Origin of the sequence: Pantoea sp. DY-17 (genome assembly GCF_019795975.1) — a bacterium.
In the GTDB taxonomy this organism is placed as follows: domain Bacteria; phylum Pseudomonadota; class Gammaproteobacteria; order Enterobacterales; family Enterobacteriaceae; genus Pantoea; species Pantoea leporis.
This window is the reverse complement of sequence record NZ_JAIMIG010000001.1, coordinates 1,888,540-1,946,210: the sequence shown is the minus strand read 5'-3', so window position 1 is coordinate 1,946,210 and position 57,671 is coordinate 1,888,540. Positions and strand designations below refer to the sequence as shown.

The 57,671-nt window shown below is 54.5% G+C and carries 47 protein-coding genes (2 of these 47 only partly in view); 33 read left to right on the top strand and 14 right to left on the bottom strand.

Annotation, left to right across the window (positions count from 1 at the left end; translation table 11 throughout):
- From purF to hisP, 6 genes are all read left to right on the top strand, one after another.
- Positions 1 to 640, top strand: partial view of an amidophosphoribosyltransferase gene (gene purF / locus K5Y33_RS09085; protein WP_101763639.1) — the 3' portion only. 878 nt of this gene lie to the left of the window's left edge; 640 of the gene's 1,518 nt are visible here — the last part of the coding sequence; the start codon falls outside the window, past its left edge; it ends in the stop codon at positions 638 to 640.
- 116 nt (positions 641 to 756) lie between these two features.
- On the top strand, positions 757 to 1,326 hold the full coding sequence (locus K5Y33_RS09080) for a UbiX family flavin prenyltransferase (RefSeq protein ID WP_222233741.1): 570 nt from the start codon (positions 757 to 759) through the stop codon (positions 1,324 to 1,326).
- A 278-nt stretch (positions 1,327 to 1,604) separates the two neighbouring features.
- Positions 1,605 to 2,387, top strand: a complete 783-nt coding sequence (gene argT / locus K5Y33_RS09075) for a lysine/arginine/ornithine ABC transporter substrate-binding protein ArgT (protein ID WP_101763640.1) — start codon at positions 1,605 to 1,607, stop codon at positions 2,385 to 2,387.
- A gap of 194 nt (positions 2,388 to 2,581) precedes the next feature.
- The gene (locus tag K5Y33_RS09070; protein WP_008105192.1) at positions 2,582 to 3,268 is read left to right on the top strand and encodes a histidine ABC transporter permease HisQ; all 687 of its coding nucleotides are present in this window, start codon (positions 2,582 to 2,584) and stop codon (positions 3,266 to 3,268) included.
- On the top strand, positions 3,265 to 3,981 hold the full coding sequence (locus K5Y33_RS09065; RefSeq protein ID WP_222233740.1) for an ABC transporter permease: 717 nt from the start codon (positions 3,265 to 3,267) through the stop codon (positions 3,979 to 3,981). Before K5Y33_RS09070 ends, K5Y33_RS09065 begins: the two co-directional genes overlap by 4 nt.
- A gap of 8 nt (positions 3,982 to 3,989) precedes the next feature.
- Positions 3,990 to 4,763: a histidine ABC transporter ATP-binding protein HisP gene (hisP, locus tag K5Y33_RS09060; protein WP_101763641.1), complete on the top strand. Its 774-nt coding sequence runs from the start codon at positions 3,990 to 3,992 to the stop codon at positions 4,761 to 4,763.
- Positions 4,764 to 4,897: 134 nt separating this feature from the next.
- Here hisP and K5Y33_RS09055 read toward each other — a convergent pair whose 3' ends face one another.
- Complete coding sequence (locus tag K5Y33_RS09055; RefSeq protein WP_192233261.1) at positions 4,898 to 5,845, bottom strand: sugar-binding transcriptional regulator; 948 nt, start codon at positions 5,843 to 5,845, stop codon at positions 4,898 to 4,900.
- A gap of 195 nt (positions 5,846 to 6,040) precedes the next feature.
- On the opposite strand from K5Y33_RS09055, the gene dalD reads away from it, so the two are divergent.
- The 3 genes from dalD to K5Y33_RS09040 are packed head-to-tail and all read left to right on the top strand — an operon-like array spanning position 6,041 to position 10,218.
- Positions 6,041 to 7,435, top strand: coding sequence for a D-arabinitol 4-dehydrogenase (dalD, locus tag K5Y33_RS09050; protein WP_222233739.1), 1,395 nt, complete (start codon positions 6,041 to 6,043; stop codon positions 7,433 to 7,435).
- Positions 7,436 to 7,445: 10 nt separating this feature from the next.
- Positions 7,446 to 8,915 (top strand): xylulokinase, encoded by a 1,470-nt coding sequence (gene xylB, locus K5Y33_RS09045; protein WP_222233738.1) that lies wholly within the window; start codon positions 7,446 to 7,448, stop codon positions 8,913 to 8,915.
- A 22-nt stretch (positions 8,916 to 8,937) separates the two neighbouring features.
- Positions 8,938 to 10,218 carry an MFS transporter gene (locus K5Y33_RS09040; RefSeq protein ID WP_222233737.1) on the top strand — a complete coding sequence of 427 codons (1,281 nt, stop codon included), beginning with the start codon at positions 8,938 to 8,940 and terminating at the stop codon, positions 10,216 to 10,218.
- A 32-nt stretch (positions 10,219 to 10,250) separates the two neighbouring features.
- On the opposite strand, the gene K5Y33_RS09035 is transcribed toward K5Y33_RS09040, so the two are convergent.
- A complete protein-coding gene (locus tag K5Y33_RS09035; protein ID WP_222233736.1) occupies positions 10,251 to 11,144 on the bottom strand; it encodes a TIGR01777 family oxidoreductase in 894 nt (297 codons plus the stop codon).
- Positions 11,145 to 11,348: 204 nt separating this feature from the next.
- On the opposite strand from K5Y33_RS09035, the gene yfcF reads away from it, so the two are divergent.
- Both yfcF and yfcD read left to right on the top strand, forming a co-directional pair.
- Positions 11,349 to 11,990 carry a glutathione transferase gene (gene yfcF, locus K5Y33_RS09030; protein WP_222233735.1) on the top strand — a complete coding sequence of 214 codons (642 nt, stop codon included), beginning with the start codon at positions 11,349 to 11,351 and terminating at the stop codon, positions 11,988 to 11,990.
- 111 nt (positions 11,991 to 12,101) lie between these two features.
- A complete protein-coding gene (gene yfcD, locus K5Y33_RS09025) occupies positions 12,102 to 12,647 on the top strand; it encodes an NUDIX hydrolase YfcD (RefSeq protein ID WP_007889295.1) in 546 nt (181 codons plus the stop codon).
- Positions 12,648 to 12,693: 46 nt separating this feature from the next.
- Here the strand turns inward: yfcD and K5Y33_RS09020 are convergent, their stop codons facing one another.
- The 3 genes from K5Y33_RS09020 to ackA all read right to left on the bottom strand — a co-directional run bounded on the left by K5Y33_RS09020 (position 12,694) and on the right by ackA (position 17,502).
- A complete protein-coding gene (locus K5Y33_RS09020) occupies positions 12,694 to 13,953 on the bottom strand; it encodes a 4-aminobutyrate--2-oxoglutarate transaminase (protein WP_222233734.1) in 1,260 nt (419 codons plus the stop codon).
- A 128-nt stretch (positions 13,954 to 14,081) separates the two neighbouring features.
- Positions 14,082 to 16,226: a phosphate acetyltransferase gene (pta, locus tag K5Y33_RS09015; RefSeq protein ID WP_176971183.1), complete on the bottom strand. Its 2,145-nt coding sequence runs from the start codon at positions 16,224 to 16,226 to the stop codon at positions 14,082 to 14,084.
- A gap of 73 nt (positions 16,227 to 16,299) precedes the next feature.
- Positions 16,300 to 17,502: an acetate kinase gene (gene ackA, locus K5Y33_RS09010; RefSeq protein WP_101763649.1), complete on the bottom strand. Its 1,203-nt coding sequence runs from the start codon at positions 17,500 to 17,502 to the stop codon at positions 16,300 to 16,302.
- 339 nt (positions 17,503 to 17,841) lie between these two features.
- Here ackA and yfbV point away from each other — a divergent pair, with 339 nt between their 5' ends.
- The 3 genes from yfbV (at position 17,842) to K5Y33_RS08995 (ending at position 19,613) form a co-directional block, all read left to right on the top strand.
- Positions 17,842 to 18,294, top strand: coding sequence for a terminus macrodomain insulation protein YfbV (gene yfbV / locus K5Y33_RS09005; protein ID WP_101763650.1), 453 nt, complete (start codon positions 17,842 to 17,844; stop codon positions 18,292 to 18,294).
- A gap of 150 nt (positions 18,295 to 18,444) precedes the next feature.
- On the top strand, positions 18,445 to 18,939 hold the full coding sequence (locus tag K5Y33_RS09000; protein WP_101763651.1) for a YfbU family protein: 495 nt from the start codon (positions 18,445 to 18,447) through the stop codon (positions 18,937 to 18,939).
- Positions 18,940 to 18,953: 14 nt separating this feature from the next.
- Positions 18,954 to 19,613 carry a sugar phosphatase gene (locus K5Y33_RS08995; protein ID WP_110866567.1) on the top strand — a complete coding sequence of 220 codons (660 nt, stop codon included), beginning with the start codon at positions 18,954 to 18,956 and terminating at the stop codon, positions 19,611 to 19,613.
- Positions 19,614 to 19,640: 27 nt separating this feature from the next.
- On the opposite strand, the gene yfbR is transcribed toward K5Y33_RS08995, so the two are convergent.
- Both yfbR and K5Y33_RS08985 read right to left on the bottom strand, forming a co-directional pair.
- Positions 19,641 to 20,240: a 5'-deoxynucleotidase gene (gene yfbR / locus K5Y33_RS08990; RefSeq protein WP_176971187.1), complete on the bottom strand. Its 600-nt coding sequence runs from the start codon at positions 20,238 to 20,240 to the stop codon at positions 19,641 to 19,643.
- A 70-nt stretch (positions 20,241 to 20,310) separates the two neighbouring features.
- Positions 20,311 to 21,528, bottom strand: coding sequence for a pyridoxal phosphate-dependent aminotransferase (locus tag K5Y33_RS08985; protein WP_008105154.1), 1,218 nt, complete (start codon positions 21,526 to 21,528; stop codon positions 20,311 to 20,313).
- Between the two features lie 968 nt (positions 21,529 to 22,496).
- Between K5Y33_RS08985 and lrhA the strand changes: the two genes are divergently transcribed.
- From lrhA to K5Y33_RS08910, 15 genes are all read left to right on the top strand, one after another.
- Positions 22,497 to 23,420 carry a transcriptional regulator LrhA gene (lrhA, locus tag K5Y33_RS08980; RefSeq protein WP_021509211.1) on the top strand — a complete coding sequence of 308 codons (924 nt, stop codon included), beginning with the start codon at positions 22,497 to 22,499 and terminating at the stop codon, positions 23,418 to 23,420.
- A gap of 660 nt (positions 23,421 to 24,080) precedes the next feature.
- A complete protein-coding gene (locus K5Y33_RS08975; RefSeq protein ID WP_007889316.1) occupies positions 24,081 to 24,524 on the top strand; it encodes an NADH-quinone oxidoreductase subunit A in 444 nt (147 codons plus the stop codon).
- A gap of 15 nt (positions 24,525 to 24,539) precedes the next feature.
- A complete protein-coding gene (locus K5Y33_RS08970; protein WP_008105151.1) occupies positions 24,540 to 25,220 on the top strand; it encodes an NADH-quinone oxidoreductase subunit B family protein in 681 nt (226 codons plus the stop codon).
- A gap of 116 nt (positions 25,221 to 25,336) precedes the next feature.
- A complete protein-coding gene (gene nuoC, locus K5Y33_RS08965; protein ID WP_008105149.1) occupies positions 25,337 to 27,136 on the top strand; it encodes an NADH-quinone oxidoreductase subunit C/D in 1,800 nt (599 codons plus the stop codon).
- Positions 27,137 to 27,138: 2 nt separating this feature from the next.
- The gene (nuoE, locus tag K5Y33_RS08960; RefSeq protein ID WP_101763655.1) at positions 27,139 to 27,654 is read left to right on the top strand and encodes an NADH-quinone oxidoreductase subunit NuoE; all 516 of its coding nucleotides are present in this window, start codon (positions 27,139 to 27,141) and stop codon (positions 27,652 to 27,654) included.
- 2 nt (positions 27,655 to 27,656) lie between these two features.
- The gene (gene nuoF / locus K5Y33_RS08955) at positions 27,657 to 28,997 is read left to right on the top strand and encodes an NADH-quinone oxidoreductase subunit NuoF (protein WP_176519213.1); all 1,341 of its coding nucleotides are present in this window, start codon (positions 27,657 to 27,659) and stop codon (positions 28,995 to 28,997) included.
- A gap of 103 nt (positions 28,998 to 29,100) precedes the next feature.
- A complete protein-coding gene (nuoG, locus tag K5Y33_RS08950; protein WP_192233275.1) occupies positions 29,101 to 31,824 on the top strand; it encodes an NADH-quinone oxidoreductase subunit NuoG in 2,724 nt (907 codons plus the stop codon).
- On the top strand, positions 31,821 to 32,798 hold the full coding sequence (gene nuoH, locus K5Y33_RS08945; protein WP_008105140.1) for an NADH-quinone oxidoreductase subunit NuoH: 978 nt from the start codon (positions 31,821 to 31,823) through the stop codon (positions 32,796 to 32,798). Before nuoG ends, nuoH begins: the two co-directional genes overlap by 4 nt.
- A gap of 11 nt (positions 32,799 to 32,809) precedes the next feature.
- On the top strand, positions 32,810 to 33,352 hold the full coding sequence (gene nuoI, locus K5Y33_RS08940; protein ID WP_007889332.1) for an NADH-quinone oxidoreductase subunit NuoI: 543 nt from the start codon (positions 32,810 to 32,812) through the stop codon (positions 33,350 to 33,352).
- Between the two features lie 10 nt (positions 33,353 to 33,362).
- A complete protein-coding gene (nuoJ, locus tag K5Y33_RS08935; protein WP_008105138.1) occupies positions 33,363 to 33,914 on the top strand; it encodes an NADH-quinone oxidoreductase subunit J in 552 nt (183 codons plus the stop codon).
- The gene (nuoK, locus tag K5Y33_RS08930) at positions 33,911 to 34,213 is read left to right on the top strand and encodes an NADH-quinone oxidoreductase subunit NuoK (RefSeq protein WP_007889334.1); all 303 of its coding nucleotides are present in this window, start codon (positions 33,911 to 33,913) and stop codon (positions 34,211 to 34,213) included. The genes nuoJ and nuoK overlap by 4 nt, the downstream gene beginning before the upstream one ends.
- Positions 34,210 to 36,045 (top strand): NADH-quinone oxidoreductase subunit L, encoded by a 1,836-nt coding sequence (gene nuoL / locus K5Y33_RS08925; protein WP_222233733.1) that lies wholly within the window; start codon positions 34,210 to 34,212, stop codon positions 36,043 to 36,045. Before nuoK ends, nuoL begins: the two co-directional genes overlap by 4 nt.
- An 84-nt stretch (positions 36,046 to 36,129) precedes the next feature.
- A complete protein-coding gene (gene nuoM, locus K5Y33_RS08920; RefSeq protein ID WP_101763660.1) occupies positions 36,130 to 37,650 on the top strand; it encodes an NADH-quinone oxidoreductase subunit M in 1,521 nt (506 codons plus the stop codon).
- A gap of 6 nt (positions 37,651 to 37,656) precedes the next feature.
- On the top strand, positions 37,657 to 39,114 hold the full coding sequence (nuoN, locus tag K5Y33_RS08915; RefSeq protein ID WP_008105131.1) for an NADH-quinone oxidoreductase subunit NuoN: 1,458 nt from the start codon (positions 37,657 to 37,659) through the stop codon (positions 39,112 to 39,114).
- A 189-nt stretch (positions 39,115 to 39,303) separates the two neighbouring features.
- Complete coding sequence (locus tag K5Y33_RS08910; RefSeq protein ID WP_222233732.1) at positions 39,304 to 39,756, top strand: GNAT family N-acetyltransferase; 453 nt, start codon at positions 39,304 to 39,306, stop codon at positions 39,754 to 39,756.
- Between the two features lie 29 nt (positions 39,757 to 39,785).
- On the opposite strand, the gene K5Y33_RS08905 is transcribed toward K5Y33_RS08910, so the two are convergent.
- Positions 39,786 to 41,444 (bottom strand): glucan biosynthesis protein D, encoded by a 1,659-nt coding sequence (locus K5Y33_RS08905; RefSeq protein WP_101763662.1) that lies wholly within the window; start codon positions 41,442 to 41,444, stop codon positions 39,786 to 39,788.
- Between the two features lie 291 nt (positions 41,445 to 41,735).
- Between K5Y33_RS08905 and elaB the strand changes: the two genes are divergently transcribed.
- The gene (gene elaB / locus K5Y33_RS08900; RefSeq protein WP_008105125.1) at positions 41,736 to 42,044 is read left to right on the top strand and encodes a stress response protein ElaB; all 309 of its coding nucleotides are present in this window, start codon (positions 41,736 to 41,738) and stop codon (positions 42,042 to 42,044) included.
- 144 nt (positions 42,045 to 42,188) lie between these two features.
- The gene (locus K5Y33_RS08895; protein WP_222233731.1) at positions 42,189 to 43,385 is read left to right on the top strand and encodes a nicotinamide mononucleotide deamidase-related protein YfaY; all 1,197 of its coding nucleotides are present in this window, start codon (positions 42,189 to 42,191) and stop codon (positions 43,383 to 43,385) included.
- A 37-nt stretch (positions 43,386 to 43,422) separates the two neighbouring features.
- On the opposite strand, the gene yfaE is transcribed toward K5Y33_RS08895, so the two are convergent.
- The 4 genes from yfaE to ubiG all read right to left on the bottom strand — a co-directional run bounded on the left by yfaE (position 43,423) and on the right by ubiG (position 48,952).
- Positions 43,423 to 43,683: a class I ribonucleotide reductase maintenance protein YfaE gene (gene yfaE, locus K5Y33_RS08890; RefSeq protein ID WP_061717835.1), complete on the bottom strand. Its 261-nt coding sequence runs from the start codon at positions 43,681 to 43,683 to the stop codon at positions 43,423 to 43,425.
- A 2-nt stretch (positions 43,684 to 43,685) separates the two neighbouring features.
- Complete coding sequence (nrdB, locus tag K5Y33_RS08885) at positions 43,686 to 44,816, bottom strand: class Ia ribonucleoside-diphosphate reductase subunit beta (RefSeq protein WP_101763665.1); 1,131 nt, start codon at positions 44,814 to 44,816, stop codon at positions 43,686 to 43,688.
- Positions 44,817 to 44,869: 53 nt separating this feature from the next.
- A complete protein-coding gene (gene nrdA / locus K5Y33_RS08880) occupies positions 44,870 to 47,155 on the bottom strand; it encodes a class 1a ribonucleoside-diphosphate reductase subunit alpha (protein WP_110866577.1) in 2,286 nt (761 codons plus the stop codon).
- Between the two features lie 1,071 nt (positions 47,156 to 48,226).
- Positions 48,227 to 48,952 (bottom strand): bifunctional 2-polyprenyl-6-hydroxyphenol methylase/3-demethylubiquinol 3-O-methyltransferase UbiG, encoded by a 726-nt coding sequence (ubiG, locus tag K5Y33_RS08875; RefSeq protein ID WP_110866579.1) that lies wholly within the window; start codon positions 48,950 to 48,952, stop codon positions 48,227 to 48,229.
- A gap of 176 nt (positions 48,953 to 49,128) precedes the next feature.
- On the opposite strand from ubiG, the gene gyrA reads away from it, so the two are divergent.
- Both gyrA and rcsC read left to right on the top strand, forming a co-directional pair.
- Positions 49,129 to 51,768: a DNA topoisomerase (ATP-hydrolyzing) subunit A gene (gyrA, locus tag K5Y33_RS08870; protein WP_110866580.1), complete on the top strand. Its 2,640-nt coding sequence runs from the start codon at positions 49,129 to 49,131 to the stop codon at positions 51,766 to 51,768.
- A gap of 164 nt (positions 51,769 to 51,932) precedes the next feature.
- Positions 51,933 to 54,788 (top strand): two-component system sensor histidine kinase RcsC, encoded by a 2,856-nt coding sequence (gene rcsC, locus K5Y33_RS08865; RefSeq protein ID WP_101763669.1) that lies wholly within the window; start codon positions 51,933 to 51,935, stop codon positions 54,786 to 54,788.
- 50 nt (positions 54,789 to 54,838) lie between these two features.
- Here the strand turns inward: rcsC and rcsB are convergent, their stop codons facing one another.
- Positions 54,839 to 55,489, bottom strand: coding sequence for a response regulator transcription factor RcsB (gene rcsB, locus K5Y33_RS08860; RefSeq protein WP_007889370.1), 651 nt, complete (start codon positions 55,487 to 55,489; stop codon positions 54,839 to 54,841).
- Position 55,490: 1 nt separating this feature from the next.
- Positions 55,491 to 57,671, bottom strand: partial view of a phosphotransferase RcsD gene (gene rcsD, locus K5Y33_RS08855; protein ID WP_222233870.1) — the 3' portion only. 486 nt of this gene lie beyond the right edge of the window; the window shows 2,181 of its 2,667 coding nt (coding positions 487–2,667); its start codon lies off the right edge, out of view; the stop codon is at positions 55,491 to 55,493.

Sequence of the window (57,671 nt, the reverse complement as noted above, 5' to 3'; positions counted from 1 at the left end):
TCTGGATATCGATGTGGTGATTCCGATTCCGGAAACCTCAACCGATATCGCGCTGGAAATCGCACGTATCCTCGACAAGCCATATCGTCAGGGCTTCGTGAAGAACCGCTACGTTGGCCGTACCTTTATCATGCCCGGCCAGCAGCAGCGCCGCAGCGCCGTTCGCCGCAAGCTGAACGCCAACCGTGCTGAGTTCCGTGATAAGAATGTGTTGCTGGTGGATGACTCCATCGTACGCGGCACCACATCCGAGCAGATCATTGAAATGGCACGTGAAGCGGGCGCGAAAAAAGTCTATCTCGCCTCGGCGGCACCAGAAATCCGTTTCCCGAACGTCTATGGCATTGATATGCCAAGCGCTACCGAACTGATTGCGCATGGCCGTGAAGTGAATGAGATCTGCCAGCTGATTAAAGCGGATGCGTTAATTTTCCAGGATCTCAACGACCTGATTGAAGCGGTGCGTGAAGAGAACCCGGATATCGCCAACTTTGAGTGCTCGGTATTCAACGGCATCTACGTCACCAAAGATGTCGATCAACAGTACCTTGAGTATCTGCAGTCGCTGCGTAATGACGATTCCAAAGCCATCGCGCGTCAGACAGAAGTGGAAGGTCTGGAGCTGCACAACGAAGGCTAAGCCAGAGGTTATGGCAGAGTAAAAGCAGGGCGGGCGCAATCCCGCCCTGTTTGTTTTTGTATTTTTGTTCAGTGAGCCGCTATCATTGCCGCAATCTGAACCTGCAAGGCTGAATTATGAAACGACTGATCATTGGTATTTCCGGCGCCAGCGGCGCGATCTACGGCGTGCGCATGTTGCAAGTGCTGCAACCGCTGGCGGAGGTGGAAACCCATTTGGTGATCAGCCCCGCCGCGCGGCAAACGCTGGCGCTGGAGACCGATTTCAGCCTGCGCGAGGTGCAAGCGATGGCCGATGTGGTGCATGACGTGCGCGACATCGCCGCCAGCATCTCATCCGGATCCTACAAAACGCTCGGCATGGCGATCGCGCCGTGCTCGATGAAAACCCTGTCGGGGATCGTGCACAGCTACAGCGATAGCCTGCTAACCCGCGCGGCGGATGTAGTGCTGAAAGAGCAGCGTAAGCTGGTGCTGTGCGTACGCGAAACGCCGCTGCATTTGGGACATCTGCGGATGATGACTACCGCGGCAGAGTTGGGCGCGCTGATCATGCCGCCGGTGCCAGCGTTCTATCATCGTCCGCAATCGATCAGCGATTTAGTCGATCAAACGGTGAATCGTGTGCTCGATCAGTTCGATATTGAGCTGCCAGAAGATCTTTTCACTCGCTGGAGTGGCGCATAATGGTGCATTAATGCACTGCTCGTGTGCAAATTCGCGTGTGCGATCACTCTTCGTGCATCTTGTGCACCAAAAGTTAACAATGTCGCTTTTTCTTCCTGACACCGCTGTTATATTTCCCTCACAAACTAAGTGCTTGCGCCGCTAACCGGCGCAGTATTTAGCGCGCTTGCGCAGCGTTTAGCCAATTCGCACAACTGGCATGAAACGTGCACAGCTTACAGCGCAAACCAACACATCACGCACCACATAACAATAAGCACTTCACTTGAGGGTTACCTATGAAAAAGCGAGTTCTGGCTCTTTCTCTGATGCTGACAATGGTAAGTAGCGCGAGCGTCTTCGCCGCTGTACCGCAGTCGCTGCGCATCGGAACTGACCCGACTTATCCGCCATTCGAATCCAAGAACGCGCAAGGTCAGCTGGTGGGCTTTGATATCGATCTGGCGAACGAAATTTGTAAACGTATCAAGACTAAATGTACTTATGTGGAAAGTGATTTCGATGCGCTGATCCCGTCGCTGAAAGCGAAAAAGATCGACGCCATCATCTCTTCTCTGTCAATTACCGAAAAGCGTCAGGAAGAGATCAACTTCTCTGAAAAACTGTATGCGGCGAACGCGCGCTTAGTGGCACCGAAAGGTTCTACGCTGCAACCGACCATTGAATCCCTGAAAGGGAAAAACATCGGTCTGCTGCAGGGCACCACTCAGGAAACCTATGCAAAAGAGTACTGGCAGCCAAAAGGTGTCACCGTTACGCCTTACGCTAACCAGGATCTGGTGTATCAGGATCTGAATGCCGGTCGTATTGATGCCGCGTTCCAGGACGAAGTGCAGGCGAGCGAAGGTTTCCTGAAGCAGCCTGTTGGCGCTAAATATGCGTTTGCCGGCCCGGCAGTGAAAGACGACAAGATCTTTGGCGTCGGTACCGGTATGGGCTTGCGTAAAGATGATGCCGATCTGAAGGCCGCTATCGATAAAGCTTTTGTTGAGATGCGTAAAGACGGCACTTACGACAAGATTGCTAAGAAGTACTTTGATTTCAACGTGTACGGCGATTAATTATCCTGTTTCCTAATCCTGGTCTGTGAAAGGCAGGAAGGTTGCACATAAGTATTCACTCCGGGCGCTTACCTATGTAAACTGCCCGGCTTCATACGCTTGCCGCCATCCATCCTGCGATTCAAATTCCCTGGTTAGGACTGTCCGTCAGTTGGGCAGCGTTTGTAACTTACCCTCACGACAGGATTGAACCCATGTTGTATGGCTATTCCGAAGTAATCCTCAAGGGCACCCTTGTGACGCTGGAGCTGGCGCTCAGTTCCGTGTTGCTGGCGGTGGTGCTCGGCTTGATTGGCGCTGGCGCCAAACTTTCCCGCAGTCGCCCGCTGGCGATGTTGTTTGAAGGCTACACCACCTTAATCCGCGGTGTGCCCGATTTGGTGTTGATGCTGCTGATCTTCTACGGTCTGCAGATCGCCTTGAATACCCTCACTGATGCGCTGGGACTGGCGCAATTTGATATCGACCCGATGGTCGCCGGTATCATCACGCTCGGCTTTATCTACGGCGCCTACTTCACTGAAACCTTCCGTGGTGCGTTCCTCGCGGTGCCAAAAGGGCAGATCGAAGCGGCAACCGCCTTCGGTTTCACCGGCTCGCAAACCTTCCGTCGCATTCTGTTCCCGGCCATGATGCGCTTTGCGCTGCCGGGCATCGGCAACAACTGGCAGGTTATTCTCAAGGCCACGGCGCTGGTTTCGCTGCTGGGGCTGGAAGATGTGGTGAAAGCCACGCAGCTGGCAGGTAAAAGTACCTGGCAGCCGTTCTACTTCGCCATTGTGGCAGGTGTGATTTATCTGGTGTTTACCACGCTGTCGAATGGCGTGCTGTGGTGGCTTGAACGTCGCTACACGGTGGGTGTGAAAAGGGCAGAGCTATGATTGAGATTATTCAGGAGTATTGGAAACAGCTGCTCTGGACCGATGGTTACCGTTTTACCGGCATCGCGATTACGCTGTGGTTATTGATCATCTCGGTGGTGATCGGCGGTTCGCTCGCGGTGCTGCTGGCGATTGCGCGCGTCTCCGCTAACCGCTTTATCTCCACGCCGGTTTGGCTGTTCACCTATGTGTTTCGCGGCACGCCACTGTATGTGCAGCTGCTGGTGTTCTACTCCGGCATGTACACGCTGGAAGTGGTGAAGGGCACCGAGCTGCTGAACGCCTTCTTCCGCAGTGGATTGAACTGTACGCTGCTGGCGTTCACGCTGAACACCTGCGCCTATACCACCGAAATCTTTGCCGGTGCGATTCGTTCGGTGCCGCACGGTGAAATCGAAGCGGCGCGCGCCTATGGCTTCTCGCCGTTTAAATTGTATCGCTGCATCATTCTGCCTTCGGCACTGCGCACCGCGCTGCCGGCGTACAGCAATGAAGTGATCCTGATGCTGCACTCCACCGCGCTGGCGTTTACCGCGACGGTGCCGGATCTGTTAAAAATCGCGCGCGATATCAACTCGGCCACCTATCAGCCGTTTACCGCGTTTGGCATCGCTGCGGTGCTGTATCTGATTATCTCTTACGGGCTGATTAGCTTGTTCCGCAAAGCTGAACAACGCTTCCTGGCGCACGTAAAACCTTCTTCATCGCATTGAGTATCACTATGGCTGACAATAAATTAAGCGTTACCGAACTGCACAAACGTTACGGTGAACATGAAGTTCTGAAAGGCGTATCGCTGCAGGCAAATGCCGGCGATGTGATCAGCATTATTGGCTCGTCCGGTTCCGGGAAAAGTACCTTTTTACGCTGCATTAACTTCCTCGAGAAACCGAGCGAAGGCACCATTGCGGTCAACAACCAGCAGATCAATCTGGTGCGCGACACCGATGGTCAACTGAAAGTCGCGAACAAAGAGCAGCTGCGTATGCTGCGCACGCGCCTGACCATGGTGTTTCAGCACTTCAACCTGTGGAGCCACATGACGGTGCTGGACAACGTTACCGAAGCGCCGATTCAGGTGCTGGGGCTGAGCAAGGCGGAAGCGCGTGAGCGAGCGATCAAGTATCTGGATAAAGTCGGCATTGATGCGCGTGCGCGTGCCAAATATCCGGTGCACCTTTCCGGTGGTCAGCAGCAGCGCGTGTCAATTGCGCGGGCATTGGCGATGGAGCCCGAAGTGTTACTGTTTGACGAACCCACTTCTGCGCTCGATCCGGAACTGGTCGGCGAAGTGCTGCGCATCATGCAGAAACTGGCGGAAGAGGGCAAAACTATGGTGGTAGTGACGCATGAGATGGAGTTTGCTCGTCACGTCTCTAATCATGTGATCTTCCTGCATCAGGGCAAAATTGAAGAGCAGGGCACGCCGGATGAGCTGTTCGGCAATCCAAAAAGCCCACGTTTGCAGCAGTTTTTGAAGGGATCGTTGAAGTAGTTTTGTGCCCGCTGTCCCCCTCCTCGGTCCTCCCCCATAAATGGGGGAGGAAGATGCTGCTATCTGTGGGTGTTGAAGTGGCATTTGGCAGCATCTCCTTCCCCCGCGGGCGGGGGAAGGCCAGCAAGCACCCTCTACCCCCGCAACAACTTCAGCGCGGTATCCTCATCGGTCACCAGACCTGACACCCAGCCGCCCTGCAACGCCGCGCGAATCGCCGGATATTTACGCTCGCTGCCGGCAAAGCCAATAATCTGGCGTTGCGTCTGGCTCTCCAGCAACACGCTGGTGAGCAGTTCATCGGTTTCACCCCACACGCGTTCACCTTGCTGATTGAAAAAGTGCCCGAGCATTTCGCCCACTACGCCGCGCGCGTTGAGCGCAGCCACTTGCGCATCGGTGATAAAGCCTTCGGCATGCAGCGGGCAGCCGGGCTGCACTTCGCCGATGCCAACGAAGGCCACATTCGCCTGTAAGGCGCGTAACGTCACGCGCTGATAAACCTGATGCTGAATCCACATCTCTTTATCTTCGGGCGTATCCGCATACAGCGGCGCAGGAATGAAGAAATACTTGCCCTGCATCTTCTCCGCCATCTTCAGCGGCACGTCGTAGCGCGTACCCGAGTCGTCCCGCGCAATCGCGCCAATCATCGAAACGCACTGATGCTGCGGTCGCTCAACCCAGGGCAGCGCATCAATCATCGAGCGCAGCGTCTTACCGGAACCAATGCCAAATACCTGCGGCTGCTCCTCGCTGATGTATTGCGCCATCACCGCCGCGCCTTCCACTGCCAGCATCTGCTGAATGGCGTCATCATCCAGATTGGCGGATGGCACCACACGGCACAGTTGCAGGCCAAATTTCTCCTGAACGTCGCGCGCCAGATGCAAGCAATGGGTAACCGGATGATCAATCTTTACGCTTACCATGCCCATTTCACGCGCGCTGGAGACCAATCGCTGCGCCACCTGACGTGACAATCCTAACGCGCGCGCAATCTCTTGCTGCGTCACGCCCGCCACGTAATACATCCAGGCCGCACGTGCTGCCAGTTCTTGTTTTTTCTCTTCTCTGCTCATCGCGCTGTTCCGTCAAAACCGGTGCGCCATGTTAACGCGAGATGCCGATGAAGTGTTAACTGAGCAAAAGCCCTAAAAAAGAGCAAACGTATTAATTGTGATTGAGCTCGCAGAACAAGGCTGCTCGCTCGCACTATGCTACGCCTCATCGGGCAAATGCCCTTAATCGTGGCAAATGTTTATTTTGAGGCGACTATGACCAATCAATCAGTGTGGATGCATATCGGCGCAGGCTCTTTTCACCGCGCTCATCAGGCGTGGTATCTGCATAAACTACGCGAGCAGGGCGATGACAGCTGGAGCATTGCCCTCGGCAATATCCGCAATGATGCCGCGCCGTTGCTAAAGCAACTCGCTGCGCAAGAGGGCGAATATGTGCTGGAAACCGTTACACCCGATGGCGAACGCGCCTACGAAACCATCACGTCACTGCGCAAAATCCTGCCGTGGGATAGCGACATCAGCGCGCTGGTGGAGCAGGGAGCGAAAAGTGAAACCCGCGTGATAGGTTTTACCGTCACCGAAGCCGGTTACTATTTGACACCGGAATTCGAACTGGACCTGACGCAGCCGGATGTGCAGGCCGATGTGAAAGGCGACATCCGCACGATTTATGGCGCGCTGGCACGCATCCTCACGCAGCGCGTGGCCAACGGTGGCGCGCCCGTTACGCTGCTCAACTGCGATAACCTGCGCCACAACGGCGAACGTTTCCGTCACGGCTTCCTCGCGTTTCTTACCGCCAAAGGTGACAACGCCTTAGCGAATTGGGTGCGCGAAAATACCACCTCGCCTAACACCATGGTGGATCGCATTACGCCGCGTCCAACGTCAGATGTGGCTGAGCGCGTTAAAGCCGCTACGGGTAAAGAGGATGGTGCATCGGTGATGGCCGAATCCTTTATTCAATGGGTGATTGAAGATGACTTCATTGCCGGTCGGCCGGCGCTGGAGAAGGTTGGCGTTGAGCTGGTGGAATCGGTATTGCCGTGGGAAGAGGCGAAAATCCGCATCCTTAACGCCACGCATGCGGCGATTGCCTGGGCAGGCACGCTGATTGGCCTCAATTACATTGATGACAGCACGCGTCAGCCGGCGATTTACCAACTGGCCTATGACTACGTGACCCAGGATGTGATGCCATCGCTGTCGCCGAGCCCGCTGGATTTAGCCGATTATCGCGATGTGGTTCTGGCGCGTTTTAGCAATCCCTACATTAAAGACACCAATCAACGTGTTGGCGCGGACGGTTTGTCGAAAATCCCCGGCATGGTGACGCCAACACTGCGCGAATGCTATCAGCGTGGCGCAGAACCGGCGGCCACCGCCGTGCTGCCTGCACTGTTCTTCCTGTTCCTGCAGCGCTGGGCCAGTGATGATTTGCCTTACACCTATCAGGATGGCGTGCTGCAAGCCGATGCGCTGCGCCAGCAGTTTAGCCGCTCCGATGCACTGAACGCTTTCCTCAGCGATAGCGCGCTATTTGGCGAACTGGCACAGGACAAGACGTTTCATGCGCTGGTGACGCGCAGCGTGGCGGATCTGCAACTGTGGCTGAAACAGCCAGAACGCATGCTGGCTGCGGTGTAAGGAGCGCGTTATGTATCTTGGGATTGATATTGGCACCTCCGAGCTCAAAGCGCTGATCATCAATGCGCAGGGTGAGATCATTGCCTCGAATCACGCCACGCTCAACGTGCAGCGCCCGCATGCGCACTGGGCAGAACAGGATCCCGAGCGCTGGTGGCAAGCGTGCGGTGATGTCCTTGCTGGATTGCGCCAGCAGGACGCGCTGGCCTGGAGCGAGATTCGCGCGATGGGTTTGTCCGGGCAGATGCACGGCGCGGTGCTGCTGGATGCGCAGGGTAAGGTGCTGCGCCCGTGCATTCTGTGGAATGACACACGCAGCGCGCCGCAATGTGCCGCGCTCAGTGCCCAACATCCGGAAATGATGCAGCTCAGCGGCAATATGATTATGCCGGGCTTCACTGCACCTAAACTGCGTTGGGTGGCAGAACATGAGCCTGAGATTTTCCGTCGCATCGATAAAGTGCTGCTGCCGAAAGATTACCTACGCTGGCGTTTAACCGGACAATTTATCAGTGAACCTTCAGACGCGGCAGGCACGTTGTGGCTCGATGTGGCTCAGCGCGACTGGTCCGACGAACTGTTAGCCATCACCGGTCTCACGCGCGCCAATATGCCGGCGCTGGTGGAAGGCAGCGCAGTGAGCGCCCCATTGAAAGCCGAACTGGCAAGTGAATGGGGCTTGTCGGCCGCGGTCTGCGTGGCGGGCGGCGGTGGCGACAATGCCGCATCGGCGGTTGGTGTCGGCGCGGTTAATCCGGGTGATGCTTTTATCTCGCTGGGTACCTCCGGCGTAATTTTTGTCGTCAACGATCGTTTGCTGGCCGATCCGCAATCGGGCGTACACGCCTTTTGTCACGCCTTGCCCGGACGCTGGCACCAGATGAGTGTGATGCTCAGCGCCGCCAGCTGCCTGCGCTGGCTGTGTAATCTGCTTTCCGTTACCGAAAGCCAACTGATGGAAGAGATGGCACAGCTCAGTGAAGAGCAGCGGCGTCATGCCCCGGTTTTCCTGCCCTATCTTTCCGGTGAACGCACGCCACACAACGATCCTGACGCCTCCGGTTCTTTCTTCAATCTGCGCCACGAAACACCGCGTGCGCTGCTCGGCTATGCAGTAATTGAAGGCGTAGCGTTTGGTCTGGCCGACGGGTTCGCGGTGCTTGGTGATGCGCAGCGCCAGATTCAGCAGTGCAGCCTGACCGGCGGTGGGGCGCGCAGCACGTTGTGGGCGCAGTTGATCGCCGATGTGCTGCAACTGCCGATCGTCACGCATCCCGCCAGCGCGTCCGGTGCATTGGGGGCTGCGCGTCTGGCATGGCTGGCCGCGGGGGGTGTGGAGAGCGAAGTTTGCCTAAAACCGCCGGTGCAGGCGCGATATCAACCAGATGCTGCGCGCGGCAAGGTGCTGCAGCAGCGATTGCAGCTGTTCCGCACGCTCTATGCACAACAGCAGCAGGCGCGAGTGTTGTTGCCTGAATAATTCCAGACAGAGGATGAATGAGATGCAATCGAATGATTACTGGTTTGGCTTACCGAAAAAGATGTTCTGGGGCTTCCTCGCCATCGCTATTTTTATGGCGGGTGACGGCTTTGAAATGGCATTTCTGTCGCGTCACATCACCGATATGGGCTTCACGCCAGCGCAGTCGGCGGTAGTATTTACTTTTTACGGACTGGCGGCAGCGCTAGCGGCGTGGGCATCGGGCGTGGTAGCGGAACTGATTACGCCCCAGCGTGCCATGATGATTGGCTTCGTGCTGTGGATTGTCATGCACACGCTGTTTATGTCGCTGGGACTTGGCATGCGCAACTATCCGCTGATGGTGCTATTTTACGGCATTCGCGGTCTGGCGTATCCGCTATTCATTTACTCATTCATGATGATGCTGGTGCAGGTGCTGCCGCGTGAAAAACTGGCGGCAGCCACCGGTTGGTTCTGGGCAATGTATTCCGTCGGTATCGGTGTGGTCGGCAGCTATTTACCGAGTCTGACCATCCCGATGCTCGGCGAAACCGGTACGCTGTGGCTGGCGATTATTTGGGTTGCCTGTGGTGGCGTGCTGGCCTATTTCAGCTTGCGCCATGTGCCGGTTGATCGTTCGCGCGTCAATTTGCCGATGCGCGATAAAATGACCGAAATGTCGCGGGCGGTAACTATTCTGTTTACCAACCAGCACGTGTTTTATGCCTGCCTGATTCGCATCATTAACACGCTGTCGCTGTTTGGTTTCGCCATTATCATGCCGCTGCTGTTCGTTGATCGCCTTGGTTTTACCATTTCAGAATGGCTGCAAATCTGGGCGGTGTTCTTCTTCGTTACCATTTTTACCAACATCTTCTGGGGCATTACCGGTGAGAAACTGGGTTGGATCCGTCAGGTGCGCTGGTTTGGCTGTCTCGGTATGGCCATCTCCAGTCTGACGTTTTACTACCTGCCGCTGTATGCCGGACATAACTTCTGGGTGGCGCTGATTCCGGCGGTGATGTTAGGAATTTTTGTCGCCGCCTTCGTGCCGATGACCGCTGTGTTTCCGACACTGGAGCCGCATCACAAAGGCGCCGCCGTGTCGATTTATAACCTGTCGGCCGGACTGAGTAATTTTGTCGCGCCCGCGATTGCGTCGGTGTTGCTGCCATTTTTCGATATCGTCGGCGTGGTGTGGGCGTATACCGCGCTGTACGTGTTTGCTGGCGTGCTGACCTTTATCATCCGCGTGCCGCAGCCGGGTCATACGCATGAACCGGCGGCAGTGAAATCACGCGTGGCGCAGCAAAGGAGTTAATCTGTGATAGGCGGGCGCCATTAATGGCGCCCCTACACGACATCCCGCAACGCTTCCTCCAAATCGTACCAGCGAAAACCAAAGCCTGACTCTTCCAGGCGCTTCGGCAACACATGTTGGCCGCCGAGCACCAGTACCGCTGATTCGCCCATCATCAGCTTGATGGCGCTGGCGGGCGTGCGCATAAAGGCTGGGCGATGCATCACATGGCCGAGCGTGGCGGCGAACTGCTCATTGCGCACCGCATAGGGCGCAACCATGTTGAACGGGCCGCGCAGTGCAGAGTGATCGATTAACCACAGCAGCGCGTTAACCAAATCGTCGATGTGAATCCACGGTAAATACTGTTTGCCGCTACCAATCGGACCGCCTACGCCAAGCTTAAACGGCAGTTTCATCTTCGATAACGCGCCGCCTTCTTTCGCCAGCACCACGCCGGTGCGCAGCAAACAGACGCGCGTGCGATCGCTCTGTGCAGTTAGCGCCAATTGCTCCCAACGTGCGCACAGCGCATGGGTAAACTCGTCGTGCCCCGGATCCTCTTCGGTCAGCACCAGATCGCCGGTATCGCCATAAAAGCCGGTAGCCGAGCCGGAAATCAAAAATTGCGGGGGATTGCTGCTGGCGTGAATCAGCGACACCAGCTGCTCGGTAATCTGCCAGCGGCTTTCGCACAGCCGCTGCTTCTGCTGTTCGGTCCAGCGTTTATCGGCGATCGGTTCGCCCGCGAGATTAATGACGCCATCAATGCCGTTTAAATCGGTTTGCTGATTGATGCCGGACCACAGCGCCACGCTGGCGTCGAGTTTCTCGCGTGCGGCGGCGACATCGCGCGTCACGACGCTCACCTGATGGCCAAGCTGCAACAGACGCGGAATCAGATGGCGGCCAATCAGGCCGGTGCCGCCGGTGATCAGTAAATGCATGTTGAGCCTCCTTGTCATTTTTTATCTGCTCAGATTGAGCATAGAAGAGAAGCGTGCGCGCGGCGTGACTCGGCTTACGCTTATGAAGAAAAAGGAAAAGTCAGCGCTGGTCTTAGCCGCTAAAGATCCGACCAGCGCACCATTGCCTTAATAAATAAAAATCGGTAAACATGATGCACACCTGACGCTTTTCTGAGGCAGCCAATGAATTATCCAACCATTACTTTGTGGTCAGATTCTTGCTTTTTCAGCCCTTACGCCATGTCGGTTTATGTTGCGCTCACCGAGAAGGGCATTCCCTTCACCCTTAAGCGCGTCGATTTATCGCAGAATGCGCAGTGGGATGAGGAATACCGCGCGCTGTCGCTGACCTGCCGCGTGCCGACGCTGCAAATCGATGATGTGCTGCTGACGGAATCTTCCGCCATTGCTGAGTACCTGGAAGAGCGTTTTCCGGCGCCAGAGTTCGAGCGGCTCTATCCGCGCGATCGTGAGAAACGGGCGCATGCGCGCGAAGTGCAGGCATGGCTGCGCAGCGACTTAATGGCGCTGCGCTCTGAGCGTCCAACCGAAGTGCTGTTCGCCGGCGAACGCTTTGCGCCGCTTACGCCGGCGGGTGAGCAAGCCGCCAGTAAACTCATTGCTGCGGTGCAGCGCCTTTTGCCTGATGGACAGCAAAATCTGTTTGGCGAATGGTCGATTGCGGATATCGATTTAGCCGTGATGATTAATCGCCTGGCGCTGCACGGCGATGCGCTGCCGGTGAAGCTGCAACACTATGCGGAGTTCCAGTGGCAGCGTGCTTCGGTGCAACTCTGGTTAGCGGAATCGGGTAAAACACGCTGAGCACGATGCGCCTTGCGATGGCGAAAAGAACGCTTTACCTTACCGCTCATTCTAATAAAGCATGGCAAACAGGCGCGTGCTGGGCACGCCGAAAACAGAAAAGGGTTACGGATGGTGGATCAAACGGCAGGTGACGGTATCGAGTGGGTTGATATCGTTAACGAAGAGAACGAAGTCATTGCGCAGGCCAGCCGTGCGCAGATGCGTGCGCAGTGTCTGCGTCATCGCGCTACCTATATTGTGGTGCACGATGGTATGGGCAAAATTCTGGTGCAGCGTCGTACTGAAATCAAAGACTTCATGCCGGGTATGCTGGACGCCACTGCCGGTGGCGTGGTGCAGAGTGGGGAAGACCTGCTGGAATCGGCGCGTCGTGAAGCGGAAGAGGAATTGGGTATCGCGGCCGTTCCATTCGCCGAACACGGCCAGTTCTATTTTGAAGATCAGCATTGCCGCGTATGGGGCGGGCTGTTCAGCTGCGTTTCCCATGGCCCGTTTGCCATGCAGGAAGAGGAAGTGGATGAGATCTTCTGGATGACGCCGGAAGAGATCACCGCGCGCTGTGACGAGTTCACCGATGATTCGCTTAAGGCGCTGTCGCTGTGGCTGAGCCGAAACAGTGATGCTGCACGTCGTAAACAGAGCAGCGAAGCGTAATCTTGCCGTAAGGTCGCCATTTTTGGCGACCTTATACACATCATTGTTAATGTTCCCGCAGAATCCCCGCCAACAGTGCCAACGCATCCTCGAACTGCGCATCGGGAATAGTCAGCGGATAGAGGAAGCGGATCACGTTGCCGTACACTCCACAGGTTAGCAGAATCAAACCTTTTTCCAGCGCCTGCTGCTGAATAGCTTTGGCAATCTCCGCCGACGGCTTGCCCGCCGCATCATTGAATTCCGCCGCCATCATTGAGCCATAACCACGAATTTCCGCCAGCGCTTTACAATCTGCTTGTTGCAACGTCTGTTTTAATCGGCTGCCAAGCTGGTTGGCGCGGCTGCACAGCGCCTCTTCTTCGATAATGTCTAACACCGCCAGCGCCGCTGCAATCGCCGGTGGACTGCCAGCATAGGTTCCGCCCAGGCCACCGGGTTCTGGCGCATCCATGACTTCCGCGCGTCCCGATACCGCCGAGAGCGGGAAACCACCGGCCAGACTTTTCGCCATGGTGATGATATCGGGCTGCACGGCGTAATAGTCGCTGGCGAACAGCTTGCCGGTGCGCGCAAAACCGCTCTGGATCTCATCGGCGATCAGCAGTATGCCGTGGCGATCGCACAACTCCCGCAGCGCAACGACAAACTCTGGCGGCGCATCGTAGAAACCGCCTTCGCCCTGAACCGGTTCAAAGATAATGGCTGCCACCTGCTGCGGGCTGATATCGCTGCGGAAAATCGCTTCCAGGCTGTCGAGCGCATCGCTCACGCTGACCTTGTGCAGCGCGTTGGGATAGCGCGCGTGAAACACCGGGCTGGCGAAGGGGCCGAAGCCGGTTTTATACGGCACCACTTTCCCGGTCAGCGACATTGTCATATTGGTGCGGCCATGAAACGCGCCGGTGAAGGCGATGATGCCGGGCCGACCGGTGGCCGCACGCGCGATTTTGACCGCGTTTTCGACCGCTTCTGCACCGGTTGAGAAAAAGGTGGTTTTCACCGCCCCGCTAATCGGCACCAGCGCATTTAGTCGCTCAGCGAGATGAATGTAGTTCTCATAAGGGATGATTTGAAATGCGGTATGGGTAAAGCATTCAAGCTGCTGTTGCACCGCAGCCATCACTTTTGGGTGACGATGCCCGGTGTTAAGCACCGCGATGCCTGCGGCAAAATCGGTGTATTCGCGGCCATGCTGATCCCAAACCGTGGCATTCTCGGCTCTAACCGCATAGAAATCACACATCACACCCACGCCGCGCGGCGTGGCTTGTAAACGACGGCGGTGCACATCACTGTTGCTCATTATTCACCTCGCAATTAGCGGCAGACTTCAATCAGTGTTAGCGCAGCGCAGAGTTTATGCCAGTGAAGTGCGGAGCAAAAAAAAGCACGCACCGAAGTGCATGCTTTTTTGGCGGGCGGGGAAGGGGATTAGCCTTCGGCCTGCTGCGATTGAATCGCCGTCAATGCGATGGTGTAGACGATATCATCCACCAGTGCGCCGCGCGACAGGTCGTTCACCGGCTTACGCATGCCTTGCAGCATCGGTCCGATGGAGATCAGATCGGCAGAACGCTGTACCGCTTTGTAGGTGGTGTTACCGGTGTTCAGATCCGGGAAGATGAACACGGTAGCGCGGCCGGCAACCGCAGAGTTTGGCGCTTTGGATTTGGCGACGTCTTCCATAATCGCGGCGTCGTACTGCAGCGGACCATCGATCACCAGATCCGGGCGTTTTTCCTGCGCGATGCGCGTGGCTTCACGCACTTTCTCTACGTCGCTACCGGCACCGGAGTTACCGGTTGAGTAGGAGATCATCGCGACGCGTGGATCGATACCGAAGGCTTTAGCTGAGTCGGCAGACTGAATCGCGATCTCTGCCAGCTGTTCTGGATTGGGATCCGGGTTGATGGCGCAGTCGCCATACACCAGAACCTGCTCCGGCAGCAGCATGAAGAACACCGACGACACCAGCGAGCTGTTTGGCGCGGTTTTGATCAGCTGCAGCGGTGGACGAATGGTATTCGCAGTGGTGTGAACCGCGCCGGAGACCAGACCGTCAACTTCGCCGCTCTCCAGCATCATGGTGCCGAGCACCACATTGTCTTCCAGCTGCTCCTGCGCCACCACTTCGGTCATGCCTTTGCTCTTACGCAGCTCAACCAAACGTGGCACGTAGTTTTCACGTACCACTTCTGGATCCACGATCACGATGCCTGTGCCAAGTTCAACACCCTGCGCCGCCGCAACACGCTGAATCTCTTCCGGATTGCCGAGCAGCACACAGGTAGCGATGCCGCGTTCGGCGCAAATTGCTGCCGCTTTGACGGTACGCGGCTCGTCGCCTTCTGGCAGCACGATGCGTTTGCCGGCTTTGCGCGCCAGCTCGGTGAGCTGGTAGCGGAATGCCGGTGGAGACAGGCGACGGCTGCGCTCGGACGTGGCGGTCAGCGATTCCACCCAATCTTCATTAATGAAGCTAGCTACGTACTCCTGCACTTTCTCGATGCGCTGCGTATCGTCAGTCGGGACTTCAAGGTTGAAGCTTTGCAGGCTAAGCGACGTCTGCCAGGTGTTGGTTTTCACCATAAACACCGGCAGGCCGGTCTGAAACGCGCGTTCGCACAGGCGTGCGATGGGCGCTTCAATCTGATAGCCACCGGTCAACAGCACTGCACCGATTTCTACGCCGTTCATCGCGGCCAAACAGGCGGCAACCAGTACATCAGGACGATCGGCGGAGGTTACCAGCAGTGAACCCGGACGGAAGTGCTCCAGCATGTGTGGAATGCTACGCGCACAGAAAGTGACAGATTTCACACGGCGCGTCTGGATTTCACCTTCGTTGATGATATCGGCGTTCAGGTGACGGCACATATCGATGGCGCGAGTGGCGATCAGATCAAAGCTCCACGGTACACAACCCAGCACCGGCAGCGGACTGTTGGCAAACAGCTGCTTAGGATCGATGTTGGCGATGCTGGCTTTAGAGGAGTCATCAAAAATTTCTGACAGATCCGGGCGCGTACGACCTTGCTCATCCACCGGCGCATTCAGTTTGTTAATGATCACGCCAGTGATGTTTTTGTTTTTGCTGCCGCCAAAGCTGCTTTGCGTCAGTTCGATACGCTCTTTGAGCTGCGCCGGAGAATCGTTGCCCAGCGCCATGACGAAGACGATTTCGGCGTTCAGGGTTTTAGCGATCTCATAGTTCAGAGCAGATGCGAACTGATGTTTACGCGTGGGGACCAAACCTTCAACCAGCACCACTTCCGCGTCTTTAGCGTTTGCGTGATAGTTGGCAATGATCTCTTCCATCAACACGTCTTGCTGGTTAGATCCAAGCAGCGACTCAACGCGTGACATCTGCAGCGGTTCTGCGGCAGGAATCGCGGAGCTTTTACGGATAATGCTGGTGGTTTGGTCTGGCGCATCGCCACCCGCACGTGGCTGGGCAATTGGCTTGAATACGCTCAGGCGCACGCCTTTGCGCTCCATGGCACGGATCACGCCGAGGCTGACGCTGGTCAGACCGACGCTGGTGCCGGTAGGAATGAGCATAATTGTACGTGACACGATAGAAACCTCTCAGGTGTTGCAGACTGTCTAAAACAACTCCGTCAGCCTAAGCTGACGGAGAGAAGTGTTTTTAAGCGGTGAGACGCGCGGCGTCTTGAGCAATCACCAACTCTTCGTTGGTTGGGATCACCACGGCTGGGCGCGTGCCTTCTTTGTTGATGAAACCCGATTTGCCGAAGCGTGCTGCCAGGTTGCGCTCGTGATCGACTTCGAAGCCGAGCAGACCCAGTTTCTGCAGCGCCAGCTCGCGCACCATCGCCGCGTTTTCACCGATACCACCGGTGAAGACCACGGCGTCCAGACGGCCTTCCATCAGCGCAGTGTAGCTGCCGATGTATTTCGCCAGACGGTGGCAGAACACATCCATCGCACGCTTAGCATCTTCTTTGGTGCTGTAGTTGTCTTCCACATAGCGGCAGTCGCTGGTGACTTCGGTCAGACCTAACAGGCCAGACTCTTTGGTCAGCAGCTTGTTGATGGCATCAACGCTCATGCCCAGGGCATCATGCAGGAAGAAGATAATCGCAGGATCGATGTCGCCACTGCGCGTGCCCATCACCAACCCTTCCAATGGCGTCAGGCCCATTGATGTATCAACACATTGACCATTGCGAATAGCAGAAACGGAACCGCCATTACCCAAGTGGCAGGTGATGACGTTCAGTTCGCTAACGGGCTTGTTCAGCATTTTCGCGGCTTCCTGCGTCACATAGTAGTGGCTGGTGCCGTGTGCGCCGTAGCGACGAACGCCGTGCTCTTTATACAATTTGTACGGCAGAGCATAGAGATAGGACTCTTCCGGCATTGTCTGATGGAATGCGGTGTCAAAAACCGCGACATTTTTATCAGAAAGATGTGGGAAGTTTTTCAGCGCTTCATCTATACCGATCAGATGCGCAGGATTGTGTAGCGGCGCAAAAGAAGAGGCGTCTTTGATGCCCTGAATAACAGATTCGTCGATGATGACTGATTTGGTCAGCTGCTCGCCGCCGTGAACAATACGATGGCCGATTGCAGCGATTTGTGCCGAAAGCTCTGGTTTTTGTGCCAGAATAGTTTTGACCATGAAATTCAGTGCTTCGCTGTGTGCCGCACCCGCGCCAAGCTGAGCTTCTTGTTTGCTGCCGTCCAGTTTCCACTTAATACGTGCTTCCGGTAAATGGAAACATTCAGCCAAACCGGAGAGGTATTCGTCGCCGGTAACAGGGTTAAGGATGGCAAACTTAAGTGAAGAACTGCCGCAGTTCAGAACCAGAACTAACTTCGTCGACATGGAAGTACCTATTTTTGTTAAATAGTGGCTAAAAAAAACGCAATCAGACTAACAGCGTAGCCCATGAAAGCTGGTAGGTTAATGATAAACATCATGTGCTAGTCAAAAATTCAGTGACATGCAAAAAATTTTGGTGATTTTACGCTTATTTTTGATAAGTACTTAGCGAAACATGGCTCTGGCCGCTCTTTTATTGAGCTAAAGCTTCCGGTAATGTTACTCAAACGGCGTCAGAATACTCACTGTCACCCGCAAAGACAAAAACTTTTGAAGGATGTCACGTAAAGTTGTGTAGTTATCGGTTTATTTTAAATATTGCAGATTTAGTTGAGGTCTATCATGGCGAATGAGACAGACAAACCCGGCTGGTTCGGCTTGTTCCAGCGCGGACAGCGATACATGAAGACCTGGCCTGCAGACAAGCGCCTGGCGCCGGTATTTCCTGAAAATCGCGTGGTGAATGCAACGCGTTTTGCCATTCGCTTTATGCCGCCGCTGGCGATTTTCACCCTGACGTGGCAAATCGCGATGGGGGGACAACTTGGTCCAGCAATTGCCACCGCGCTGTTTGCCTGCAGCCTGCCGATGCAAGGATTATGGTGGTTGGGTAAACGTTCGGTGACGCCGTTGCCGCCGACGCTGCTGCAGTGGTTCCATGAAGTGCGTACCAAACTGCAAGAAGCGGGGCAGGCGATTGCACCCGTTGACGGTAAGCCGACATATCAGTCGCTCGCAGATGTGTTGAAGCGCGCGTTTAAACAGCTTGATCGCACTTTCCTCGACGATCTTTGATCCGCGGACGCTTTTACCTGCCAGAGAATTTGAGCCAAATCCCGGTTCAAATCAAAGAAAAGTGGTGCGGACATACACGCATCACTCTCCTTGTGTAATCATTTCTTCATTGTTTAAATCTTAAGCGGCCGCCTGGCCCGGGAGCAAACCATGGAAATGACCCACGCACAACGATTGATCCTCTCCAATCAATACAAAATGATGGCCATGCTGGAACCCGATAACGCCGAGCGCTATCGTCGTTATCAAACCATTATTGAACGCGGCTATGGCTTGCAGTTACGCGAGCTCGATAAGGAATTCGGCGAGCTAACCGAAGCGACCTGTCGCTCACTGATCGATATTATGGAAATGCATCATGCGCTGCATGTTTCGTGGTCGAACCTCAAAGATGGCAGCGCGATTGATGAGCGTCGCCTGGCGTTTCTCGGTTTTGATGCGGCCACCGAAGCGCGTTATCTCGGCTACGTGCGTTTTATGGTGAACGTAGAAGGGCGCTATACCCATTTTGATTCCGGCACACACGGCTTCAATGCCCAAACGCCGATGTGGGAAAAATACCAACGCATGCTTACGGTGTGGCACACTTGTCCGCGTCAATATCATCTCAGCGCGAATGAGATCGCGCAGATTATCAATGCCTGAATAAGGAGCGACGCGTGAAGTACAGGGGTTTTCTGTTTGATTTAGACGGTACGCTGGTGGATTCACTGCCTGCTGTGATTCGCGCATGGTCATTGTGGGGTGAGCGCCATGGTTTGTCTGCGGAAGAGGTCCTGAGCTATATCCATGGGAAGCCTGCCATCAATTCGCTGCGCCATTTCATGGCGGGACAATCTGAAGAGGCGATTCAGGCGGAGTTCCTCTGGCTTGAACGCCTCGAAGCGGAAGACACGCAAGGCGTACAGGCAATTCCGGGCGCATTAGCGTTACTGTCAACGTTGAACGAGTTGCAGATCCCATGGGCGATTGTCACATCGGGTTCGATTCCTGTTGCCCACGCGCGCCATAAAGCCGCCAATCTACCCATGCCAGAGGTTTTCATCACCGCGGAGAACATCAAGCACGGTAAGCCGAATCCCGAGCCTTATTTGCTGGGCGCCGAGCGTTTGGGGCTTTCAGCGACGCAATGCGTGGTGGTTGAGGATGCGCCAGCGGGCATCATTTCAGGATTGGATGCGGGCAGTGCGGTGATCGCTATAAATGCGCCAGCCGATGCGCCGCGCATTGATGAAGTCACCTTCCGCGTCGCTTCGCTTGAACCGTTAAATGTCACTAAAGAAGATAGCGGTGAATTTACCCTTTCTATCACCGCATAAAAAAACGGGCCGCTGCGGCCCGTTTTTTTACAGCGGCGTATCCTGTGAGATTTCATCCAGCGACAGGCTAAAGCTGGGAATAAACACCTCAACAAAATAATCCATTTCCGGCGAGCGCCGCTGCGTCAGGGTTTTCTCCAGGCGCGCTTTGGCCAGCAAAAACTCGTTATTACCCGCCGACAACTCTTCCAGACACTTCACATAGGCGCAAAGTGCATCCGCTTGCTTTACCACGGATTGTTCACTTTCGCTATGCAAGTGTTCATCTATCAGCGGCCGATAAGCGTCCTGCAGTTCGGGCGGCAGCATATCGATGAGTTTCTGTTGGGCAATTTTCTCGATCTTTTTATATTCGTGCGCAATTTGCGCGTTGTAGTACTTCACCGGCGTCGGTAAATCCCCGGTCAGCACTTCGCTGGCATCGTGATACAGCGCTAGCATGGCAATGCGCTCGGCGTTGAGGTTGCCGTTAAACTTTTTGTTTTTGATGATGGCGAGCGCGTGAGCAACCATCGCCACCTGCAGACTATGCTCGGAAACGTTTTCAGTGCGCACATTGCGCATTAATGGCCAGCGGTTAATCAGTTTGAGACGGGAGAGGTGGGCGAAAAAATGGCTACGAGTCATGGAAGGTTCCTGTTCGCACGGCGGGGAAGATATCTTTTCCCCGAAATGCGAACAGTATACGCGTCACAATTTACTGGCGATACCCTTGTAAGAAACGACCAAACTTGCTGACGGCCATTTCCAAATCGTCCACGCGCGGCAGCGTAACGATGCGTACGTGATCCGGCCACGGCCAGTTGAACGCGGTGCCCTGAACCAGCAGCACTTTTTCCTGCAACAGGAAATCCAGCACCATCTTCTGATCGTCGAAGATGTTGAATTTCTTCGCGTCAATACGCGGGAACATATAGAGCGCACCTTGCGGCTTCACACAGCTGACGCCAGGAATATCGTTAATCAATTCCCATGCACGCTGGCGCTGTTCATACAAACGTCCGCCGGGCGCGATAAATTCACTAATGCTTTGATAACCACCCAATGCGGTCTGAATCGCGTGTTGTGCAGGAACGTTGGCACACAGGCGCATCGACGCCAGCATCTCCAGCCCTTCAATGTAACCTTTGGCGTGTTTCTTCGGACCATTCAAAACCATCCAGCCCTGACGGAAACCCGCCACGCGATAGGTTTTGGACAAGCCGTTGAAGGTCACCGTCAGCAGATCGGGTGCCAGCGCAGCAATCGAATGATGTTGTGCTTCGTCGTAGAGAATCTTGTCGTAGATTTCATCGGCGAAAATAATCAGATTGTGCTGGCGCGCAATTTCAACAATCTCAAGCAACAACTCTTTGCTGTAAACCGCGCCGGTCGGGTTATTCGGGTTAATGATGACAATGCCACGCGTGCGTGGGGTGATCTTGCTGCGAATATCATCCAGGTCAGGGAACCAACCTGCTGATTCATCACACAAATAATGCACCGCTTTACCGCTCGACAGCGAAACGGCAGCGGTCCACAGCGGATAATCCGGCGCAGGCACCAGCATTTCATCACCGCTGTTGAGCAATGCCTGCATCGCTTGCACAATCAGTTCGGATACGCCGTTACCAATATAGATGTCTTCGACAGTGACATCGCGCATGTCACGCGCCTGGTAATGCTGCATGATCGCTTTACGCGCCGAATACAGCCCCTTTGAATCGCAATAACCCTGTGAGCTCGGCAGATTGCGAATGACATCGACCAGAATTTCATCAGGCGCTTCGAAACCAAACGGGGCAGGGTTGCCGATGTTCAGCTTGAGAACCTTGTTGCCTTCTTCTTCGAGACGTTTAGCTTCTTTCAGTACCGGGCCACGGATGTCATAGCAGACATTTTCCAGCTTGCCGGATTTATCAATTTGAAAATTCATTGTTACCGCCTTTATGGGCAGAGTCCTTTAACCTGCCACCAAAAATCAAACTTGCCCAATTTACTCTTCTCACCTTAACAAAAGAAGGGCAGCGCTTGGTTTTGGCGTGTTTGCCATTTTTTCCCCTTTCACGTGGCGTAAAAGTCATTGGAAATCGATTAATCTGGTTCATTAGTCCACAAATGTGAAGAATGTTAATATTAAACGCTGGTAAGGTGTGCCTGACGTGTAAATGCCTTCTTCCATCGACATCCGAGACTATTCAGAAATTTTTTAGTCAAAACTGGCTTAAAAAAACATTAGCGACCAAACGAAATAGTTAAATGAATCTTGTTGGATGGCGGAAAATTGTCTGGTAATGATTAAGCACTGTTTGGCGTCACAAAATAGAGTTCATTCTCATACACTTTCTATTGGCAGGATTAAGCACCATCATCAGCTGCAACTCAGTGTAAAACACGCGTAAAATAGCATTTGCGCTGTATCTTTAACGTAAGTGTTTGAGATTCAGAACCTGGAGGGGTTAAAAAAAGAGCAGCATTATGGCAGGATGTGTGCGAAAAGACTTTTGGTCAAAAATTGCGATGTTTTGAACAAAAACATTTCCATTTATAGCGTAAAAATGATTAAGTATAATTTATTATTTGATGCACTTTATCGCTTCGCATCTACATAACATGATGTTATTTCTTTTTAACCCGCAGGGACTTTGTGCGGGAGACATAGACAACTACGCAGCTTCCAGCACCTGTACGACTTACGTTTTCGGCCCAGAAGTTCTGCTGTCTATAATGACGACGCTGCTCTGATCTCAGAGTGGTGCGATCGTCGGCATCCGCCTGACAAATTTTTTTTCATGGCAGCTCCACACAGGGCTGTCATTAAGCACCATTGCCTCTTATCTCTTTGATAAGTCGGGTAATACACCAGGGTAGTAGTTTTAAAAAATCTTATAAGTGAAGAAAAACATGACTAATGCAAATCGTCCGATACTGAATCTCGACCTCGATCTGCTGCGTACATTTGTTGCCGTTGCCGATCTGAACACTTTTGCAGCAGCCGCTGCCGCCGTGTGCAGAACGCAGTCCGCAGTGAGCCAGCAGATGCAACGTCTGGAACAATTGGTAGGTAAAGAGCTGTTTGCCAGACATGGACGTAATAAATTGCTGACGGAGCATGGCATTCAACTGCTGGGTTACGCCAGGAAAATCCTTCGTTTTAATGACGAAGCTTGCACCTCTTTAATGTACAGCAACATCCAGGGCGTTCTGACCATCGGCGCTTCAGATGATACCTCAGATACCATTCTGCCGTTCCTGCTTAACCGCGTAACGTCGGTCTATCCGAAGCTGGCCATTGATGTGCGTGTTAAGCGCAACCCGTTCATGATGGAAATGCTTAATCAAGGTGAAGTCGATCTGGTTGTGACCACGTCCAGCCCAGGAAACTTTACTTATCAGGTACTGCGTACTTCACCAACGTTGTGGTACTGCGCGGCAGATTATATCTTCCAGCGTGGAGAGGCCATTCCTTTGGTTCTGTTGGATGAGCCAAGCCCGTATCGTGATATGGCCATTGATCACCTCAACGAGGCTGGCATTCCGTGGCGCATCTCCTATGTTGCTTCAACGCTGGCTGCCGTCCGTGCAGCGGTTAAAGCCGGTTTGGGTGTGACAGCGCGTCCAGTTGAGATGATGAGTCCAGAACTGCGTGTGATGGGGGCGGCAGAAGGTTTGCCTGTATTGCCTGATACCCAGTATCTGCTGTGCCGTAATCCAGACAGCGATAACGAACTGGCGCTGGCGATCTTCAATGCCATGCAGTCCACCAACGATCCTTATAATCTGAGTGCTAATCCAGACGGTACCTTGTTACTGGATGATGAAGAGTAAGGGTTGCAGTTGCTGGTAATTCCTCTCAATTGGAATACCGGTTAATTGTTAAAACCGATAAAAATGAGCCTTAGCTGGGTAATTATCCGCTAAGGCTTTTTTTATGCCTTTTAATACGTCGTTTTTAGAGCGATTTCCTGAAAAAGATTTCACTCGACAACTTAAAAATGAAATGTGTTCCATTTTTGCTCCACATGGAATGATTTTATCAATTCGTGCCAACTTTCCCAGGGCAATTGCCTGTCCACTCCGCTGTTTTTTGCAGCATAAAACCCAGTTATGTGCTTTAGATCAAAAAAATACCCCTGATAAGGGGGGGGAATCTCGGGCGAGACCTGTCAAAATATGATTGTTAAATGCACGATCCACGCATGTGAATACCCGCTACACTAAAATTAACCTCACAAACTGAAGCGATTTAGCTGGCGCTCAGAGGGTTGAATGTTAATAATATGATGCAGCTGTAAAATAATGTTTGGATACTTTTGTCAAAGTTGACAAAAGGTTATAGAAAGGAGTAAAAACCCCTATAAAATTGCTGCTTTATTGCTAATGACAGCAAAATTTATAAGGTTTTTTATCCTTCCCTTGAATCGATGTGGTGTGTTTGCTGCAACAGCGCAGGATGCCATCACCACTTTTGATGAGTAAGCAAAGAGTATGTCGACAACTACAGAAGTGATCGCTCATCACTGGGCATTTATTGTTTTTATCGTTATCGCATTCGGCCTGTGTGCCTTTATGTTGACCGGTGGCTGGTTGTTAGGTGGTCGTGCGCGTGCGCGACACAAGGACACCCCGTTCGAATCGGGTATTGAGTCGGTCGGTGACACTCATATTCGCCTCTCTGCAAAATTCTATCTGGTTGCGATGTTTTTCGTCATATTCGACGTCGAAGCCCTCTATTTATACGCATGGTCGACTTCCATTCGCGAAAGCGGTTGGGTCGGCTTTGTCGAAGCCGCAATTTTCATTTTGGTGCTCTTGGCAGGCCTGGTTTATCTGGTGCGCATCGGTGCGCTGGATTGGGCTCCTGCGCGTCGTCGCGTAGTGGTCAAATCTGTCCCGGTCAGTCACAGCCACACCAACCCTCATAAGCAGTAAAAGCGAGGCAATAAGATGGACTACACGCTGACACGCGTAGACCCGAACGGGGGCGGCGATAACGATCGTTATCCTCTACAGAAACAGGAAACGGTTACCGATCCGCTGGAGCAACACGTTCACCGTAGCGTCTACATGGGCAAGCTCGAGCACGCCCTGCATGACATGGTGAACTGGGGTCGTAAAAACTCACTCTGGCCGTATAACTTCGGCCTTTCCTGTTGCTACGTGGAAATGACCACATCCTTCACCGCAGTGCATGACGTGGCACGTTTTGGCGCCGAAGTTATGCGCGCCTCGCCACGTCAGGCTGACTTCATGGTGATCGCCGGTACGCCATTTACCAAAATGGCGCCGGTTATTCAGCGTTTATATGACCAAATGCTTGAGCCCAAATGGGTGATTTCCATGGGCGCATGCGCTAACTCGGGTGGCATGTATGACATCTACTCGGTGGTGCAGGGTGTGGATAAATTCCTGCCGGTTGACGTGTACATTCCTGGCTGCCCGCCACGTCCAGAAGCGTATATGCAGGCATTGCTGCTGCTGCGCGAGTCGATTGGCAAAGAGCGTCGTCCACTGTCTTGGGTGGTCGGTGATCAGGGTGTTTATCGCGCCAATATGCAGCCAGAGCGTGAAAGAAAGCGTGGCGAGCGTATTGCCGTCACCAACCTGAGATCGCCAGACGAAGTTTAAGCTTCCCGTACACGGATGGAGCCACGGCCACAGCAAAACATCACAATTTAATGTGCGCCGCCATCCTGACGCCTTCTTTTGAGCGCCTGATTACAGGCCGGAATGGTGAGTAACGTATGACTGATTTAACCACGCAAGATCTCGCTCAGCCTTCATGGCAAACCCGCGATCACCTGGATGACCCAGTGGTCGGCGAGCTGCGTAACCGTTTTGGGCCGGATGCCTTTACCGTTCAGGCTACCCGCACCGGGATTCCGGTAGTCTGGGTAAAGCGTGAACAGCTATTAGAAATCGTTGAATTCCTGCGCAAGCTGCCAAAGCCCTATGTCATGCTGTATGACTTACACGGTTTTGATGAGCGTTTACGCACTAACCGCGCCGGTTTGCCCGCCGCGGATTTTTCCGTTTTCTATCACCTGCTTTCAATTGAACGCAACCGCGACATCATGCTCAAGGTCGCTTTATCTGAAAACGATCTGAATGTGCCAACCATCACCAAAATTTTCGCTAACGCCAACTGGTATGAGCGCGAAACCTGGGAGATGTTTGGCATCACTTTCAATGGTCACCCGCACCTGACGCGCATCATGATGCCGCAGACGTGGGAAGGCCATCCACTGCGTAAAGATTATCCGGCGCGCGCTACCGAGTTCGATCCCTTCGAGCTGACCAAGCAGAAAGAAGATCTGGAGATGGAGGCGCTGACCTTCAAGCCTGAAGATTGGGGCATGAAGCGCAGCACCACCAATGAGGACTTCATGTTCCTCAACCTCGGTCCGAACCACCCCTCTGCGCACGGTGCTTTCCGCATCATTCTGCAGTTAGATGGTGAAGAAATCGTCGATTGCGTTCCCGATGTCGGCTACCACCATCGTGGCGCGGAGAAGATGGGCGAGCGCCAATCCTGGCACAGCTACATTCCGTACACCGACCGTATCGAGTACCTCGGCGGCTGCGTGAACGAAATGCCTTACGTGCTGGCGGTGGAAAAACTGGCGGGCATTACCGTGCCGGATCGCGTCAATGTGATCCGCGTGATGCTGTCTGAGCTGTTCCGCATCAACAGCCATCTGCTCTATATCTCCACCTTTATTCAGGACGTCGGCGCGATGACGCCGGTGTTCTTCGCCTTTACCGATCGTCAGAAAATCTATGATGTGGTGGAAGCGATTACCGGTTTCCGTATGCACCCGGCGTGGTTCCGCATCGGCGGCGTCGCGCATGACCTGCCGAAAGGCTGGGAACGTCTGCTGCGCGACTTCCTCGACTGGATGCCGAAGCGTCTGAAAGAGTACGACAAAGCCGCACTGCGCAATACCGTGTTGATGGGCCGTTCGCAAGGTGTTGCGGCGTACAACATGGACGAAGCACTGGCGTGGGGCACCACCGGCGCAGGTCTGCGCGCAACTGGTTTAGATTTTGACGTGCGCAAATGGCGTCCATATTCAGGTTACGAAAACTTCGATTTCGAAATTCCGGTTGGCGCTGGCATCAGTGATGCGTACACCCGCGTGCAGCTGAAAATGGAAGAGATGTGGCAGTCACTGCGCATTTTGGAACAGTGCCTGAACAACATGCCTGAAGGCCCGTTCAAAGCGGACCATCCGCTGACAACGCCGCCGCCGAAAGAGCGCACGCTGCAGCACATTGAAACCCTGATCACTCACTTCCTGCAGGTTTCGTGGGGCCCAATCATGCCGGCCAACGAATCCTTCCAGATGATTGAGGCGACCAAAGGGATCAACAGTTACTACCTGACCAGCGATGGCAGCACCATGAGCTATCGCACCCGCGTGCGTACGCCGAGCTTCCCGCATCTGCAGCAGATCCCATCAGTGATCCGCGGCAGCCTGGTATCCGACTTGATCGTTTACCTCGGTAGTATCGATTTTGTTATGTCAGACGTGGACCGCTAATTATGCACGATCAAAAAATTGCTATTCACACCATCGACCCTACTGAGGTCTTCGTGCTGAGCGAGGCCGAGCACCACGCTATCGAGCACGAGAAACACCATTACGAAGATGCACGCGCCGCTTCGATCGAAGCGTTGAAGATCGTGCAGAAACAGCGTGGCTGGGTGCCGGACGGCGCGATTAACGCCATCGCAGACGTGCTGGGGATTCCAGCCAGTGATGTTGAAGGCGTAGCGACTTTCTATAGCCAAATCTACCGTACGCCGGTTGGCCGTCACGTTATTCGCTACTGTGACAGCGTGGTGTGCCACATCACGGGTTATCAGGGGATTCAGGATGCGCTGGAGCAAAATCTGAACATCAAGCCGGGCCAGACTACGGCGGATGGACGCTTTACGCTGCTGCCAACTTGCTGCCTGGGTAACTGCGATAAAGGTCCAACCATGATGGTGGATGAAGATACCCACGTTCATCTGACGCCTGAAGGCATCGCCAACTTGCTGGAGCAGTATCAATGACCATTAAACAGATCATTCGTACTGCCGAAACGCATCCGCTGACCTGGCGTCTCCGTGACGACAAGCAGCCGATCTGGATCGATGAATATCGCAGTAAAAACGGTTATGTCGGTGCAGAAAAAGCGTTGAAAGATTTCAGCCAGGACGAAATCGTCGCGGCGGTAAAAGACTCGGGTCTGAAAGGCCGCGGTGGCGCAGGCTTTAACACCGGCCTGAAGTGGAGCCTGATGCCGAAAGACGAATCCATGAACATCCGTTACCTGCTGTGTAATGCCGATGAAATGGAGCCGGGCACTTATAAAGATCGCTTGCTGATGGAGCAACTGCCGCACCAGCTGGTGGAAGGCATGCTGATCAGTGCGTTCGCGCTGAAAGCCTATCGTGGCTATATCTTCTTACGTGGTGAGTACATCGAAGCGGCCGTTAATCTGCGTCGCGCGATTGCTGAAGCCACCGAAGCGGGCTATCTCGGCAAAAATATTCTTGGTACCGGTTTTGATTTCGAGCTGATCGTCCACACCGGCGCAGGTCGTTATATCTGCGGTGAAGAAACAGCACTGATTAACTCGCTGGAAGGACGTCGTGCGAACCCGCGTTCTAAGCCGCCATTCCCGGCCAGTGCCGGCGTGTGGGGCAAGCCGACCTGCGTGAACAACGTGGAAACGCTGTCGAACGTGCCTGCCATCTTCCTTAACGGCGTTGACTGGTACAAAAACATCTCTACCAGCGAAGACACCGGCACCAAAATGATGGGCTTTTCCGGCCGCGTGAAAAATCCTGGCGTCTGGGAATTGCCGTTCGGCACCACCGCACGTGAAATCCTTGAGGATTACGCCGGTGGCATGCGCGATGGCCTGAAATTCAAAGCCTGGCAGCCAGGCGGCGCAGGAACTGACTTCCTTACCGACCAGCACCTCGATCTGCCGATGGAATTTGCCAGTATTGGTAAAGCTGGCAGCCGTTTAGGTACTGCGCTGGCGATGGCGGTCGATCACGAAATCAACATGGTTTCACTGGTGCGTAACCTGGAAGAGTTCTTTGCGCGCGAATCCTGTGGCTGGTGTACGCCGTGCCGTGATGGATTGCCATGGAGCGTGAAGATCCTGCGTGCGCTGGAGCAGAAGAAAGGTCAGCCGGGTGATATTGAAACCCTGCAGCAACTCTGCCGCCAGCTTGGCCCAGGTAAAACCTTCTGTGCCCACGCACCGGGCGCCGTCGAGCCATTGCAGAGCGCGATTAAATATTTCCGTGAAGAGTTTGAAGCTGGCATTGCGCCGCAGGTGTTTGGCAATACCCGAGCCATTGGCGGTATTCAGCCCAACCTGCTGAAAGCGCGCTGGTAATCAGCCGCCGTACACGGAATTCACCTCATGCCGACATGGCGTGGGGAAAGAATTAGATGTTTAACGCTCGTCTTAGGGCGAGCCTTACGGAAGCATGTTCACTATGGCTACAATCCATGTAGACGGTAAAGAATATGATGTGAACGGAGCGGACAACCTGCTACAGGCGTGTCTCTCTCTGGGCCTTGATATTCCTTATTTTTGCTGGCATCCGGCGCTGGGAAGCGTAGGGGCCTGCCGCCAGTGCGCGGTGAAGCAATTCCAGAATGCCGAAGATACCCGCGGTCGCCTTGTCATGTCCTGCATGACACCAGCGTCGGACGGCACCTTTATCTCCATCGACGATGGCGAAGCGAAAGAGTTTCGTGAAAGCGTGGTGGAATGGCTGATGACCAACCATCCGCACGACTGCCCGGTGTGCGAAGAGGGCGGTAACTGCCATCTGCAGGATATGACGGTAATGACCGGACACAGTTTCCGTCGTTATCGCTTCACTAAACGTACCCACCAGAATCAGGATCTCGGCCCGTTCATTTCGCATGAAATGAACCGCTGTATCGCCTGCTATCGCTGCGTGCGTTACTACAAAGATTATGCCGACGGCAAAGATCTTGGCGTTTATGGCGCTCACGACAACGTCTACTTTGGTCGTCCGGAAGATGGCACGCTGGAAAGCGAATTCTCCGGTAACCTGGTTGAAATCTGTCCGACCGGCGTATTCACTGATAAAACGCACTCCGAACGCTATAACCGTAAATGGGATATGCAGTTCGCACCAAGCATCTGTCAGCAGTGCAGCGTGGGTTGTAACACCAGCCCGGGCGAACGCTATGGCGAATTGCGTCGTATCGAAAACCGCTATAACGGCACCGTAAACCACTATTTCCTGTGCGATCGCGGTCGTTTCGGTTACGGCTACGTCAACCGCAAAGATCGCCCACGTCATCCGATACAGCAACGCGGCAACGATTGGGTCAGCCTGAATGCTGAACAAGCGGTAAATGCGGCGGCGGATGTGTTACGTCGGGCGAAAAAAGTCATTGGTATCGGTTCTCCGCGCGCCAGCATTGAAAGCAACTTCGCGTTGCGTGAGCTGGTTGGCGCAGAAAACTTCTCAACCGGTATGCCAGCCGGTGAGCAGGCTCGCGTTGAGCTGATGCTGAAAGTCCTGCAGGACGGCGGCATCTACACGCCATCACTGCGCGAAATTGAGAGCTACGATGCGGTGCTGGTGCTGGGTGAAGATTTGACTCAGGTTGGCGCGCGCGTGGCGTTGTCTGTACGTCAGGCAGTAAAAGGTAAAGCGCGTGAGATGGCTGCGGCACAGAAAGTGGCTGACTGGCAGATCGCGGCAATCCTTAACATCGGTCAGCATGCCAAACATCCGCTGTTCGTAACCAATGTCGACGAAACCCGCCTGGATGATATCGCTGCGTGGAGCTATCGCGCACCGGTGGAAGATCAGGCGCGTCTCGGCTTCGCCATTGCCAATGCGCTGGATGAAAGCGCGCCGGCAGTCAGCGGCTTTGACAGCAAACTCAACGGCAAAGTTGATGTGGTGGTTCAGGCGCTGGCAGGTGCGAAAAAACCGCTGATTATCTCCGGTACCCATTCCGGTAGCATCGCGATGATTGAAGCTGCTGCTAACGTGGCAAAAGCCCTGAAAGCGCGCGGTGCCGATGTCGGTATTACCTTCCTCGCGGGTGCGGCGAACAGCTTTGGCCTCGGCCTGATGGGCGGTCAATCGCTGGATAGCGCACTGGAACAGCTGAGTAAAGGCGAAGCCGATGCGCTGGTGGTGCTGGAAAACGATCTCTATCGTCATGCGCCGAAAGCCAACGTGGATGCGGCGCTCGATACCACCGCTAACGTGATTGTGGTCGATCATCAACGTACCGCAACGCTGGAAAAAGCCGGTTTGGTACTTTCAACCGCCAGCTTTGCGGAGAGCGATGGCACATCAATCAACCACGAAGGCCGCGCGCAGCGCTTTTTCCAGGTTTACGATCCCGCTTATTACGATGACAGCGTAGTGATGCTGGAGAGCTGGCGCTGGTTGCGTTCGCTGCACAGCGCGGTTGAGAGCCGTCACATTGACTGGACTCAGCTGGATCACGTGATTGATGCCACCGTTGCGGCGCTGCCACAGCTGAAAGGCATCAAGGATGCTGCGCCAGACGCCAGCTTCCGTATCCGCGGTCAAAAACTGGCACGTTCACCGCACCGCAACAGTGGCCGTACTGCGATGCGCGCCAACATCAGCGTGCATGAACCGCGTCAGCCGCAAGATAAAGACACCATGTTTGCCTTCTCGATGGAAGGTAACAACCAGCCCAGCGCACCGCGTTCGCAGATTCCATTTGCCTGGGCGCCGGGCTGGAACTCACCGCAGGCATGGAACAAGTTCCAGGCTGAAGTGGGCGGCAAACTGCGTCATGGCGATCCGGGCGTGCGTCTGTTTGAAGCCAGCGATCGTTCATTGCCGTGGTTTACCGCCATTCCGGAAAGCTTTGTTGAAGGCAGCCAGTGGCGCGTCGCACCTTACTACCAGCTGTTTGGTAGCGAGGAGATGACCCAGCGTTCAACCACCTTCCAGAAACGCATGTCCCCGGCCACGCTGGTGATTAACCCGGCTGATGCTGAGAAACTGGGCGTTAATAGCGGTTCTTCCGTGGAGCTGGTGTGTGCAGGCGAAACACTACGCTTGCCGGTACGTTTCTCTGCGTCGCTGCAAGCAGGGCAGGTTGGTTTACCGCTCGGTATGCCGGGCGTGCCGCCGTTCCTCTCAGGTGCGCAAATTGACAAACTGCAGGAGGCCGCGCAATGAGTTGGCTGACACCGGACGTTATTGAAATCCTGATCAACATCGGCAAAGCGCTGGTCATCTTGTTGGTGGTTGTCGGTTGTGGTGCCTTCATGAGTTTCGCCGAGCGTCGTCTGCTCGGCCTGTGGCAGAACCGTTATGGACCAAACCGTGTTGGCTGGGGCGGTTCGCTGCAGCTGGCTGCTGACATGATCAAAATGTTCTTTAAAGAGGACTGGGTTCCGCCGTTTACCGACCGCTTCATCTTTACGCTGGCACCGGTTATCGCCTTCGTATCGCTGCTGCTAGCCTTTGCCATTGTGCCGGTTTCGCCGACCTGGATGGTCACCGATCTGAACATCGGTCTGCTGTTCTTCCTGATGATGGCGGGCCTGGCGGTCTATGCGGTGCTGTTCGCTGGCTGGTCGAGTAACAACAAATACTCACTGTTGGGTGCGATGCGTGCATCGGCGCAGACGCTGAGCTACGAAGTGTTCCTTGGTCTGTCACTGATGGGCGTGGTGGCGCAAGCCGGCTCGTTCAATATGAATGCCATTGTCGAAAGCCAGGCGCATCTGTGGAACATCATTCCTCAGTTCTTCGGCTTCCTTACCTTCTGCATCGCGGGCGTAGCGGTATGTCACCGTCATCCGTTTGACCAACCAGAAGCGGAGCAGGAACTGGCGGACGGTTACCACATCGAATACGCCGGTATGAAGTTCGGCCTGTTCTTCGTCGGTGAATACGTGGCGATCACCACCGTTTCAGCGCTGATCGTGACGCTGTTCTTCGGTGGCTGGCACGGCCCGTTCCTGCCGCCATTCATCTGGTTCGCTCTGAAAACAGCGTTCTTTATGGTGATGTTTATCCTGATTCGTGCTGCGCTGCCGCGTCCACGCTATGACCAGGTGCTGTCGTTCGGCTGGAAAGTGTGTCTGCCGTTGACGCTGTTGAACCTGCTGGCGACCGCCGCAGTGATTCTGTACACCGCGCAGTAAGGGACATTGAGATGACTTTAAAAGATATTGTCGTTGGCTTCGGCACGACAGTGCGCAGTATCTGGATGATAGGCATGCATGCCTTCGCCAAGCGCGAAACCCAAATGTATCCGGAAGAGCCGGTTTATTTGCCGCCGCGTTACCGTGGCCGTATCGTGCTGACGCGCGATCCGGACGGCGCAGAGCGTTGCGTTGCCTGTAACTTATGTGCGGTAGCTTGTCCTGTCGGCTGTATCTCACTGCAGAAAGCCGAGACGCAGGATGGACGTTGGTATCCGGAATTCTTCCGCATCAACTTCTCACGCTGCATCTTCTGCGGCCTGTGTGAAGAGGCTTGCCCAACCACCGCGATTCAGCTGACACCCGATTTCGAACTGGGTGAGTTTAAGCGTCAGGATCTGGTGTATGAGAAAGAAGACTTGCTGATTTCCGGTCCGGGTAAATATCCGGAGTACAACTTCTATCGTATGGCTGGTATGGCGATCGACGGAAAAGAGAAGGGCGAAGCGGAAAACGAAGCCAAGCCGATCGACGTCAAAGGGTTGTTACCTTAAGGAGCCAGGTATGGAATTTGCGTTTTATCTTTGCGGACTGGTGGCGGTGCTGACGACGCTGCGCGTCATCACCCACACCAATCCGGTACATGCGCTGCTGTACCTGATTGTTTCGCTGCTGTCGATTGCCGGCGTGTTCTTCTCAATGGGCGCCTACTTTGCCGGTGCACTGGAAATCATCGTCTACGCGGGTGCCATCATGGTGCTGTTCGTCTTTGTGGTGATGATGCTGAACCTCGGCAAAACGCAGCAGGATCAAGAGCGCGAGTGGCTCAAACCTTCGCTGTGGATTGGTCCGGGCATCGTCTCTTTACTGCTGCTGGCAGTGATGATTTACGCGATTAGCACGGCAACCGATCAGGGCATTGATGGCACCGTTATCGACGCGAAAGCAGTCGGTATCAGCTTATTTGGTCCCTATGTTCTGGCGGTTGAATTGGCATCGATGCTGCTGCTCGCGGGTCTGGTCGTGGCCTTCCATATTGGACGTGAAGAGCGTCACGGCGAAGTGTTGAGCAATCGTCAAGCTGATGCGCAAGCAAATAAGGAGGATCACGCATGATCCCGTTACAACACGGCCTGATGCTGGCCGCTGTGCTGTTTGTTCTCGGCCTGACCTCCGTGGTGCTGCGTCGTAACATCCTGTTTATGCTGATTGGTCTGGAAATCATGATCAATGCCTCCGCGTTAGCGCTGGTGGTAGCAGGCAGCTATTGGGGACAAGCTGATGGTCAGGTGATGTACATCCTGGCGATCAGCCTTGCGGCGGCGGAAGCGAGTATTGGTCTGGCGCTGTTGCTCCAGCTCTATCGTCGTCGTCAGACGCTGAACATTGACACAGTGAGCGAGATGCGCGGATGAATCTTCTCTATTTAACCGTATTATTTCCGCTGATTGGCTTCCTGCTATTGGCGTTTTCACGCGGTCGCTGGTCGGAGAACCTGTCGGCAGCAATCGGTATGGGTTCTGTTGGTCTTGCCGCATTAACCACTATTTATGCCGGTTTCGACTTCTTCAATCAGGGGCAGCAGCCGTTCACTCAGGCGCTGTGGACCTGGATTCACGTCGGCAACTTTGACATTAAAGTGAATCTGGTGCTGGATGGTCTTTCTCTGACCATGCTGTCCGTCGTCACCGGCGTTGGTTTCTTCATCCACATGTTCGCTTCATGGTACATGCGTGGTGAAGAGGGTTATTCGCGCTTCTTCGCTTACACTAACCTGTTCATCGCGAGCATGGTGGTGTTGGTGCTGGCCGATAACCTGATGCTGATGTATCTCGGCTGGGAAGGCGTGGGCCTGTGCTCCTATCTGCTGATTGGCTTCTATTACAGCAATCCAGAGAACGGCAAAGCGGCGATGAAAGCCTTTATCATCACCCGTGTCGGTGATGTGTTCCTCGCTTTCGCCTTGTTCATCCTCTACAACGAACTGGGCACGCTGAACTTCCGCGAACTGGTGGAACTGGCACCCGCGCACTTCGCTGCAGACAATCACATGCTGCAGTGGGCAACGTTGATGCTGTTGGGTGGCGCGGTCGGTAAATCGGCACAGCTGCCATTACAAACCTGGCTGGCGGATGCGATGGCCGGTCCAACTCCGGTTTCGGCACTGATTCACGCCGCGACCATGGTAACTGCCGGTGTTTATCTGATTGCACGTACCCACGGTCTGTTCCTGTTGACGCCGGAAGTGCTGCATCTGGTGGGTATCATTGGTGCGATTACCCTGGTGCTGGCAGGTTTTGCTGCGCTGGTGCAAACCGACATCAAACGCGTGCTGGCTTACTCCACCATGAGTCAGATCGGCTACATGTTCCTCGCGCTTGGCGTGCAGGCATGGGACGCGGCGATTTTCCACCTGATGACGCATGCATTCTTCAAAGCCTTGCTGTTCCTCTCTTCAGGCTCGGTCATTCTGGCCTGCCATCACGAGCAGAATATTTTCAAAATGGGTGGCCTGCGTAAGAGCATCCCGCTGGTGTATATCTGCTTCCTGGTGGGCGGTGCCGCGTTGGCTGCGCTGCCGCTGATCACCGCAGGTTTCTACAGTAAAGATGAAATCCTGTTTGGTGCGATGGCGAATGGTCACATCAATCTGATGGTGGCGGGTCTGGTGGGTGCATTCCTCACTTCGATCTACACCTTCCGCATGATCTTTATCGTGTTCCACGGTGAAGAGAAAATTCATGCTCACGCCGGTAAAGGCATTACGCATCACCTGCCGCTGATTGTTCTGATGGTGCTCTCCACCTTTATTGGTGCGCTGATCACGCCTCCTCTGGCGGGTGTTCTGCCGCAGAACGAGTTTGGTGAAGGCGGCAAAGTGATGCTGGAAATCACCTCAGGCGTGGTGGCCATTGTCGGTATCCTGATCGCAGCAGCTCTGTGGCTGGGTAAACGTCAACTGGTGACCAGTATTGCTAACAGCGCGCCGGGTCGTTTCTTCGGCACCTGGTGGTTCGCGGCCTGGGGCTTCGATTGGCTGTATGACAAGGTGTTTGTAAAACCTTATCTCGGCATTGCCTGGTTGCTGAAGCGCGATCCGCTTAACTCACTGATGAACCTGCCTGCGCTGCTGTCGCGTGTTGGTAACAAAGGTTTGGTGGTGAGCGAAAACGGTTATCTGCGCTGGTACGTGGCCTCGATGAGTGTGGGTGCCGTTGTGGTGCTGGCGCTGCTGCTGGTGATTTAAAGATTGATGAGCGGGGCGGGTTCGCTCGCCCAATTAGAATGTCAAAAATTGCCTGAAGTAAGGCAATAAAAAGGGAAGTTTGCCGTGTTATTACCTTGGCTAATTATCATACCTTTTGTCGGTGGCTTGCTCTGCTGGCTTGCGGAGCGTCTTGGCGCAAAAGTTCCGCGCTGGATTGCCATGATCACCATGGGCCTGACGCTAGCGCTTGGTCTGCAGCTGTGGTTGCAGGGAGGCTATTCACTGACGCAGGCTGCGGGCATTCCGCAATGGCAATCGACTTTCTCCGTACCGTGGATTCCGCGCTTTGGCATTAACTTCCATCTGGCAATTGATGGTCTGTCGCTGCTGATGGTGGTGCTGACCGGACTGCTCGGTTTGATGGCGGTGCTGTGTTCCTGGAACGAAATTGAGAAATATCAGGGCTTTTTCCACCTCAACCTGATGTGGATTCTCGGTGGTGTGATTGGCGTGTTCCTCTCCATCGATATGTTCCTGTTCTTCTTCTTCTGGGAAATGATGCTGGTGCCGATGTATTTCCTCATCGCACTGTGGGGCCATAAAGCATCCGACGGTAAAACGCGTATCAGCGCGGCGACCAAGTTCTTCATCTACACCCAGGCATCGGGTCTGATCATGTTGGTGGCGATTCTGGCGCTGGTCTTTGTCCATTACAACGCCACCGGCGTATGGACTTTCAGCTACGAAGAGCTGCTGAAAACTCCGATGTCGCACACCGTTGAATATCTGCTGATGCTTGGCTTCTTTATTGCCTTTGCGGTGAAAATGCCGGTGGTGCCATTACACGGTTGGTTACCCGATGCGCATAGCCAGGCACCAACCGCTGGTTCAGTTGACCTCGCAGGTATCTTGCTAAAAACTGCGGCTTACGGTTTGCTGCGCTTTAGCCTGCCGCTGTTCCCGAATGCGTCAGCAGAGTTCGCACCGATTGCCATGTGGCTGGGTATCATCGGCATCTTCTACGGTGCGTGGATGGCATTCTCACAAACTGATATCAAGCGACTGATCGCTTACACCTCTATTTCGCATATGGGCTTCGTGCTCATCGCCATCTACACTGGCAGCCAGCTGGCCTTCCAGGGCGCGGTGATTCAGATGATTGCGCACGGTCTCTCTGCTGCGGCACTGTTCATCTTGTGTGGTCAGCTGTATGAGCGTCTGCATACCCGCGACCTGCGTCAGATGGGCGGTTTGTGGTCACGTATCAAATGGATTCCGGGTCTGTCACTGTTCTTCGCGGTTGCAAACCTTGGTATGCCGGGCACTGGTAACTTTGTTGGCGAATTTATGATTCTGACCGGCAGCTTCCAGGTGGTACCGGTGATTATCGTCATTGCAACCTTTGGTCTGGTGTTTGCTTCGGTTTACTCCCTGATCATGATGCAGCGCGCTTACTTCGGCGAAGCAAAGTCGAAAGATCCGCTGCCAGGCATGTCACCGCGTGAGTTCATGACTATCGGCGTATTGGTGGTGTTGCTGGTGCTGCTGGGGATTTATCCTCAGCCGATCCTCGACACATCCCATGCTGCGATGAGCAATATTCAGCAGTGGTTTACCGCTTCAATTTCAACTACAAGGCCGTAATTCGCCATGACAATAACTCCTCAACATCTGATCGCGTTACTGCCGCTGTTAATCGTCGGATTGACGGTGGTGGTGGTGATGCTGTCCATTGCGTGGCGACGCAATCACTTTGTTAATGCCACGCTGACGGTGATCGGACTTAACATTGCGCTGTTTTCTCTGTGGTTTGTAGGCCAGGCGGGAGCGATGGACGTCACGCCGCTGCTGCGCGTTGATGGCTATTCGATGTTCTACACCGCGCTGGTGGTGCTGGCGAGTTTAGCCACCTGCACCTTCGCTTATCCGTGGCTGGCCGGTTTCCCGGACAACAAAGATGAGTTCTATCTGCTGGTGCTGATTGCAGCACTCGGCGGGATCGTGCTGGCGAGCGCCAATCATCTGGCAGCGCTGTTCATCGGTATCGAACTGCTGTCACTGCCGCTGTTTGGTTTGATTGGTTATGCTTTCCGCCAGAAACGTTCGCTGGAAGCGTCGCTGAAATATACCATTCTGTCGGCGGCGGCCTCATCGTTCCTGCTGTTCGGTATCGCGCTGATTTATGCTGATTCCGGCAGCCTGAGCTTTGTGCAGCTGGGCAAAAGTCTGAGCGATAGCATGATTCAGGAGCCGCTGTTGCTGCTCGGTCTGGGCATGATGATTATCGGACTGGGCTTTAAACTGTCGCTGGTTCCTTTCCACCTGTGGACGCCAGATGTTTATCAGGGTGCGCCAGCGCCGGTTTCAACCTTCCTCGCTACCGCCAGCAAGATCGCCATCTTTGGTGTGATTATGCGCCTGTTCATGTACGCGCCCGTCACTGACAGTGAAGCGGTGCGTACCGTGCTGGGCATCATTGCCTTTGCGTCGATTCTGTTCGGCAACCTGATGGCGATTTCCCAGAGCAACATCAAGCGTCTGCTCGGTTACTCCTCGATCGCGCACCTTGGTTATCTGTTGGTGGCACTGATTGCGGTGAAAACCCATCAGCTGTCGCTGGAAACCGCAGGCGTTTATCTGGCCGGTTACCTGTTCAGCAGCCTTGGCGCGTTCGGCGTAGTGAGCCTGATGTCGAGCCCATATCGCGGTCCGGATGCCGATACTCTGTATTCCTATCGTGGTCTGTTCTGGCATCGTCCAATTCTGTCTGCGGTAATGACGGTGATGATGTTGTCACTGGCGGGTATTCCAATGACGCTCGGCTTCATCGGTAAGTTCTACGTTATCGCCTCGAGTGTGAACGCACATCTGTGGTGGTTGAGTGGTGCGGTAGTAGCGGGTAGTGCGATTGGGCTTTACTACTATCTGCGTGTGACGGTGAGTCTGTATCTCAGCCCGCCGGAACTGCACAACCGCGATACGCAAGCCAATTGGGCATTTACTGCCGGCGGCGTTGTGGTACTGATCTCTGCGATTCTGGTGCTGCTGCTCGGTGTTTATCCGCAGCCGCTGATTACACTGGTGCAGATGGCTCAGCCGCTCATGTAATTCAGATTCACGAAACCACTGAATCAGGCCTGCGGGCCTGATTTTTTTTGCCTGCAGTTCACGGCGTAGTGAGAGGTTGGGCACAGAGTCACCACGAGGTTTTCAGCTGCCGCTGCTGCTCACTGCGTTTGGCGTAGCCGGTGTGATATTCTCATCGGATCCCTTTTTTCGCTCAGACAAGGAAGCACCATGGAAATGCTTTGGCTTGATTGCCACCACAGTGAACTGACAGCGCAACAACTCTACACTTTGCTGGCACTGCGCAATCATGTCTTCATCGTGGAACAAAACTGTCCTTATCAGGATATTGATGGCCAGGATCTAGCTGCCGAAAATCGCCACATTCTCGGATTTCTCGACGGTAAGCTGCTGGCCTATGCGCGCGTGTTAACGCCAGCGCTAGACTCTGCGCCGGTAATGATTGGTCGTGTGATTGTTTCTGAAGAAGCACGCGGTTTGAAGCTGGGCTATCGCTTGATGGAGAAGGCGCTGGAGAGCTGTGAAAAGTATTGGTCGCAGCGCGCTATTTATCTCTCTGCGCAGGCACATCTGGAAGGGTTCTACGGTCGTCTGGGCTTTAAAGCGGTGACTGAAGTGTATATGGAAGATGAGATTCCCCACATCGGCATGCAGAAAGCATAACGGCGAGGATTGCTCCTCGCCGTTAATCATCAGCCTGGCGTCATCTGCCGGTCATCAACGTATTTACGTTGATCTGGCGGCGGCGGGAAGTACTGATAGAGCCAGGTTTCACTCAGCGTTTCATCTTTGGTACGCAGGAACAGGCGCATATCAACCGGTTTGGTCGAGTCGCTGTTTGGATACCAGTCAAACAGAATGCGGTAACCGTTGAGTGGCTCGACGTAGAGAATCTCAACCTGCTTGAATGTGCCTTCTGAAACGGTAATCACCGGCTCAATACCTTTCGGCGCTGCGGCTTTCAGATCGCCACCAACAAAATCAATGGCAAAGCGACGTGACCAGGTATCCGGGAAGTGTTCGCCTGGCGCCCAACCTTCCGGGAAGCCGCCGATACCGGTGCGCGTGGCATCGACACGCGCCAAACCACTGCGCACTGGTGGCAACTGGCTCCAGTAGAGTTTGTACTGGAAGCTGAACTCGCTACCGGCTTTTACCGGTTCTGACGGCTGCCAGAAGCACACCACGTTATCCAGCGTTTCCCCGGTGGTAGGAATCTCCATCACGTTAATGGCGCCTTTGCCCCATTTACCAATCGGTTCTACCCACAGGCTTGGACGTTTGTCGTACCAGCCAATCACATCCTGATAATTTTTGAAGTCATGATCGAGCTGCAACAGGCCAAAACCACGCGGGTTTTCGTCCTGATAGGCGTTGAACTGCAAACGCTGAGGGTTGTTCAGCGGACGTGCAATCCATTCGCCTTCACCGGTCCACATCGCCAGACGATCGGAGTCGTGGATTTGTGGATGGTAAGTGTTACACATGCGGCGCTCGTTGGTGCCACAACTGAACATGCTGGTCATTGGCGCAATGCCAAGCTGGCGAATGTCGTTACGCGCAAACAGGTGGTTTTCCACCTCCATCACGACGCGTTTCTCCTCGCAGTGAATGGTGAACTTGTAGGCACCGGTGACGCTCGCGCCATCCAGCAGGGCGTAGACCACGAAAGTAGTGTCATCCGCTTTTGGTGTTTCGAACCAGAACGCGGTGAAGTCCGGGAACTCTTCTTTGCCGTTGCTGAAGGTGTTGACCGCCACGCCGCGCGCGGAGAGGCCGTACTGGAAGGTTTCATCAACCGCACGGAAATAGCTGGCGCCAAGGAAAGAGACGATATCGCGGCGCGCCAGTTCAGGCTTCTTAAACGCACGGAAACCGGCAAAGCCGAGATCGGTTTTACCAACCAGCTGCCTGGTATCAACGTTGGCGTTGTGATAATTGAACAGCTCCGGACGGAAGTGGATCTCGCGCGCTTCACGGCTCTGCGCATCGACTGAGAACATGCGGATGCGGCGCTTGAAGCCCATACCGACGTGGAAGAATTGCACGTCCAGCTGACGATCGGGGATGTTATTCCACAGCGAGTGGTTAGCGTCGTACTGAATTTCGTTATAGGCCTGCGGAGTGAGATTGGCCAGGGTGTCGGGCAAGGGGCCGGGGGCGCCGCCCCAGGGCTGTTTTGCCAGCGCGGAGGCTTTCTTTTTCAGTGAGTCGAAATCGAAGCGAACCGCGGTACCGTCGGCGATACCATCATCGGCCCAGGCGGATTGTGCAAACAGCGTGGAGAGACCCGTCATGCCGCTAACAGCGGAGAGGGCCATGGACGCTTTCATAAATTTTCTACGATTCATGCCGGAAATCTAATCCTTAGCTGCTCGGGTGTATTTTGACTCTCGTAAGACGAGAAGCGTCTGACTACAGGGGGTTACGACAGTCGTGAAAATAAATAATTCAGTCTGCGGAAAATTTATCAGATTAATCAAATAAGCGAAGCAGAATTCGCGTAGCGGCAGCGTACATGACACAACTTTGCACTGTGGTGGATGAAACTTGGTGAAAACCTTGCAGTCGCCATCCAGCAAATCTGCAATTTATGACTATAGTTAAACCACAATGAGCAAGGAACATGGAGGAACTACATAGTGTCATCTTCAGATCAATTTGAAACGCACCTTGACGACGACCTGGCGCTGCTAACGGAAACGCTGGAAGAAGTGTTACGCGCATCAGGCGATCCGGCCGATCAAAAATATATCGAGCTGAAACTCAAAGCTGAACAAGCGCTGGAAGACGTGAAATCGCGCGTTAGCCAGGCGTCAGACAGCTATTACTATCGTGCCAAGAATGCGGCCTACCGCGCCGATGATTATGTGCATGAAAAACCGTGGCAGGGGATTGGCATCGGTGCCGCCGCTGGCCTGTTTGTCGGTTTACTGCTGGCTCGACGTTAAGTTCCAACGGGCGCGACACGCTTCGCGCCCGCTTCCTGATTTCCTCGCCGCTTTTCCCGCTAAATCCCTGTTTCGCATCATCCGCGATTGTGTTTCGCCTGCGCGCTTCCTACAGTAAAGCGACAGGGAAAAGGAGAACGCAACGTGATACGTGTAGAAATGCTCTCAACGGGCGATGAAGTGTTACATGGGCAGATTGTCGATACCAACGCCGCGTGGCTGGCCAATGTGCTGTTCCAGCACGGTTTGCCGATGACCAGCCGTAGCACCGTCGGTGATGCAATGACCTCGCTGGTGGAGGCGCTGCAGAGCCGCAGCCAGATTGCTGACGTGCTAATCGTGAATGGCGGTTTAGGACCGACCAGTGACGATCTCAGCGCGCAGGCCGCAGCCATTGCCAGCGGCAGCGAGTTAGTTATCCAGCAAACCTGGCTGGAAAAAATGGAAGCCTGGTTCACCAGCCGCGGACGTGTGATGGCGCCGAGCAACCGCAAGCAGGCAGAAATCCCTGCCATTGCTGAGATGCTGGATAATCCGGTCGGCACCGCATGCGGCTTCGCGCTGCAGCTCAATCGCTGCTGGATTTTCTTCACCCCTGGCGTGCCGTCGGAATTTAAAGTGATGGTTGAGCAGGAGATTATTCCGCGCCTCAAAGCACGCTTTGAACTGCCTGAGCCACCATTGTGTTTGCGCCTCACCACCTTTGGACGTGGGGAAAGTGACATTGCCGCCGAGCTGGAGCCGCTCCCGCTGCCGGAAGGCGTGGTGATGGGCTATCGCTCATCGATGCCGATTATTGAAATCAAACTCACCGGGCCCGCCAGCCAGCGCGTGGCAATGGAGCAAGTGTGGCAGCAGGTAAAACTGTTGCTGGCTGAATGCACCATCTTTGAGGGCACCGAAGGTTTACCGGCGCTGCTGGCGCGCGAGTTGCAGCAGCGTGGCTTCCATTTGGCGCTGAGCGAGCAGTTCACCGCCGGCTTACTTAACTGGCAGCTGGCCGCAGCGGACGTGGCGCTCAGCAAAGCAGAGATTCTGCCGCCGCAGGATGAAGATCTGGAAGCGCAGGTTGCGCGCACGCGTGACTGGGCGAAACAGCAGGGCGTGGCGCTGGCGTTGTCGGTGGGAAATTTAGTAGAAGGCGAAGTATCGATTGCATTGCATACGCCGGAAGCCAGCTGGGGCCAACGCGTAAACTTCACTCATGGACGTCATAACGTGGAAACGCGGCAGAAAGTGGTGGCGATGATGGCGATGAACATGTTGCGTCGCTGGCTACACGGCAGTGAAGTCAGCACCGGTCACGGTTGGATTGATGTGCTGGAAACGGTGAAACGTTGATTGATCACCAGGTCGCCATAAATGGCGGCCTGGTCAATCACAGCTCGATCTCAATCTCCCCTTTAGCGCGACAGCAGCACGGCAAAATCTCGCCTTGCTGCACAAACGCCAACGGGGTTTCGGCATAATCCACTTCGCCTTTTAGCAAACGCATGCGGCAAGAGCCGCAGTAGCCTTCGCGACACTGAAACTCAACGCACAGATTATTGGCTTCCAGCGTCGCCAGCAGATTAGGGTGATCTTCTGCGCACTCCAGCCGGGAGCCGGAGCTACGCAGAATAACAACAGAGCGGCTCATGCTTACAGCTGGAAGCCGTCGAAATCGTCTTCGCCCACTTCAGAATCAATCTGACCGACCAAATACGAGCTCACTTCAACTTCCTGCGGTGCAACCTGTACGTTGTCCGACACCAGCCACGAGTTGATCCATGGAATGGGGTTGGAACGCGTCTGGAACGGCAGATCGAGACCCACCGCCTGCATACGGATGTTGGTGATGTACTCGATATACTGGCACAGAATGTCTTTGTTCAGGCCAATCATCGAGCCGCCGCTGAACAGGTATTCTGCCCACTCTTTTTCCTGCTCGGCTGCCTTCTTGAACAGATCGAAGCATTCATCACGACACTCCGCGGCGATAGCTTTCATCTCTGGATCGTCTTCACCGGTGCGCAGCAGGTTCAGCATATGCTGGGTGCCGGTCAGATGCAGCGCTTCATCGCGTGCAATCAGCTTGATGATTTTGGCGTTGCCTTCCATCAGCTCGCGCTCGGCGAAAGCAAATGAACAGGCGAAGCTGACGTAGAAGCGAATCGCTTCCAGCGCGTTGACGCTCATCAGGCAGATATAGAGCTGCTTTTTCAGATCGCGCAGGTTAACGGTAACGGTTTTACCGTTGACCTGATGCGTACCTTCACCCAGCAGATGCCAGTAACTCGTCATCTCGATCAGGTCGTCGTAGTATTTCGAGATATCTTCGGCGCGCGCCAGAATCTGCTCGTTGGTGACGATATCGTCAAACACCACCGCCGGATCGTTAACGATGTTACGGATGATGTGCGTGTAGGAGCGCGAGTGAATGGTCTCGGAGAATGCCCAGGTTTCAATCCAGGTTTCCAGCTCAGGGATGGAAATCAGCGGCAGCAGCGCCACGTTCGGGCTACGACCCTGAATCGAGTCCAGCAGCGTTTGATACTTCAGGTTGCTGATGAAGATGTGCTTTTCATGCTCCGGCAGCGCCTGGTAATCGATGCGATCGCGCGAGACGTCCACTTCTTCCGGACGCCAGAAGAAGGAGAGCTGCTTCTCAATCAGCTTTTCAAAGATGTCATATTTCTGCTGATCGAAACGGGCAACGTTGACGGACTGGCCAAAGAACATCGGCTCTTTCAGCTGGTCATTTTTGTTCTGCGAGAATGTGGTGTAAGCCATTTTGAGTCCAAATGTGAAGAGGGCCGACCAATGTCGGCCCTGACAAGATGAGATTAGATCTTACATGCGCCGCTTTCGCAGCCATCATCCTGAATGGAAGGTGCCAGATCGTCCTGTGCATCTTCCGCACCGTCGCGGGTGTTTTGATAGTACAGGGTTTTCACGCCGAACTTGTACGCGGTCAGCAGGTCTTTCAGCAGCTGTTTCATCGGCACTTTGCCATTCGCAAAGCGGCTCGGATCGTAGTTGGTGTTCGACGAAATCGCCTGATCGATGAACTTCTGCATCACGCCAACCAGCTGCAGATAACCGTCGTTAGACGGCATTTCCCACAGCAGTTCGTACTGGTCTTTCAGACGCTCATACTCTGGCACCACCTGACGCAGAATGCCGTCTTTCGATGCTTTGATGCTGATGTGTCCGCGCGGCGGCTCAATGCCGTTGGTGGCGTTCGAAATCTGCGAAGAGGTTTCAGACGGCATCAGCGCAGAGAGCGTTGAGTTGCGCAGACCGTGCGTGGTGATGGACTCACGCAGGCCTTCCCAATCCAAATGCAGCGGCTCGTTGCACACCGCGTCGAGATCCTTTTTATAGGTATCGATCGGCAGAATGCCCTGCGAGTAAGTGGTCTCTTTAAACCACGGGCACGCACCTTGCTCTTTCGCCAATTCGTTCGAGGCTTTCAGCAGGTAGTACTGAATGGCTTCGAAGGTTTTGTGCGTCAGATTGTTGGCGCTGCCATCAGAGTAACGCACGCCGTTTTTCGCCAGGTAGTATGCGTAGTTGATCACGCCGATACCCAGCGTACGACGGCCCATGGCGCCGCGTTGTGCTGCCGGAATAGGGTAATCCTGATAATCCAGCAGTGCATCAAGCGCACGCACCGCGAGGGTGGCCAGCTCTTCCAAATCGTCAAGGCTGTTAATCGCGCCCAGGTTAAAGGCAGACAGCGTACACAGGGCGATTTCGCCGCTTTCGTCATTGACGTCGTTCAGCGGTTTGGTCGGCAGTGCGATCTCGAGGCACAGATTCGACTGACGAACTGGCGCGATGCTTGGATCGAACGGGCTGTGCGTGTTGCAGTGATCGACGTTCTGAATGTAGATACGGCCAGTTGACGCACGCTCCTGCATCATCAGTGAGAACAGCTCAACGGCTTTCACGCGCTGTTTGCGGATGCTGTCGTCTTTCTCGTATTTGGTGTACAGACGCTCGAACTCGTCCTGATCGGCGAAGAACGCATCGTACAGGCCAGGCACGTCAGACGGGCTGAACAGCGTGATGTCTTCACCTTTCAGCAGGCGGGTGTACATCAGTTTGTTGATCTGTACGCCGTAATCCATGTGACGCACGCGGTTGCCTTCAACACCGCGGTTGTTTTTCAGCACCAGCAGGCTTTCAACTTCCAGATGCCACATTGGGTAGAACAGCGTCGCTGCGCCGCCACGTACGCCGCCTTGTGAGCAGGACTTCACGGCAGTCTGGAAATGTTTGTAGAACGGAATACAACCGGTGTGGAACGCTTCGCCACCGCGAATCGGGCTACCCAGCGCACGAATGCGGCCGGCGTTGATGCCGATACCGGCGCGCTGAGAAACGTATTTCACGATGGCGCTAGAGGTGGCGTTGATAGAGTCGAGGCTGTCGCCGCACTCGATCAGTACGCAAGAGCTGAACTGACGCGTTGGGGTGCGCACGCCGGACATGATTGGTGTTGGCAGTGAGATCTTAAAGGTTGAGATCGCATCGTAGAAGCGCTTCACGTAGTCCATACGGGTTTCGCGCGGATAGCCAGAGAACAGGCATGCCGCCACCAGAATGTAGAGGAACTGGGCGCTTTCGTAGATTTCGCCGCTGACGCGGTTCTGCACCAGATATTTCCCTTCCAGCTGCTTAACCGCTGCGTAGGAGAAATTCATGTCGCGCCAATGGTCGATAAACGCGTCCATCTGCTCGAACTCTTCGGTGCTGTAATCTTCCAGCAGATGGCGGTCGTATTTGCCCATCTCAACCATTTTCACCACCTGATCGTACAGCTTCGGCGGCTCAAACTGGCCGTAGGCTTTTTTACGCAGGTGGAAGATAGCCAGACGCGCAGCCAGGTATTGGTAATCCGGCGCATCACGAGAGATCAGGTCTGCGGCAGCCTTGATGATGGTCTCATGAATATCAGAGGTTCTGATGCCATCGTAGAACTGAATGTGTGAGCGCAGTTCAACCTGTGAAACTGAAACATTGTTCAGCCCTTCGGCTGCCCAATCCAGTACACGATGAATTTTGTCGAGATCAATGCGCTCCTGGCGGCCATCGCGTTTAGTAACGAGCAGACTTTGGTTCATGTCGCGTTTTTACCTGTCCATGCATGAATGACGTATTTATCCCCCATGTATGCACAAGGTTTATGCACAAGCCGCTCGTTGTGAGTAAGCCTGTGGATAAACACTATATATAGGGGGTGCGGGAAGTTTGAACAACAATATGGTGAGTATTCTAGTCAGCAATCTCTTCTTAACAAGAGTTGATTTTCACTAAAAAATCGTCATTACCGGCTGGCTAAAATCCTGGATCCGCATGCCGCAAGGCCTGCACTTAGTGTCAACCGCTCAGCACTTTTTTTTCACTTTATGATCGGACGCGTGTTTCTTGCTCAACCACCGCGCTTCAGGAATTTTCTTAGACAAAAAAAGCCCCGACAAGGCCGCCAGCAGCGAACTTATCTAAAAGTGCTTATGAATTTTTTGTGACTTGCTTAGCCTATAAAAAAGGCTGGTACGCGTCTAAAAGGAAATTGATCTGGATAAGAGGTCGCCATTAATGGCGTAATGCTTGCCAGTTAAGAAAGCATGTTGCTTTGAATAGGTAGCGGGCTCTGACACATCTGCTGCGTCACGGGCCGTCCTCGCGCCGCTGGCGCGGTGCCTTCGGCTTCCACGTTGTGCCAACGGACCGTTCGCGGATCGGCCGTCCTGGCCGGCCCCGAACTGCCTCGCGCATCCATGCGCGAGGCTCCTGGCCCAACGTAAAAGCCTCAGCGCTGCGAATAGCCCTTTCGCCGCAGCAGACGCGCCAGCGCCTCTGGCAAATGCGCCCTTTTCAACAACACGCACTGAAGCTTATGAGCAGGCCGGGGACGCTTTTGGGCCGGCAATCCGCAGCGCTGAACGAAGCGAGGAGGCCAGGAGAGCCCGCAGGACGCGGGCGAAAGGCGGAGCCGGGACATGGAAGTCCCGTCTCCGCCGGTCCGTCAGGCAGACGAGAGAAGTGAAGGCACCGCGTAAGCGGCGCGAGGACCGCCGGACTAAAAGTGGCTTCGGCGTGCGCACTCGCCGTTGGCTGAACTTACAAGCATTTCGCCATGAATGGCGGCCCTACTTGGACAGCGATTTTTAGTGATGCGCACCGCGATGACATCACTCCTGACGATGCGTATGAATCATGTAGTTCACATCGACACCGCGACCCAGACGGAACTGGTTGGTCAGCGGATTGTAGTGCAGGCCAATCATATTTCTTTCACGCAGCGGGGTTTCATCCACCCAGTTCAGCAACTCGGCGGGACGGATGAATTTCTTCACGTCGTGCGTCCCGCGCGGCACCATGCGCAGCACATACTCGGCACCAAATACCGCCAGCAGCCAGGCTTTTGGATTGCGGTTGATGGTGGAGAAAAACACTTCGCCGCCGGGCTTCACCAGCTGCGCGCAGGCTAAGACTACCGAGCGCGGATCCGGCACATGCTCCAGCATCTCCATGCAGGTCACCACATCATAATGCCCGGGGTGACTTGCGGCGTGATCTTCCACGGTTTGCTGCACGTAGTTAACGCTAACGCCGCTCTCAAGCGCATGCAGACGCGCCACTTCCAGCGGCTCAGCGCCCATATCCAGGCCGGTAACCTCAGCGCCTTCACGCGCCATGCTCTCCGCCAGAATGCCGCCGCCGCAGCCGACATCGAGCACTTTCTTGCCGAACAGGCCATTACTGTGCTGCGCTATCCAGCCAAGTCGCAGGGGGTTAATACGGTGCAACGGCTTAAATTCACCCTCTAAATCCCACCAGCGGGATGCCACGGCCTCAAACTTGGCGATCTCGGCGTGGTCAACGTTCTGGCGGCTTTCCTGCGGTTGTTCACTCATTGAATCATCACTCCAGACAAAATATTCCCTCAGTATAAACGCTTAACTCACGCGAACGCATCTCTCACGCTCAAGGAAAAGCGGGATTAAGGCCTGGTTAACGTTCACCGAAGGGAAGCAATGTGATATACTTTCGCACCTTTAAATCCGGGATTATGTAGAGGGATAGCGGCTCCATGAGCGACCTTGCGAGAGAAATTACACCGGTCAATATCGAAGAAGAGTTGAAAAACTCCTACCTCGATTACGCCATGTCGGTCATTGTTGGCCGAGCCTTACCCGATGTGCGTGATGGTCTGAAGCCGGTACACCGCCGTGTGCTTTTTGCCATGAGCGAACTGGGCAACGACTGGAATAAACCCTATAAAAAATCCGCCCGTGTGGTCGGTGACGTCATCGGTAAATATCACCCGCACGGCGATTCCGCGGTATACGAAAGTATCGTGCGTATGGCCCAGCCATTCTCCCTGCGCTACATGCTGGTTGACGGTCAGGGTAACTTTGGTTCGGTCGACGGCGACTCCGCCGCAGCGATGCGTTATACCGAAGTCCGCATGGCAAAGATCTCTTCGGAGCTGCTGGCTGACCTGGAAAAGGAAACCGTCGATTTCGTGCCGAACTATGACGGCACCGAGCAGATCCCTGAAGTCCTGCCAACTAAAATTCCTAACCTGCTGGTAAACGGTTCTTCCGGTATCGCCGTTGGTATGGCAACCAACATTCCACCGCACAACCTGACGGAAGTGATCAACGGCTGTCTGGCGTTTATCGAAGATGAAGACATCACCGTTGAAGGCCTAATGGAGCACATCACCGGGCCAGACTTCCCGACGGCGGCCTTCATCAATGGTCGTCGTGGTATTGAAGAAGCCTATCGCACCGGGCGCGGTAAGATTTACATTCGCGCACGTGGCGAAGTGGAAACCGATGCCAAGACCGGCCGTGAAACCATCATCGTGCACGAACTGCCGTATCAGGTGAACAAAGCGCGTCTGATCGAGAAGATCGCCGAGCTGGTGAAAGAGAAGCGCGTGGAAGGCATCAGCGCACTACGTGACGAATCTGATAAAGACGGCATGCGTGTTGTCATTGAGATCAAACGCGATGCGGTAGGTGAAGTGGTTCTCAACAACCTCTACTCGCTGACACAGCTGCAGGTCTCTTTCGGCATCAACATGGTGGCGCTGCATCAGGGCCAGCCGAAGATCATGACGCTGAAAGGCATCATCGAAGCCTTCGTGCGTCACCGTCGTGAAGTGGTTACGCGTCGTACCATTTTCGAACTGCGTAAAGCGCGCGATCGTGCTCACATCCTTGAAGGCCTGGCGATTGCGCTGGCTAACATCGATCCGATCATCGAACTGATTCGTCGTGCACCAACGCCAGCCGAAGCGAAACTGGGCCTGCTGGCGCAGTCGTGGGATCTGGGTAACGTTGCCGCGATGCTGGAACGTGCCGGTAATGACGCTGCACGTCCGGAATGGCTGGAAGCCGAGTTCGGTATTCGCGATGGTCAATATTATCTGACTGAACAGCAAGCGCAGGCGATTCTGGATCTGCGTCTGCAGAAACTGACCGGCCTCGAGCACGAAAAGCTGCTCGACGAATACAAAGAGCTGCTGGATCAGATCGCTGAACTGCTGCACATCCTGCAAAGCGCTGAGCGCCTGATGGAAGTGATCCGTGAAGAGCTGGAGCTGATGCGCGATCAGTTCGGCGACGCACGTCGTACTGAAATTACCGCGAACAGTGCAGACATCAACATCGAAGACCTGATCAATCAGGAAGACGTTGTGGTGACGCTGTCGCATCAGGGTTATGTCAAATACCAACCGCTGACCGACTATGAAGCCCAGCGCCGCGGTGGTAAAGGCAAATCCGCCGCACGTATTAAAGAAGAAGACTTTATCGATCGTCTGCTGGTGGCCAACACCCACGACACCATTCTGTGCTTCTCCAGCCGCGGCCGTCTCTACTGGATGAAGGTCTATCAGCTGCCGGAAGCCAGCCGTGGTGCGCGCGGTCGTCCCATCGTCAACCTGTTGCCGCTGGAAGCCAACGAACGTATCACCGCCATTCTGCCGGTGCGTGAATACACCGAAGGCTTCAACATCTTCATGGCTACCGCGAGCGGTACCGTGAAGAAAACCGCGCTGCAGGAGTTCAGCCGTCCGCGTAGTGCGGGCATCATCGCCATCAACCTGCGTGAGGATGACGAGCTGATTGGCGTGGCGCTGACCAACGGTAGCGACGAAGCAATGCTGTTCTCTGCCGCCGGTAAAGTGGTGCGCTTTGCTGAAACGGCGGTACGTGCGATGGGCCGTTCGGCTTCAGGCGTTCGCGGTATCAAGCTGGCTGAAAGCGACAAAGTGGTGTCGCTGATTGTGCCACGCGAAGAGGGCGCGATCCTCACCGTGACGCAGAACGGTTACGGTAAACGTACCGCCAACAGCGAGTATCCAACCAAGTCGCGTGCGACGCAGGGCGTGATCTCGATTAAAGTCACCGAACGTAACGGACCGGTTATCGGCGCGGTACAGGTGGTGGATGGCGATCAGATCATGATGATCACCGATGCCGGTACGCTGGTGCGTACTCGCGTGTCGGAAGTCAGCGTGGTAGGCCGTAACACTCAGGGCGTGATTCTGATTCGTACTGCGGAAGATGAAAACGTGGTGGGTCTGCAACGCGTCGCGGAGCCGGTGGAAGAGGAAGAACTCGACGCCATCGACGGTAGCGTAGCGGAAGGCGAGGAGGATATCGCGCCGGAAGTGGACAGCGACGACGAAGCACCAGAAGCTGACGACGAAGAGTAATTCGTAACGGCTTTAATAAGCGGCAGGTCAGGAAACTGGCCTGCCGTTTTTTTATCTGAGTTTTCCCCTAAAGGCGCGGGCTAGCTGGCTTTTTAGGGCCGATAAAGCTAGTGTATGGAAGCTTTTCAACATCCTGATAACCTCTTACCGCCAGTGAGCCTCTTTTGAAATATCTCGTCTCCTTTCGCACTACGCTTCGAATTTCGCGCTATCTGTTTCGTGCGCTGGCGTTGCTGCTCTGGGCGCTGGGTGCGCTGCTGACCACTTTCTACATCATCAACGTGCTGCATGAGAAAGAGAACGCGGTGCGTCAGGAGTTTGCCGCCAATTATGGTCAGGCTGAGTGGTACGTGCGCCATTCGGCGGACGTGATGCGCGAGCTGAAATACATCACCGAAAATCGCCTGAGCAGCAGCGCTAATGGTCTGGATGTGCTCAACGGTTTGCCGCCGGGCAAAGGTGCGCTGCCGCAGTTCACGCCGCTATTTTCCGATGGCGACTGCACGTCAATGAGCAATACCTGGCGTAACTCGCTGGACTCGCTCAGCTACTACATCAATTACTGGAAAAGCAATTTTGCCTCGGCGTATGAATTGAACCGCGTGTTCTTCATCGGCGGAGAGAATCAGTGTCTGGCTGATTTCACCATCGGCAGCAACAATTCGGTAGATCGTGAACGTAGCCTGAAAGCGCTGCGCGAACGCGTGCTGCATTATCGCAACGGCAATGAAGAAGAGCGCCGCCAGCCGATGTATTGGATCACCAGCAGCGCGCAGCCGGGCGTCGGCAACTTCTATATGGTGATGCCGGTATATGTGGCGAACAAGCTGCAGGCGTTGCTGGGCGTGGAGCAGAATATTCGCCTTGATGAGTTCATTCAGCCGGGCGGTTTGCCGCTGGTGGCCACCATCACCGATGAAAACTACCGTCCGCTGATCAGTTCGCGTCGTGGCGGGCCGGGCTACTCGCTCGACGATCTGCCGGATAACAGCACCTGGTTCGGCTATCTCGACAGCTATCGCCAGCTGGTGCTGAAAAAGCCGCTGCCGCCGTCGAATCTCAATGTGGTGTGGTCGCTTTCCACCGACGTGTTAACCGATCAGCTCAAGCTGATGCTGATCAACGCGCTGCTACTCAATATCTTAACCGCGGTGATTTTGTTCACGCTGGCGTGGATTTTTGAGCGCCGCATGTTCCTGCCGGCTGAGGAGAATGCGCATCGGCTGGAGGAGCACGAGCAGTTCAACCGCAAGATTGTCGCCTCGGCGCCGGTCGGCATCTGTATCCTGCGCACCAGCGACGGCACCAACATTCTGAGTAACGAACTGGCGCATAACTATCTGACGCTGCTGACGCAGGAAGATCGCCAGCGTCTGAATGAAATCATTGGCGGTCAGCAGGTCAACTTTGTCGATGTGCTGACCGGCAGCAACACCAACCTGCAAATCAGCTTTGTACATTCGCGTTATCGTAATGAAAACGTGGCGATTTGCGTGCTGGTGGATGTTTCGGCGCGCGTGCGTATGGAGCAGTCGCTGCAGGAGATGGCGCACTCGGCCGAGCAAGCCAGCCAGTCGAAATCAATGTTCCTCGCCACCGTCAGCCATGAACTGCGCACGCCGCTGTACGGCATTATCGGTAACCTCGATCTGCTGCAAACCAAAGTGCTGCCGAAAGGCGTCGATTCACTGGTGACGGCGATGAACAACTCGTCGAGCCTGCTGCTGAAGATCATCAGCGACATCCTCGACTTCTCGAAGATTGAATCCGAACAGCTGAAAATTGAACCGCATCCGTTCTCGCCGCGTGAAGTGGTCAATCACATTGCCAGCAACTATCTCTCGCTGGTGGTGCGTAAGCGCCTGGCGCTGTATGTGTTTATCGAAAACGATGTGCCGCTGATTATGGATGGCGACGCCATGCGTCTGCAGCAGGTGATATCCAACCTGCTTAACAACGCCATTAAATTCACGCATACCGGCTGCATCATTCTGCATGCTTACGTCAAAGAGGGTTATCTGGCGTTCCGCGTACGCGATACCGGCGTCGGTATTCCGGCCAAAGAGGTAACGCGCCTGTTCGATCCGTTCTTCCAGGTGGGTTCTGGCGTGCAGCGTAACTTCCAGGGCACCGGCTTAGGGCTGGCGATCTGCGAAAAGCTGATCAACATGATGGACGGCGACATCGAAGTCGACTCCGAACCGGGCATGGGCAGCCAGTTTATCGTGCGTATTCCGATCTATTCCGGTCAGCTGGCGGCGCCACCGCTGCTCGACGGCTTGCAGGAAAAGGCCATCTGGCTGGATATGCGTAATGAGTATCTCGCCAGCTTCCTGCTGCGTCTGCTGCAACAGCAGGGCATTCAGGCAGCGTATTACCACGGCCAGGCGGCGGCTGATGATGTGATCATCAGCGATCACGATGAACCTGCCGCGCAAACTGGACGCGCACATATTCGTATCTGTGGTGAGCACATCGATATGCCGCACGAAACCGCGCCGGGGCAATGGATTCAGAGCAGCGCGATGCTCCACGATCTGCCGCAGCTGCTGGGCCGCATCTACCGCATCAACATTAATAGCCAAACCGCCACGCCGCTGCCGTTAACCGCGCCAAAAGCCGCCGCGACTTTCGAAGATATTATCGTGCTGATTGTTGATGACCATCCGATCAACCGCATGCTGCTATCGGAGCAGCTCGGCACCGTCGGCTATCAAACCAAAACCGCGCAGGATGGCGTTGATGCGCTGAACGTGCTGAGTCGCAACCATATCGATATTGTGCTGAGCGACGTGAACATGCCGAACATGGATGGTTATCGCCTGACGCAACGTCTGCGTCAGCTGGGACATACTTTCCCGGTGATTGGCGTCACGGCAAATGCGTTAGCGGAAGAGAAGCAGCGCTGTATGGATGCGGGCATGGATAACTGTTTGTCGAAGCCGGTCACGCTGGATGTGTTGAAAAGCACGCTGGCGGTGTATGCGGAACGCGTCAGAAAGGGCAGGGTAGAGGCGTAAAGCGGATACTAAAAAAAATGGGCGGTGTCAGAAGACGCCGCCCATTTGTATTACTCTTTGTCGACCTGAGTGGCGCTGACAGAAGAGAGATAGTTCAGCAGCGCGATATCGTTTTCCACGCCCAGTTTCATCATGGCTGATTTCTTCTGGCTACTGATGGTTTTGATACTGCGGTTAAGTTTCTTAGCGATCTCAGTCACCAGGAAACCTTCTGCGAACAGACGCAGTACTTCACTCTCTTTCGGCGACAGACGTTTGTCACCGTAACCACCGGCGCTGATGCGCTCCAGCAGTTTTGCCACGCTTTCCGGCGTATATTTTTTGCCTTTCTGCAGAGCCGCGAGTGCTTTTGGCAGATCGGTTGGTGCGCCTTGCTTCAGTACGATCCCTTCGATATCCAGATCCAACACCGCGCTCAGGATCGCTGGGTTATTGTTCATGGTCAGAACGATAATCGAGAGGTCCGGATAGTGACGTTTGATGTATTTAATCAGGGTGATACCGTCACCGTACTTCTCGCCTGGCATGGAGAGGTCGGTAATCAGGACATTAGCGTCCAGTTTGGGCAAGCTGTTTACCAGTGCTGTTGAGTCTTCAAACTCACCTACAACGTTAACCCATTCAATCTGTTCCAGTGACTTACGGATACCGAACAGAACGATCGGATGGTCATCGGCAATAATTACGTTCAAGTTATTCATCTTATTGGTTACCTTGCTGCAGCAGTTGGCTGACGTAAGCGTCAATTTCACTGGTGGTATTTTTAATGGTTAAATCGTCACATACTTTAATGTGTTGTTCTAACGCTTCACAAAGCTGTTTACCTGAACCCAGATTGAGCATGGCAAACACGCCTTTCAGGCGATGTGCTGTCTGAGCAAGCGAGGGATAATCCTTTTCCGCCGCTTCAGTATACAGTCTCTTCACATCTGGCGGTACTGTCTCGGTAAACAGCTGGAAATAGCCTCCGCTCATTAGCGGCGTGGCTTCTTCATCTTCGCGACTATCCTCTAACAAATCATGAGAAAGTTGCTTTTCAATCAGGGCCAGCAGCGCATCAAGCAGTGCATTACTGAGATTGAAGTTGACCCGGAATTGCTGATCGTTCAACGCGTGATGACCCATTTCGTCACCGGCCAGCAACAGCGCCCAGCCGTTCAGGCGCGCCGGATCGTCGGTCACCAGCACATCATGATCCTGACCAGTTAAACGCTCATCCGAGGTCAGGCATTTCGCTCCCCAGTTTTCGAGGTGGCGACAAACGATCTTGTGTACGTCTTCTACGGCGATATCCACCAACGCGGTCACGCCTTCCAGCAGTTTCTCTTCCTGCTCGCCTTGCTGCTCTAACGCCAGCGGCAGCTGAATATTGTAGCGTGTGCCGATATCGGGTTTAGCGATGATCTCCAGCTGGCCGCCCATCTGTTTGCACAGCTGCTTACAGAGGAAAAATGCCATGCCGGACGCCTGGCCAAAACGATCTTGCGTGGTGTCGCCAAGATAGGGGAAATCGACATTCGCCAGTTCATCGACGCTCAAGCCGGAGCCGGTATCCACCAGCTGCAGCAAGACCTGGTTGGGCTTGTCTTCACTGGTTTTGATCTCCAGCGAAATCTTGCCCCAGCGCGTGGTGGTCAGCGAATAGTGCATCAGCGTGGTCAGCACTTTACGCAGCGCACGACGATCGCCAAAACGCATCTCGTCATTGGCTAAATGGTTATTCACCACCAGCGCTAAACCTTTACGACGCAGCAGCGGCAGGCTTTCCAGCGCGATTTCGTCCAGCATATCCTGCAGGTTGAACACGCTGGCATCAGGCGACCAGTCATGCGCTTCCAGGCGATTAAGCAGCACAATGTCATCCACCAGGCGCGCCAAACCCTGGCTCTCGTCGAGCAGATCGAGCACGCTTTCGTCATCGTCACGCTGGCTAAGTTGTACTAGTTGCTTGACCATGCTTTGCAGTGGACCATTGAGGGCGTGACCGAGGTTATGCATTAACTGCTGACGCATCTGGTGATTACGATCCAGCACCTGTTGCGCCTTCTGCAACTTCTTATTCACCAGTAATTCGCGGTCCTGATCGCGCATCATAAATAGCTGAGTATGCGGCGACAGCACGCTGCGCGCGTGGCGAATTTCATACACTTCGTTATTGATGGTCGCCTGCAATACGCCCTGATGTTGATCGGACATATTGATGATTTTCTGCAGATTCAGGTGCGGTAACAGATGTTCAGCGATTTTATTGCTGAGCAGCGTGCGGTTAGTGGCGAAGTCGTACACCAGCAAGCCGACCGGCAAACTGGCGACGATCTCTTCGTTAAGCATGCGCAGCGAATCCAGCTCGGCGCTCTGATTCTCGTTCGGGCGCAGCGATTGCTGACGCAGCAGCGTAATGCCCGCAATCGACAGTAAAAACAGCACAAGGTTGATCAGCAGCGGCCACATCAGATTATGCAGCGTATCCAGCGCCAGGCTGGTGAGCGGCACGCGATACACCAGCTGCAGCGAAGTGCTAGGCAGCGAGGCGGCGATCTCCAGATTCGGGTTTACCAGCGCCACGTGCGTGCTTTCGCTGCTGGTGTCGTCGCTGGTGGTGGTGGTGGTGGTCGACGTTTGCGTCGCGTCCTGACGCAGTTGGAAGTTCTCCAGCGGCATATTACGCGGAATCAGATCGTTAACCGGCAAATCAAATGCCACCACGGTGGCTAAATGGCCCGGCTGATTGAAAGTGGTGCGCAGGGTAAAGTAGTGATCGTTCTGCCAGGCGAAGTGACGCAGCGGCGAGAAGCTTTCGCGCTCATCCAGCGCATTGGCCTGCTGCAGCATCTCGGCGCGGCGGCTATCAACCAGCGAATTGATCGCACTCTCTTTATAACG

Coding starts and splice junctions, on each gene's coding strand:
- K5Y33_RS09080 (WP_222233741.1), top strand. CDS start 757: ATGAAACGACTGATCATTGGTATTTCCGGCGCCAGCGGCGCGATCTAC.
- argT (WP_101763640.1), top strand. CDS start 1,605: ATGAAAAAGCGAGTTCTGGCTCTTTCTCTGATGCTGACAATGGTAAGT.
- K5Y33_RS09070 (WP_008105192.1), top strand. CDS start 2,582: ATGTTGTATGGCTATTCCGAAGTAATCCTCAAGGGCACCCTTGTGACG.
- K5Y33_RS09065 (WP_222233740.1), top strand. CDS start 3,265: ATGATTGAGATTATTCAGGAGTATTGGAAACAGCTGCTCTGGACCGAT.
- hisP (WP_101763641.1), top strand. CDS start 3,990: ATGGCTGACAATAAATTAAGCGTTACCGAACTGCACAAACGTTACGGT.
- K5Y33_RS09055 (WP_192233261.1), bottom strand. CDS start 5,845: ATGAGCAGAGAAGAGAAAAAACAAGAACTGGCAGCACGTGCGGCCTGG.
- dalD (WP_222233739.1), top strand. CDS start 6,041: ATGACCAATCAATCAGTGTGGATGCATATCGGCGCAGGCTCTTTTCAC.
- xylB (WP_222233738.1), top strand. CDS start 7,446: ATGTATCTTGGGATTGATATTGGCACCTCCGAGCTCAAAGCGCTGATC.
- K5Y33_RS09040 (WP_222233737.1), top strand. CDS start 8,938: ATGCAATCGAATGATTACTGGTTTGGCTTACCGAAAAAGATGTTCTGG.
- K5Y33_RS09035 (WP_222233736.1), bottom strand. CDS start 11,144: ATGCATTTACTGATCACCGGCGGCACCGGCCTGATTGGCCGCCATCTG.
- yfcF (WP_222233735.1), top strand. CDS start 11,349: ATGAATTATCCAACCATTACTTTGTGGTCAGATTCTTGCTTTTTCAGC.
- yfcD (WP_007889295.1), top strand. CDS start 12,102: ATGGTGGATCAAACGGCAGGTGACGGTATCGAGTGGGTTGATATCGTT.
- K5Y33_RS09020 (WP_222233734.1), bottom strand. CDS start 13,953: ATGAGCAACAGTGATGTGCACCGCCGTCGTTTACAAGCCACGCCGCGC.
- ackA (WP_101763649.1), bottom strand. CDS start 17,502: ATGTCGACGAAGTTAGTTCTGGTTCTGAACTGCGGCAGTTCTTCACTT.
- yfbV (WP_101763650.1), top strand. CDS start 17,842: ATGGCGAATGAGACAGACAAACCCGGCTGGTTCGGCTTGTTCCAGCGC.
- K5Y33_RS09000 (WP_101763651.1), top strand. CDS start 18,445: ATGGAAATGACCCACGCACAACGATTGATCCTCTCCAATCAATACAAA.
- yfbR (WP_176971187.1), bottom strand. CDS start 20,240: ATGACTCGTAGCCATTTTTTCGCCCACCTCTCCCGTCTCAAACTGATT.
- K5Y33_RS08985 (WP_008105154.1), bottom strand. CDS start 21,528: ATGAATTTTCAAATTGATAAATCCGGCAAGCTGGAAAATGTCTGCTAT.
- lrhA (WP_021509211.1), top strand. CDS start 22,497: ATGACTAATGCAAATCGTCCGATACTGAATCTCGACCTCGATCTGCTG.
- K5Y33_RS08975 (WP_007889316.1), top strand. CDS start 24,081: ATGTCGACAACTACAGAAGTGATCGCTCATCACTGGGCATTTATTGTT.
- K5Y33_RS08970 (WP_008105151.1), top strand. CDS start 24,540: ATGGACTACACGCTGACACGCGTAGACCCGAACGGGGGCGGCGATAAC.
- nuoC (WP_008105149.1), top strand. CDS start 25,337: ATGACTGATTTAACCACGCAAGATCTCGCTCAGCCTTCATGGCAAACC.
- nuoE (WP_101763655.1), top strand. CDS start 27,139: ATGCACGATCAAAAAATTGCTATTCACACCATCGACCCTACTGAGGTC.
- nuoG (WP_192233275.1), top strand. CDS start 29,101: ATGGCTACAATCCATGTAGACGGTAAAGAATATGATGTGAACGGAGCG.
- nuoH (WP_008105140.1), top strand. CDS start 31,821: ATGAGTTGGCTGACACCGGACGTTATTGAAATCCTGATCAACATCGGC.
- nuoI (WP_007889332.1), top strand. CDS start 32,810: ATGACTTTAAAAGATATTGTCGTTGGCTTCGGCACGACAGTGCGCAGT.
- nuoJ (WP_008105138.1), top strand. CDS start 33,363: ATGGAATTTGCGTTTTATCTTTGCGGACTGGTGGCGGTGCTGACGACG.
- nuoK (WP_007889334.1), top strand. CDS start 33,911: ATGATCCCGTTACAACACGGCCTGATGCTGGCCGCTGTGCTGTTTGTT.
- nuoL (WP_222233733.1), top strand. CDS start 34,210: ATGAATCTTCTCTATTTAACCGTATTATTTCCGCTGATTGGCTTCCTG.
- nuoN (WP_008105131.1), top strand. CDS start 37,657: ATGACAATAACTCCTCAACATCTGATCGCGTTACTGCCGCTGTTAATC.
- K5Y33_RS08910 (WP_222233732.1), top strand. CDS start 39,304: ATGGAAATGCTTTGGCTTGATTGCCACCACAGTGAACTGACAGCGCAA.
- K5Y33_RS08905 (WP_101763662.1), bottom strand. CDS start 41,444: ATGAATCGTAGAAAATTTATGAAAGCGTCCATGGCCCTCTCCGCTGTT.
- yfaE (WP_061717835.1), bottom strand. CDS start 43,683: ATGAGCCGCTCTGTTGTTATTCTGCGTAGCTCCGGCTCCCGGCTGGAG.
- nrdB (WP_101763665.1), bottom strand. CDS start 44,816: ATGGCTTACACCACATTCTCGCAGAACAAAAATGACCAGCTGAAAGAG.
- nrdA (WP_110866577.1), bottom strand. CDS start 47,155: ATGAACCAAAGTCTGCTCGTTACTAAACGCGATGGCCGCCAGGAGCGC.
- ubiG (WP_110866579.1), bottom strand. CDS start 48,952: ATGAGTGAACAACCGCAGGAAAGCCGCCAGAACGTTGACCACGCCGAG.
- gyrA (WP_110866580.1), top strand. CDS start 49,129: ATGAGCGACCTTGCGAGAGAAATTACACCGGTCAATATCGAAGAAGAG.
- rcsB (WP_007889370.1), bottom strand. CDS start 55,489: ATGAATAACTTGAACGTAATTATTGCCGATGACCATCCGATCGTTCTG.